Here is a 57,671-nt window from a genome sequence, read left to right as displayed (position 1 = left end):
TATCCGCCGGGGAGTCCTTGAGCAGATAGCCTGCCGCACCGGCATCGACGGCCCGGTAGACCAGCGCCTGCGTGTCGAAAGTCGTCAGAATGAGCACCGGCGGGCCCTGCGGCAGCGCTTTGATCAGTTCAATGCCGTCACCGCCGGGCATCTGCAGGTCAGACACCACGAGGTCCACGTCGAAAGCGCGCAGACGGTTCAGCGCGTCTGAACCCGATTCAGCGACGTTGACAACATCAATGTCGTCCGCGCTGGAGATGACGGAGGCCAGGCCCGCGCGGACGACCGGGTGATCATCGACAAGAAGAACGCGTATCACCATGATTCCTCCTGCTGGGCCGGTGTGCTCCTCCACGTGGGCTGCTGTTCGCTCGGGGGCGCCGATGTGGCTGCCGGGCGGGCCAGCGAATCGCCTGTGATCGGCACGAATACGCTCACTTCGGTGCCGGAGCCGGGGGTTGAGCGCAGAGTCATCGAACCGCCCAGTTCTTCCGTGCGCTCACTGAGCGAATTGAGCCCGTAGCCGAAGTGCTTGCCGGCAAAGCCCCTGCCGTTGTCAACAACATCGAGGCTGACAGCCGAACCCCAGTAGTGCAGGGTCACGGACACATAGTCGGCCTCGGAATGCAGAAGGGCATTCGACAGAAGAGACTGCCCTGCCCGCGAGAAGAAATACTCCAGAGACGGCGCCAGGCCGATCTTTGTGCCTTCAGTAGAGAACGCTGCCCGCAGGGGAGTCCCGATTGCCGATGCGGCGGCTTCGACAGTGGTGCAGGCTTCGGCGAGTTCCGCCTCGGCAGAGCTTCCGCCCAGTTCCTCGCCGGCGAGGAAGCCGCGGACGCTCGTGAGGCTCTGCGCGGCCGTGTTCTCAATTGTCCCCAGGTCGGCGTGCAGCGCCTGCGGTTCGCTTCGATTCTGACCGGCACGGGCAATGAGCACAATGGACAGCAGGCTCTGGGCGATTGTGTCGTGGAACTCCGCGGCGACTTTCTGCCGCTCGGCCAGTCGACCCTCCTGCTGCTGAGACAGGGCCAGCTTCGCCTGGGCGGCGCGCAGCTCTTCGAATGCGGCCCGTGTGCGCACGGCCTCGTCGACGAGCTTCGCGTACACCGCCGAGATGGTGACGGCCACGATCGCCCCGACGATTGGGCCGATGACAACGCCGGGAGTGAACACCGAGTTCAGAACGCTGCTGCAGGCGATGACGGTGATCATCCCCACAATGGCGGCGGCAGCAGCAATCGGCGGCCACGCGTAGATGACGAGGAAGAACAGGGGGAAGGACACCCACACGAAGCTTTCACTGGAGAGCGTCAGTCCAGCCCATAGAACGAGGATGGAAGCAAGCCACCATGTGATCAGAGACCGAGGGTCGAAAGATGACTCTCCCTTGGCAAAGCGGATTTCGCTGAACGTCCCCACAAAGTACAGGCAGGCGGTGAACGCTGCTGTCAGAAGAATGCAGATGAGAGGCGCAAGCTGGGTCCGCTCGAGGAACGTGCGGACAATGCCGACACTCAGCAGAGCTGCGAAGCTCAAATGCAGAATAATGCGCAGCATCGAAAGAATGTGGGGAATAGAAGACTCTCGAGCCATGGATCAAGAATACGGGAGCGGCATGTGAGCTGACCGGTGCGTGTGGGGCAGCGGGCTTTCAGTCCGGGCTTCGATATATGTGTCGCGGCAGAAATTGCAGTTGATGCAAGTTTGCAGTGACTGCATAATAGTGAGTGTGACTGAACAGGATTCGCTTCGCGTGCGCAAACAGAACGCCACTCGATCGGCGCTCCACGCTGCCGCCGTCGACCTCGTCTACGCAGAGTCCTTGGAAAAGGTGACCACCGCGCAGATTGCCCAGACCGCAGGCGTGTCACCGCGCACGTTCTTCAACTACTTCGAAACAAAAGAAGACGCAATCGTCGGCATCAGCGATCAGACCCTCAATCCGCAGCGGCTGGCTGAGTATGTGTCGGACTGCCCGCCGAAGGGCAGCCCGCTGGAGGACGTGTCGGCGGTGATGCGCTCGGTGTACAGCCGCATCGGCGGTGACGCGGTGGACAAAGACAAGCGCAAAGCGGTGCTGCGTCGCTATCCGATGCTGGTTCGGCGCAATGTGGAGATTGCCCGCGGCATTGAAATACATCTGGCCGAGCAGATAGCCGATCGTGTTGAAAGCCTCGGAGTTCAGCTGCCCGACGGGGATCGCACCGTTGTGGGGCGCATGATCATCCGCGTGTGCTCTGTGCCCCTGGCTCTTGCCTATCAGCTCAGCGGTGAGAGCCAGGAAGAATTCGACCGGGCGTTTGCCGACACGGTTGCACTGTGCGGACAGCTTTTGGAAAGGATGAAATGACCGACGACACTGCTGCAGCTGCCGCTGAACATTCCGGCAGCACAATCGGCGCCGATGCCGGTGAGGACTCTGCCGAGAGCATGTCGCGCGGTGCCGTGCTGTGGGTGTTCGTCGGCCTGCTCGTGGCGATGTTCATGTTCTCGCTGAACCAGACGGTTCTGGCAACGGCGCTGCCGACCATCGTGGGAGAACTCGACGGCTGGGACAGCATGCTGTGGGTCTCAACCGCGTTTATGCTCGCTTCAACCGCGACAATGCCGGCGTACGGCAAAATCGGCGACCTGTTCGGCCGCAAGCCGCTGTTCATCGTGGCGATTTCGATTTTCATCCTGGGGTCCGTCATCGCCCTGTTCGCCGACTCGATGGCCATGCTGATCACCGGACGGGTTTTTCAGGGACTCGGCGGGGGAGGACTCATGACGCTTTCGCAGGCGATCATCGCAACGATCGTGCCGGCGCGCAGCCGCGGAAAGTACATGGGGATCATGGGGTCGGCCTTTGCCGTGTCGTCTGTTGCCGGGCCGCTGTTGGGCGGTTGGATCACCGAGGGCCCGGGGTGGCGGTGGGCTTTTGCCATCAACCTGCCCTTGGGTGCCCTGGCTCTTCTGACAGCTGTCTTCCTGCTGAAGCTCCCGCACCAGAAGGCGGCCCAGCGGCCCCGCATTGACGGCGGCGGGATGATGCTCATCGTGGTCTTCACCACGTGCCTCGTGCTGCTGTCAGCCTGGGGCGGTCACCAGTACGCGTGGACGGATCCGGTCATCATCGGCTTGGGTGCTGCGTCATTGATCTCAGCGGCGGTCTTCGTGTTCGTCGAATGCAGAGTCACCGAGCCGATCGTGCCCATGTCCCTGTTCGCTGATCGCAATTTCACACTGTGCACGATCGCGGGTGTCTTCATCGGCGTGGCCATGTTCGGCGTCCTGTCGTATATGCCGACCTACCTGCAGATGGTGCACGGTGTCGAAGCAGCGCGTGCGGGACTGATGATGACCCCGATGATGGGCTGTGTGCTCATTGTGTCGACGTCAATCGGCTTTGTCGTTTCCCGCTGGGGCCGCTACAAGATCTATCCGATCATCGGTGCTGTCGTCATGGGAACAGCGCTGTTCTTCATGTCGCGCATGCACCCGGATGATCCCGCTGTCATTCCCATTGCCGAACTGGCAATGCTGGGTGCGGGAATCGGGCTGTCAATGCAGCTGCTGGTGTTGATTGTGCAGAACTCTTTTCCGGTGAGCATGGTCGGCACTGCAACAGCGTCGAATAACTTCTTCCGCCAGATCGGCGCAACACTGGGCATGTCGGTCATCGGATCGGTGTTCACTGCCAGGCTCATGACGAACCTCGCCGAAGCTCTACCCGCCACAGCGAATGGTGCGGCAGACGCTTCGGCTCAGCTGACTCCAGCGAAAACAGCCGAGCTTCCCGCACCCGTTCACGAAGCAGTCGTCTCCTCCTATAACGACGCTCTAGTGCCGATATTTCTGTGGGTTGTTCCGCTGCTTGCCATTGCGGCGCTGATTCTGCTGTGCGTCAAAGAGATTCCACTGGCCACACGGGTCGGCCAGCAGGGGAACACGCGCACAACCCTCGAAAACAGCTCAGAGGTGGGCTGCGCCTCGTCGGCTTCGGCAGGTGCGCACTAGCCGGAAGTCGGCGCGCACCCAGCCGAAATCGCCGACGGAACCCACGCCCTCAAACCCAGCCGAGGGAGCGCTCGACCGCCTGAGACCAGCGGGTCATCCGGGCCTGTGCCCAGTCGCGATCACGCTCGGGCTGGAACGTGCGGTCGGCTGACCACAGCTCGGTGAGTTCATCAAGATTCGAATAGAGGCCGCAGCCGAGTCCCGCTGCAAACGCAGCGCCCAAAGCAGTCGATTCCGAGGTGGAGGACCGGATGACCGGAGTGCCCAGGAGGTCTGCCTGGAACTGCATGAGCAGATCATTCAGACTCATACCGCCATCGGCGCGGATCTCGCTGATGTCGTAGCCCGAATCGGCCCGCATGGCGGCGAGCACTTCCGCAGTCTGATAGGCGGTTGACTCTAAGGCGGCTCGGGCAATGTGCCCGCGACCGGCAAAGCGGGTCAGCCCCACCAGAACACCCCGTGCATCGGGCCGCCAGTGCGGAGCCAGCAGACCGGAGAAAGCCGGAACCAGGTAGACATCGCCGTTGTCGCTGACAGAGCGAGCCAGCGGTTCGATTTCATCCGAGGACTGCACCAGGCCCAAGTTGTCGCGCAGCCACTGGATGAGCGATCCCGCCACCGCAATAGAGCCTTCCAGCGCGTAGGTCAGCTGACTGCCTTCGCGACCGTAGGCGACGGTCGATACGAGTCCGCTGTCAGAACTCGGGATGTCGGTGCCGGTATTGGTCAGCAGAAAACCGCCCGTGCCGTAGGTGTTCTTGGTATCACCGGGACGGTAACAGCACTGGCCGAACGCGGCCGCCTGCTGGTCGCCCAGAACACCGGTGATCGGCGTGCCGCGCAGCAGCTGGCCCTCAGAGACCTCACCAAAGAAGCCCACCGACGGCTTGATCTCCGGCAGCATCACCCGCGGAATTCCTGTGAGCTCGAGCATCCTGTCGGACCACTGGCCTGTGCGCAGATCCATGAGCATGGTGCGCGAAGCGTTCGTGACGTCCGTTGCGTGCACTCCGCCGGTCAGATTCCAGATCAGCCACGAATCGATCGTGCCGAAAGCCAGTTCCCCAGCTTCGGCACGGGCTCGAAGACCGTCGTCCTCGCGCAGCATCCACATGAGCTTGACGGCTGAAAAATACGTGTTGACGGGCAGGCCCGTGATGGCGCGGATTTCATCAGTGTGCTCGGTGAGCGTTTCGGCGATGTCGGTGCCCCGTCCGTCCTGCCAGACAATCGCCGGACCCACGGGAGCACCTGTCTGTCTGTCCCACAGCACCGTGGTTTCGCGCTGATTGGTGATTCCGACGGCGCGAATATCGTCCTTTGTGAGACGAGCGCGGCCCAAAGCCGCGCCGATCACCTGGCTGGAGGTCAGCCAGATCTCCTGGGCGTCGTGTTCGACCCAGCCGGGCTGCGGAAAGCTTTGGGTGAATTCGCTGGACGCAGAAGCGACCGTGCGGCCATCTTCGGAAAAGATGACCGCACGGGTGCTCGTCGTCCCCTCATCGAGGGCGAGCAGATACATGATCAGTCGTTGCCGGGCAGCGAAGGGGCCTGAACTCCGGCCATGACGGCAAGGCAGCGGACAACCTGCCAGGAGTAGCCGTACTCGTTGTCATACCAGATGTAGACGACAGCGCGGTCGCCGTCGACAATCGTGGCCAGACCGTCGACGATGCCGGCACGGTGAGAGCCCACGAAGTCAGTCGAGACGACTTCGGGACTTGCGATGTAGTCAATCTGGTTGCGCAATGGCGAATCCAGCGAAACATCGCGCAGGTGGGTGTTGAGTTCGTCCTTGGTGGTGGCCTTGTCCAGGTTGAGGTTGAGGATGGCCATCGAAACGTTCGGGGTGGGAACGCGGATGGCGTTGCCGGACAGTTTGCCCTCCAGTTCCGGCAGGGCCTTGGCTACGGCCTTTGCGGCACCGGTTTCGGTCAGAACCATGTTGAGGCCGGCTGCGCGGCCGCGGCGTGCTCCCTTGTGGAAGCTGTCGATGAGGTTCTGGTCGTTGGTGAACGCGTGCACGGTTTCCACGTGCCCGTTGCGGATGCCGAAGCTGTCGTTGATGACCTTCAGCGTGGGCGTGATGGCGTTGGTGGTGCACGATGCCGCCGACAGGATGGTGTCGGAGTCTTCAATGTCTGCGGTGTTGACGCCGTAGACGATGTTCTTGATATCGCCCTTGCCCGGTGCGGTGAGGATGACCTTGCTGACGCCCTTGGACTTCAGGTGCTGGCTGAGCCCAGCTTCGTCACGCCACACACCGGTGTTGTCGACGATGATGGCGTCGTTGATGCCGTAGGCGGTGTAGTCGACGCTTGCGGGGTCCGACGAGTAGATGACGTTGATGAGAACGCCGTTGGCCTGAATGGTGCTGTTTTCTTCGTCGACGACGATGTTGCCGTCGAATTTGCCGTGCACAGAGTCGCGACGCAGCAGCGAGGCGCGCTTGATGATGTCGTCGTCAGAGCCCTTGCGGACCACGATGGCGCGCAGGTTCAGCCCGTTGCCGCCTGCCTGCTGAACGAGGATGCGGGCCAGCAGACGGCCGATCCGCCCGAAGCCGTACAGCACGACGTCACGCGGAGCCGGCGACTTTCCGGCCTTGCCGACAGCGTCAGCCAGTTCGCCCCGGAGGTATTCTTCGAGGCTGCTGCTCTGTGCCTGAAAGCCGGAGGTCAGGCGGCCCAGATCGATGGTGCTTTCACCCAGATCGAGGGTTTCGAGGACGCCTGCGACTTCAGCTGCGGTGCTGAGGTCAAGTTCGACGCCGTTATTGTGGTGTCGCGCGTAGCGGGCGGCCTTGATGATGCCGTTGACCGATTTGTTCTGCAGAGTCCGACCGAAGATGGTCAGCTGTACGCGGTTGTTGCGGTAGAGGCGGCCGACAGCGGGAAGAAGCTGTTCGGCGGCTTCTGCTTTCGCATTCCATTCGCTCAGGCGCTTCTCGGTAAGCTCACTCACCCTGGGGGTTCCTTCCTTTGGCTGATAATCGGGATCATTCTACTGGGGAGGCGGCCCTATCGCCCAGTCGCCCGCAGGGCGGACGTGACGTCCCGCGCGGAATTTCGAAACGGATGGTTCGCCGTCAATCCAGTAGCGCCACGGAAAGACCGCCGGGTCGCCTCCTTGGCCGCCGACTCCCACGCGCGGGCCGTTTCTCACGAGGTGCCGGTCCGGCTGTTCGCTCCCCAAACGCAGGTGCCACTCACCGGGGCTGATGAGGTCTGCTCCGTCGTCGTCGCGGTCGGCTCCAAGCGCCTGTGCCAGATTGCCCGGGCCAGAAGCCAGCAGGCGGTGGGGGACCGGCGTGGACCGGCGGGCCATGCGGCGCTGCTGGGCAAGGTCTTCGCCCTCGAGAATTTCGCCGGAGCGGATGAGTACTCCCGTGCCGCACCCTGCGCGGTCGGCAACGAGGTTGATGGAAAAGTGCATCCCGTAGATGAAATAGCAGTACAGGTGTCCGCCGGAGCGGAACATCGTCTGGTTGCGCTCAGTTCTGCCGTTGAAGGCGTGGGAGCCGGGGTCGGCGCTTCCGACGTAGGCCTCGACCTCGGTGATGCGCAGTGCGACGGTGCCGTCTGCGTCGCTGTGGATGAGCACGCGGCCAAGAAGATCCGGCGCCAGGGAAAGCGCGGGGCGGAGGAAGAAGTCTTCCTCCGCCCGCAGACCGTGCGTGTTGATCAGCTCAGCGCTTTTCTTCGTAGCGTTTGAGGCCCAGAATGGTTGCCGCGACGATGCCCGTCCCGACGACCAGGGCGCCCAGGTGGGCAACGACCGACGGCGGTTCGATGTTCTCCCGCTGGGAGACGGTCTTCGGGTCTTCGCTCACTCGTCCGAACACGGGGGCTTCTGCGCTCGTTCCCATCCAGGCGGCAACTACCAGGATGATGCGGGCGAAGAGGTTCATCGACAGCATGATCGCAATGACCGGGCCGAACAGAGCAGCCGTTGGCGACCCGGAGAACAGCGAAATGAGCACGGTTGCCAGATTGAGCAGCACCGTCAGGGCAATCGCACCGAACAGCGAACCGAGCATGAGCGTGCGCTTGGGCAGCGGATGAGCCGGAATCGCCCAGAAGATGAACATGAACAGAACCCAGCCCAGGCCCAGTGTCAGCAGGATCGTGACGATGTTGAGCACTGGGGCCGCCCAGCCGGGCAGCTGGAACAGTTCGGCGATGAAGGACTGCAGACCGGTGCCGATCACGGTGCCTGCGATTGTCAGGCCCGTGAGGATGAGGATCCCGATGAGTGTTCCGATGTTCGTGATCACCCGAACGGGGAACGCCTGCTTGGGAATCTCACCCATATCGGCAGCCAGCTGAGCGCGGATGGCGTCTTTGAGGTTGCCGATGAATCCCTGTGCGGTGTAGAGCGCCGAGAGGATACCGACGATGCCGACGGCCTTCCAGTTGGAAATGAAGTTCGTCAGCATCTCGGCCATTTCGTCGCTTGAGCCAAGCGAGCTTTCGATGTAGTCGTTGACGGTTTCGACCGCTTCTGGACGGACGACGTCAAGGAAGAATCCGAGAGCAGAGAAGGCGAACATGAGGATCGGGATCATGGCGAGCACGAGGAAGTACGTGATCGCCGCACCGAACTGGTTGCCCAAGCGGGCCCCGAAGCGGGCCATCGCTCGAATGATGTGGGCGATGGCCGGACGGGCCGTCAGCGGGACCGAATATTCGTCTTCGCTTTTCTTGTCCGTCAGAAGCTGAGTCATAGGTTCCTAATCAGATCTCGAGGGTGTCGAATCGCACGCCCGGTGTTTCGCCCGAATCGTAGATGTCGAAGCGGGATCCGAGAATGAGGGGATCGGGTGCGGTTGCGATTTCTTCGTCCTTGCCAGGGTAGTCAAACTGATTGAGCACGTGGCGGATCGCTTCGAGCCGGGCGCGCTTCTTGTCGTTCGACTTCACGACGGTCCACGGGGCTGCCGCGGTGTCAGTGTAGAAGAACATGGCGTCCTTGGCCTCGGTGTAGGAGTCCCACTTGTCGAGGCTTGCAAGGTCAGTCGGTGAGAGCTTCCACTGGCGGACCGGGTCGTTGCTGCGCGAAGCGAAGCGGTGCAGCTGCTCCTCCCGTCCCACGGAGAACCAGAACTTGACCAGTTTGATGCCGGAGTTCACGAGCATGTTCTCAAACTGCGGGGCCGAGCGGGTGAAGTCGAGATACTCTTCCGGCGAGCAGTAGCCCATGACGCGCTCAACGCCGGCGCGGTTGTACCAGGACCTGTCGAACAGCACCATTTCACCGGCGGCCGGCAGGTGGTAGACGTAGCGCTGGAAGTACCACTGGGTCTGTTCGCGCTCCGTGGGCTTTTCGAGTGCGACGACCCGGGCGCCGCGGGGGTTGAGGTGCTCCATGAACCGCTTGATGGTTCCGCCCTTGCCTGCGGCGTCGCGGCCTTCGAAGATGATGACGAGCTTCTGCCCGCTTTCCTTGATCCAGGTCTGCAGCTTCAGCAGCTCAATCTGCAGGGCGCGCTTGGTGCGTTCGTATTCCTTGCGGCTGAGCTTTTCGTCGTACGGATAGTTGATCTTCCACGCGTCCGACTTGGGACCCTTGCGCTTTTCCAGGCTGTTGCGCAGCGAGCGGATCGAGTCGATTTCGTTGGCGAAGTCCGGTACGCCGTCTGGTGTGAGGGTGAAGTCGGCGTCAGTGTCAGGCTTTGTGGTCTGTGTCTTGTCGGAGGCCGCAGCCTTGTCAGCTGCCCGTGCCGAGGATGCGGGCTTCTGCGCGGCTGCTGCGGATTCAGATTTCGCCGAAGTCTTGTCGGCGGCGTCTGCCGGTTTTTTGGCCGAGGTGGCGGAGGGTTTGCGGGAGGCGTCGTTTTGAGCGTTCATAGTTCTATCTTAGAGAATTCACAGGGTTCATGGAGCATCTGCTCGTGGAGCAGAAGCGTGTGTCTTGCCGCGTGATCTCAGCTGATCACCCGGCTGGTTTCTGCTGCGCGTAGATCTCGTCAATGGTTTCGGCGAAGTCACGGGTGACCAGGTGGCGCTTGACTGACTGTTTGGCCGACAGGTAGTCGTTCTCCACGGTCAGTTCGACCGGCAGAATGCGGAAGGCGCGGATCGACTCGGCACGCGAAACGGTTTTGTTTGCCCGGTCGATGGCCTTCTGGACTGCGTGCTGCACGCGTTCGTGCTTTGCGGCCTCTTCCAAGGACATGTTCGGCAGGCCTTTGCTTTCAAGCCAGCCGGGCAGCATTTCCGAATCGAGGAAGATGAGCGCGGAAACGAACTTCTGTCCTTCGCCGATCACAACCGGCTGGCCCACAGCTGGGTGGCGCCGGATGATGTCCTCCATGGGAGCCGGAGCGACGTTCTTGCCTCCGGCGGTGACGATGAGCTCCTTTTTGCGGCCGGTGATGGTGATGAAGCCGTCTTCGTCGATTGAGCCCATGTCGCCGGTGCGGAACCATCCGTCGACGAAGCTGTTCTTGGTGGCTTCGTCGTTGTGCAGGTAGTCCTTGAACACGCACAGTCCCTTGGCGAGGATTTCGCCGTCGGGAGCAAGTGCTACGGAGCAGCCCGGAAATGGGGTGCCGACCGTGCCGATGCGGCTGAGCCCCGGGGTGTTGACGCTGATGGGTGCGGTGGTCTCCGTTAAGCCGTAGCCTTCGAGAACGTCGATGCCGACTCCGGCGAAGAAGTGGCCCAGGCGGGTGCCCAGGGGGCCGCCGCCGGAAACTGCGTGGGCGGCCTGGCCGCCGAGGATCTTGCGCAGTTTGCTGTAGACGAGCTTGTCGAAAAGGGCGTGCTGCATTTTCAGGCCCAGCGGAACCTTGCCCTTGGACTTGGCTTCCGAATAGGCGACGGCGACGTTCTCCGCGGCGCTGAACACCTTGCCCTTGCCGGAGGTTTCGGCGTTCTGCAGCGCGGCGTTGAACACCTTTTCGAAGACTCGCGGCACACCCAGGATGAACGTGGGGCGGAACAGGCCGAGTGATTCGGTGAGTTTGGTCAGATCGGCTTCGTGCGCCAGCACTGCGCCCTGGATGATGCACGCCGTTTGGATGAAGCGGGCGAAGACGTGTGCCGTGGGCAGGAACAGCAGGCAGCGCGCTCCGGGGTAGAAGACTTCCGGGACGTGTGCGCGGGCTGCCTGTGTCGTCTGCACGAAATTGGCGTGGGTGAGTTCGCAGCCGCGGGGTTTGCCCGTGGTGCCCGACGTGTAGATGATCGTGGCGACATCAGCCTGCTGGATGGCCGAGCGGTGTGCGCTGAGCTCGTCGTCGCTGACCGACCGGCCTTCGGCGATGAGCTCTGTACAGCCGTCGTCCCAGACGAAGACTTCGATGTTGTCTGCGGCCGCTGCGTGCAGGCGCTGCGCGTATTCGTCGTCTTGGGCAACGGCGATTGTGACCCCGGCGTCTTCGAGGATCCAGGCGACCTGATCGCGGCTTGATGTGTCGTAGAACGGTACGGAAATGCCGCCGGCGAAGCTGATCGCGAAGTCCATGACGGTCCAGTCGTAGCTGGTGGGACCGAAGATGCCCACGCGTACGCCCGGGCCGACCCCGCGCTTCATGAGGCCCTTTGCGCGCGCCACGACGTCGGTGAAGAATTCACGTGCGCTGACTTCTTCTTCGCGTCCGCTCTCCAGGCGGCTGAGCAGATGCGCTTCGGGGTCGATTTCGACTCGGGCGGTCAGGGAATCGGGGATGGTCGACGTGGTGTCAAGCTCGAATTCCAGCGGCGTCGACGACATCGGCATCATCAGCGTCATGCAATCTCCTTCGAATGGTTATTGCCATCGTATTGGTCTCACGGCGCATGCGCACCTTGGCGGACATGTCGGACACGCTGAGCGTTTGTCTGTGCCTGTGCATAGAATTGGCCGCGACCCACAGTGTTCACCTGGAAGGACTCCGATGACGTCTACGTCGCCCAAGCCCGCTTCTTTTCGGTATGACGCGGCTCTTGCCGAAAAGATCGAAAAGAAGTGGCAGCGTCGGTGGCAGGAGCAGCAGACCTTCGCAGCTCCCAATCCCAAGGGTGATCTCGCAGAGTCGATCAACGGCTTCTCCGCAGAAGACCGTGAGCCGGTCTACATCATGGACATGTTTCCGTATCCCTCCGGTGCCGGGCTGCACGTGGGCCACCCGCTGGGCTACGTGTCGACTGACACCTACGGCCGGTTCCTGCGCATGCGCGGCAAGAACGTCATGCACGCGCTGGGCTACGACGCCTTTGGGCTTCCAGCAGAACAGTATGCACTGCAGACGGGCCAACATCCGCGTGTGACGACCGATGCTGCGATTGCCAACATGCAGAAGCAGCTGTTCCGCATGGGCCTGGCACACGACCCTCGCCGTTCTTTCGCCACGACGGATCCCGCGTTCGTCAAGTGGACGCAGTGGATCTTCCTGCAGGTCTTCAATTCTTGGTACGACCCCGAAGCTGATGGGGGACGAGGCGCCGCTCGCCCGATTTCGGAGCTTGTGACCCAGTTCGAGCAGGGTCGTGACACCGGCCGGGGCCCGTGGTCAGAGCTGAGCTCGGCAGAACGTGAAGAGGTGCTGCAGGGATACCGCTTGGCCTATATTTCAGAGTCTCCTGTCAACTGGTGTCCGGGCCTGGGCACTGTGCTCGCAAACGAAGAGGTCACGGCCGAAGGCCTGTCGGAGCGCGGGAACTTCCCTGTGTACACGCGCAGTCTGCGGCAGTGGAACATGCGCATCACCGCCTATGCCGACCGTCTGGCCGACGACCTTGACAAGGTCGACTGGCCCGATGCGATCAAGGCCATGCAGCGCAACTGGATTGGCCGTTCGACCGGTGCCTTCCTGCGCTATGAGCCGCAGACCGAGGGCTTGGAGTGCATCGAGGTCTACACGACGCGCGCCGACACGGTGTTTGGCGGAACGTTCCTCGTTCTTTCGCCGGAGCACCCGCTCGTTGAGTCATACACGGCCGACCAGTGGCCGGCGCAGACCCCCGACGCTTGGAAGGGCGGTAAGAGCACCCCGGCTGAGGCAGTAGAGGAATATCAGCGCTGGGCAGCTGGGCGCACCCCCGTGGAGCGCCAACAGGATAAGAACAAGACCGGTGTCTTCACCGGCACGTACTCGGCGAACCCGGCAACGGGGCAGCTGATCCCGGTGTTCATCGCCGACTATGTGCTCATGGGCTACGGCACGGGCGCCGTCATGGGTGTTCCTGCTGAAGACTCCCGCGACTGGGACTTCGCGAAGGTGTTCGACCTGCCGTATATCCGTACGGTCCAGCCTGACGCTGACCACGACGAAGATTCCGCATATCAGGGCGAAGGCGAGAAGATCAATTCGGCCAATGCTGAGATCGACGTCAACGGCCTGGAAGTGGAAGCCGCGAAAGCCGCTGTCGTCGAATGGCTGGCCGGTCAGGGGCTGGCTGAGGAAACCACGCAGTACCGTCTGCGCGACTGGCTTTTCTCCCGCCAGCGCTACTGGGGTGAGCCGTTCCCCATCGTCTATGACGAAGACGGTGTTCCGCACGCCCTGCCAGAAGAGCAGCTGCCCGTCGACCTGCCGGAAATGGACGACTTCTCTCCGCGCACCTTTGATGCTGACGACGCGGCTTCGGAACCCGAACCTCCGCTGGGTCGCAAAGAAGAGTGGGTCAATGTCACCCTCGACTTGGGCGATGGTCCCAAGCAGTACCGCCGTGAAACCAACACCATGCCCAACTGGGCGGGATCGTCGTGGTACCAGCTGCGCTACGCCGACCCGACAAATGCTGACGCCGCTGTCGATCCGGTCAACGAGGCCTACTGGCTGGGGCCGACTGCCGAGCGCCCCGCCGGGGGTGCCGGTCTGTACGTCGGCGGTGTCGAACACGCTGTCCTGCACCTGCTCTACGCTCGCTTCTGGCACAAGGTTCTGTTCGACCTGGGACACATTTCGTCGTCCGAGCCGTTCCACCGCCTGGTCAACCAGGGGTATATCCAGGCCTATGCCTACACGGATGCGCGCGGGGTCTACGTGCCCGCGGCAGATGTCGAAGAGCGCACGGACGATGCTGGCGAAACCACCTACTGGTACGAAGGTGAGGAAGTCAGCCGCGAATACGGCAAGATGGGCAAATCGCTCAAGAACGTCGTCACACCGGACGAAATGTATGCGGCTTTCGGCGCGGACACCTTCCGTGTCTACGAAATGTCGATGGGTCCGCTGACCATGTCGCGCCCCTGGGAAACACGCGCTGTCGTCGGCTCGCAGCGTTTCCTGCAGCGGCTGTGGCGCCTGGTTGTGGATGAAGACTCCGGCGAACTGCTGGTCACTGATGACGCTGCGGACGAAGAGACCCTGCGCGCCATGCACACTGCGATTTCCGGTGTCACTGAAGACATGGAGAACATGCACTTCAACACCGCCGTGGCGAAGCTCATTGTTCTCACCAACCACCTCACCAAGACGGGGAAGGCGCCACGGGAAGCCGTCGAAGCTCTCGTGCAGATGACAGGTCCCTTGGCGCCGCACATTGCCGAAGAGCTGTGGGAGCGTTTGGGACACGAAGAATCCCTGGCCTACCGCGCCTTCCCGGAGGCCGATGAGCGCTACCTCAAAGCTGAGACCGTGACCGCAGTGGTGCAGGTCAAAGGAAAGGTGCGCGACCGGCTTGAAGTTCCGGCTGACATCACGGAGGAAGAGCTTGAGAAGCTCGCCGTCGAATCGCCCGGAGCCCAGCGAGCACTGGCAGGTGCTGGGCTTCGCCGCGTGATCGTCAAGGCTCCCAAGCTCGTCAATCTGGTGCCGGACGCCTAAGAGTCCACCGGCTGCCTGTGACGCAGGCCGTCTGCTGTTGTGAAACTCACACGCGCAGACGGCCTGTTTGCGTGCTGACAAATTGGTGTGAATTCTTCTTCGGGCTACCGTTGTGCCCATGACTAGGCTTGCTGACAAAATCCGGGCTTCCCTGGCAGTGAAGTCGTCCATCGAACCCCGCGAAGAAATCGCTGTGCGCGTGCAGTTCCTTGTCGACTACTGCCTGACAACGGGAGCACGCGGCTTCGTGCTGGGGATTTCCGGCGGCCAAGACTCCACACTCGCCGGGCGCATGTGCCAGATGGCAGCCGAGAAGCTCCGTTCGCTCGGCGAAGATGTTGCCTTCACCGCCGTGCGGCTGCCCTACCGCGTCCAGTCTGATCACGAAGACGTACAGCTGGCCATGGACTTCATCCAGCCGGACAAAGACGTCGACTTCAACATCGGCAGCTCCGTGGACGCTCTGGCAGACGAATTCACCTCGGCCCTCGGTGAGCCGATGAGCGACTTCAATCGCGGCAACGCCAAAGCGCGCATCCGCATGGCCGCGCAGTACGCCATTGCCGGAGCATCCGGTCAGCTCGTTGTCGGCTCAGACCACGCTGCCGAAGCTGTCACCGGCTTCTATACGAAGTTCGGCGACGGGGGAGCGGACGTCATGCCCCTGTACGGGCTGACCAAACGTCAGGGACGGGCCCTTTTGGAAGAAATGCGAGCCCCCGCTCGCCTGTACGAAAAGACGCCGACGGCTGACCTTCTGGACGACGCCCCCGGACAGTCGGACGAAGAGGCACTCGGTGTGAGCTACCGGGAGATCGACACGTACCTCGAAGGCGGCGAGGTGCCCGAAGACGTTGCCATGAAGATCGAACAGCTCTTCATGCGCAGTCGCCACAAGCGCACCGTGCCGGTTGCTCCGCACACCGACTGGTGGATCCGATGCTGAATCCGGGCGCAGGTGGGCTCAGCTGAACAGCCGGAAGAACACCCATGCCCCGCCGCCGCAGAAGACAGCGGTGGCAGCGCAGTAGCTCACCGCAAGCACAGTTCGGCGGGTGATGAGCATCTGCACCGTCGACACCATCAGTGTTGAGAAGGTTGTGAAGCCGCCAAGGAAACCTGTTGAGACCACGGTGAGCGGCACCTCGTGCCCGGTCAGACAGGCCGCGGCGGCCCCGGCGGCACAGCTGCCGATGACATTGACCACGAAGATGCCCACCGGCCAGGCCGGTGAGCGAAACAGGCGTGTGAGAGCGCTGTCGAGAAGAAAGCGCGCGGCGGCTCCGAGACCCCCGGCGGCGCATACGAGGGCGAAGATCGTTCCGCTCACGATGACCTTTCGAACCGTTTGCCGATCACGATTCCAACTGCGACTGCCACAAGCCCAGCCGTGGCTGACAGCAGCGGGTACACCGCGGACCCGGTCAGAAAGCTGTGCACAGCTATTGCGGACGTGCTTGAGAGAGCACCGGCCAAACCGGTGCCCAGCCCCAGGCGCAGGGGCGAGTGCGGTGCTAGCAGCGAAGGGCGAGCACAGATGAACGCGAGCAGACCACACGCCAGTGTGTTGGCAATCAGCACAGCCCAGTCAGCGTCAAGCAGGATCCCCAAACCTGCGCGCGCAGCAGTGCCGACTGCACCGCCGAGGAACACTGCTGCGGTTCTGCTGAACAGTCCCGCAGCAGGTGGGATCCCGGCCGCCGACGCTGGGCGAGCAGAGCCGGGAGGATAGGCGGCCTGTCCAGCCGGACTCACAGGAGGTCAGCTTCGAGCACTGCCCGCTCGAAGGCCGCCCGCGCGCCCAACAGATTCTGGGAGAGAGTGTCGCCGGCGTTGGCCGCGGCAGCGAACTCACGCCATCCGCCTTCGCGGGTGTCGCCGGGAATGATCGACCGGACGCCGTCGGCTTCGGCAGTTTCAGATTTCAGCCAGGCGTGCAGATCGCGTGCGGCGCGGAAAACGTCCATAAAAGCGGTGTGCACGGCCGCATCGGCGAATGACTGCTTGGCTGACGAGCTGAGGAAGTCATCAAGCTGCGCGGCACCTTCGGCCGGAAGGTCCTGACCACGATTGATGCGGAGGTTTTCCATGAGCGGACTGTCCGCGGAGAAGACCTCGAGCAGCTTCTGTGCTGCGGGAGCGTCCGGTTGATCGTCTTCGGGCAGTGCCGCAGCGTAGTAGATGGTGTTTTCGACTTTGCGGGCTTCCGCGACTTCGGCATTGAGAGCATCAATGCGGTCCTGGGTGCGGGCCCATTCCAAGCTCATTCCGACAGTGCCGGCCAGAATCGCCAAACCGGTGAGCACAATGATGAGGCCGATGACAACACCGGCGGCACCTGGGAAGATGACAGCCGCGACGATTCCCACAACGACAAGGACAATACCGGCGACCGCAATGAGCAGCGCCGACAGGGAATTCACGAGAAAGTCGGTAAAACGCATCACACCGTCCACTTTAGTACGGCTGCCCGTGGGACTATGGGAAGCAGAACTGAACACCTGCGAGGAGAGGGTCAATTGACTCACATTTCGGTCATCGGCTGTGGTTATCTCGGCGCGGTGCACGCTGCCGCTATGGCTTCTGTCGGACACACCGTCATCGGCGTCGACACGGACACACAGAAGCTGCAGAAGCTGGAAAACTACCAGCCGCCGTTCTTCGAACCCGGCCTTGCTGAGCTTCTCGAGGCCGGACAAGCCGAACAGTCAGCTGGAAACGAAGGCGCGGACGGAACTTCGCAGCGCCTGTTGTTCACATCGGACATTTCACGTGCGGCCGAAGCCAGCGTCCACTTCATCTGCGTGGGCACGCCTCAGTCACAAGAGAGCAACGCCGCTGATATGACCTATGTGAACTCCGCGATCAACGACCTCATGCCCCACCTCAAACCGGGTGACCTGGTGGTGGGCAAGTCGACCGTGCCGGTCGGTTCGGCAGCTGAACTGGCCAAGAAGGTCGCACCGACCGGGGCGAAGCTGGCCTGGAACCCCGAATTTCTGCGCGAAGGCCACGCGGTGGAAGACACTCTGCGGCCCGACAGGATCATCTACGGAGTAGAAAGCGGCAGCGAAGACGACCCCGCCGTGGCAATTCTCGATCAGGTGTACGCGCACAACCTGCGCGGTGGTGAGGCCGGTGCCGCTGGCGAGGTGGGTGCAGTGACCCCGCGGATCGTCATGGACTACCAGACAGCCGAGCTGGTCAAAACAGCTGCGAACTCCTTCCTGGCGACCAAGATTTCGTTCATCAACGCGATGGCGGAGCTGTGCGAAACCGCCGGCGGTGACGTTGCTGTGCTGGCGGACGCCATTGGCATGGACAAGCGCATTGGACGGCGCTTCCTCAACGCGGGATTGGGCTTCGGCGGAGGCTGCCTGCCGAAGGACATCCGCGCCTTTATCGCCCGTGCCGACGAACTCGGGGTCGAACAGGCCGTGAGCTTCCTGCGGGAAGTCGACAGCATCAACCTGCGCAGGCGAGCCCGCATGGTCGACCTGACACGCGAAGCACTCGGCGGAGACCTCTCCGGCAAGCGGATAACGGTGCTGGGCATCGCGTTCAAACCCAACACTGACGATGTTCGGGACTCTCCCGCACTCGACGTCGCTGAGCGCCTGGAACAGGCCGGTGCTCAGGTCGTCATCACCGATCCGGAAGCCATTGAGAACGCCCGCCGCCGCGATCCTGAACTGACTTACGCCCCAGACCTGACAGAAGCCCTCACCGGGGCTGACGGTGTTGTCCTGCTGACGGAATGGCCGCAGTACAAGAACCTCGACCCTGTGGCGGCGGGCGAACTCGTTGCGCAGAAGATCATCGTCGACGGCCGCAATGTCGTCGACCGCAGGGCATACCGCGAAGCCGGCTGGACGGTCCGCGGCCTGGGCAGGCAGGAATGAACTCTGCGGCAATGAGCTCTGCAGCAAGCCGCGAGTGCGGGACTGTGCTGTGATCGGACTGATTCTCGATTCGACCGTGCGGTTGAGCGATGCTGACCGTGAAGAGCTCGACCGCGCTTTCGCCGGTCGGGTGCACTCGGTCGATCTTACGGTCACGGTCGATGAAGCCGAGTTCCAGGATTCACAGCTGGATCCGTCTGAGCTGTGCTCGCGTATGCGCGGCGGAAGCACCGTCCGGACCTCAATGCCCGCGGTCGAGGACTTCGCCGCAGCAATTCGCGAACAGCTGGACGGCGGAGCCGACGAGGTCATCATCATCACGCTGTCAGCGGAGATGTCCGGCACGTACAGGGCCGCCACAGCCGCTGCGGCGCAGGTTGCGCAGGAACGCGGGCTTGAGGCTGACGGTCCCGTGGCCATTCGAGTGATCGATTCGCGCACCGCCAGCGCTGGCTCCGTCGGCATCGCCCACTGGGCGGCCGCGAATGCACACTTGGGATTGACTGCTTGCGCCGATGCCTGCGAGAAAGCCGCCGCACAGTTCAGCGCAACCTACTTTGTCCCCGAAACACTGGTGTACCTGCACAGGGGAGGAAGAATCGGCGGCGCGGCGGCTCTGTTCGGACGCGCACTGAAGATCGTGCCAGTCTTGCAGGTGCACGAAGGTCGCGTAGAACCGGCCGCGCGAGTCCGCACCACCGCAAAGGCCGCCCGCCGCGCAGTCGACGAAGCAGCCGCCGCCGTGGCCGAAATGCGGACGCGTGAAGGGGCGGAGAACCTGCGGGTGCAGGCGACCGTTCTGCACCCCGAAGGCACGGCCGATGAGGGCAGTGCGCTCTTTCGCGCCATTCTTCAGGCCGCACGCGCGCAGTGGGAGCACGTGGACACCGCGGTTCTGTCGACTGTTGTGACAGCCCATGTGGGCCCCGGGTCCGCCGGCATTGAAGTCCGGCTGGTGCCCTAGGGCGTGCCTGAAACCTCGGGGGAGCACTTAGGCGCTGCCCTCTGTGGATGATTCCACGCTGTCCACAGGCACCCAGCGGGGTGCGGTTCGGTGGGGTTGAATACGGTGCATGAAACGCTCACCAGAAGACAGGCTGGGCTCTTTGCGTGAGAGCTCCGCGCAGGGATGGCAACCCGAGGACGACGTCGACGACATTGCCGACCTGCTGCCGAAAAGCCGCCCGCTGCCGCGGCGTACGGTTATTGTGGCGCTTATGATCATCGTTCTCATCGCTCTGTGCGTTTTCGGCTATCTCAGGACACGGGGCAGCAGCCAACCGCAGGCGGCGGAAATCACGGCGGAGCCGACAGAACAGGCAACCGTGCAGGTGCACGTTGCCGGGGCCGTCAAGAAACCAGGTGTGGTTACGCTCAGCGGACAAGCCCGGGTTGTTGATGCGCTCGATGCCGTCGGCGGGACGAAGAAGAATGCAGACCTCACCCAGGTAAACCTCGCTAGGGTCGTCAAAGACGGCGAACAGATAGTTGTACCGGAGATCGCAGACGACTCCGGCCCCAACGGTCCGCAAGCACCGAGCGGGGCGACTGGTGGTGGCGCCGGGGCGGCTTCTGGCAGCACAGCGACAGGTGCAGGGCAGAAGATCAACATCAATTCCGCCTCGGCAGCAGAACTTGAGAACCTTCCGGGCATCGGTCCTGTCACGGCGGCTGCGATTGTTGCGCACCGGGAGGAGAAAGGGCCCTTCACCTCGGTGGATGCGCTGACAGAAGTGTCAGGCATAGGGGAGGCGACCCTTGCGAAGATCAAACCGAACGCCACCGTCTGAGCACTTCTTTCGATATGGCCTGAAGTATCCCGTCACCCTTCGGCTGGTGGCAGCGGCCGCCGCAGTGTGGCTCTGTGCCGCGCTTCCCGCACCCGACTGGGTGGTGATGGCGGCCGCCGGTGTTTTCACAGTCCTGTCCATCGGTCTGTGGGCATGGACGGAATCGACCCCAGACGGTTCGAGTAGGGCACAGCGGCGGATCAGCCGTCAAAAGCGCGAATCCGGCCGTGCGCAGGCAACGGCGCTCCTTGCCGTGACCTGCGTTGTCGTGGGACTGGCCGCTGTAGGGGTCAGCGCGGCGCGCATGCTCGGCACCCCGGACGAAGGCACTGTGTCCGGGCGGGTGAAGATCGTCAGCGATCCGGTGCAGAGTGCCTCGGGTTGGTGGCGGGCGGCGGCGTCGACGGACGACGGCCCCGTCACCCTGCTTTCCCGCGAGGAGCTTCCCGAAGCCGGCAGTACTGCGCACGCGGACTTGTCATTGACGCGCGAAGCTTCGCAGGCGACAGGTTTTGTCAACTCGATGCGCGATGTGCGCGGACCCGTCGGAATGTGGCACGTGCGAAGGGACGTACGACAGGAGTTTCATGCGGCAATAGTAGGTGGGAGTGCGGGTGCGGGCCTCGTGCCGGGTCTGGTTCTCGGCGATCGCACCACAGCGGACGACGCGCTGCTGGAGGACATGAAGATCGCATCCCTGACCCATGTCTCAGCCGTGTCGGGCACGCATTTGGCGATTGTCGCGATGACCGCACTGTGGTTGGCGCGCTGGATCAGCCATCGCCCGCTGAGCGCAACTGCGGTGGCTGTGGTGCTCGTAGCCGGGTTTGTGTTCATTGTGGGTCCGGCCCCTTCTGTCATCCGTGCCGCCGGTATGGGCCTGGTAGGGGCCTATGCCGTGGTGCGCGGAACTGGCAAACGCAGTTTGGCCCTCATAGCGGCAGCGGTCATCGGTGTGCTCATCACCCGGCCGGAGCTGTCCAGCTCCATCGGCTTCACTCTGTCGGTGTGTGCTGCCGGGGCGCTGATTGTGCTCAGCCAGCCGATGACAACCGCACTGTGCAGGTGGATGCCTCCGTTTGCGGCGAACCTCCTGGCTGTTCCAGTCTGCGCGCAGCTGGGCGTGTTCCCGGTGCTGCTGACTATCGACAGCCAGCCGAGCCTGTGGTCAATACCGGCCAATGTCGTGGCTGTTCCCGCATTGGGGCCCATTGTCATCGGCGGTCTCGCAGTGCTGGTGTCAGGTGGACTGCACCTCCTGACCGGCTGGGCCGTATTCGGCTATTTCGCCGATGGTGTGGGTTGGCTGCTGCAGTGGCCGGCCCAGTGGATTGCACTGGTCTCGCACACGGCGGCTGGCCTGCCCGGAGCTGTGCTGCCGTGGGCTGCGGGAACACTGGGCATTGTTGTGGCTGTGGTGCTGGGTGTGTCAGTCGGTGTTGCTGTCATCGGCTTTCGCAAAGTCAGGATCCGCAGGCTCGCTGCGGCTGTCGCAGTCGGTGCGCTTGTGCTGGGAATGGGGCTGCCGCTGATCCACCGGCCCGCAGGCGATTGGACCGTCGCCTTCTGCGATGTGGGGCAGGGCAGTGCGACCGCGGTTCGGCTCAGTGCTGAGCACGCTCTGCTCGTTGATGCTGGGCCTGACGAGGCGAAGCTCGCCGACTGTCTGTCAGCTCTGGGGGTGCGGCAGACGAGCGTCATCATCAGCCACTTCGATGCCGACCACTATGCGGGGCTGCGGGCGGCCACAACCGGTGGGAGGACGGTGGCAGCCGTATGGGCATCGGCACCGAGCCTCGCCGATCCCAGAGCACGCGAAGTGCAGGCTCTGACGGGGCACGAGGTGCGCGGACTCACCGAAGGCATGGCGTTCTCATCGGGCGATGTCCGGTGGGAAGTGCTGTGGCCGCCGCCGGACATGGCAGAGCAGACTGACGGGCGAAATCAGATCTCAGCGGTCATCCAGATCGAAACGGCTGGAGTCTCTGTACTTCTGACGGGGGATGTCGAAGAGGACGGACAGAGAGCCATGGCCGCAGAAAGCGTCCAGGCAGACATTCTCACCGCACCCCACCACGGCTCTCGCTTCATTGATCCGAGCTTCTTCGCCCAGGTTGGCGCTTCGGCGGGAATCGTGTCGGTTGGTGCGAACAACCGCTACGGCCACCCAACACGGCAGGCGCTCGATGCCTTTGGCTCCGTGCCGGTTCTGCGCACAGACGAATGCGGCACCGTTGTACTGGACCGCGACGCTCAGCTCAGAGGGCTCGGCGGGTGCACTGGGTCTGTAAGCGGCTAGGCTGATCACGTGGCAGCGAAGAAAACACTCATCCCGTGGCACCGCGCCAAACCGGCCCCCATTGTGCTGATTTCCGGGCCGGAAGCGGTGCTTGCCAGAAAAGCCCAAGACACCGTGCTGGGCAAGGCGAAGAAGACCCACGGCGATGACATCACACACCTAGATGCTAGTTCGTATCAGCCGGGTGAACTCGCACAGGCAGCCGCACCGTCACTGTTCACCACGCGCGGCATAGTGGTCGTCGAGAACTGCGCCACGATGAACGACGCTTTTCTGACCGACGCGCTCGCATACGCGGACGAGCCTTCCGACGACATGGTCGTCATCCTCAAACACTCCGGCGGCAACAGGGGAGCGCGGCTCATAAAAGCTCTCGAAAAGGCCGAGTTTCCACGCATTGACGCCTCGGCGTTGAAATCAGAAGCCGACAAGAACGCCTTTGCCGAAGGCGAATTCAAACGCGCCGGACGCTCTATCCGACCGGATGCGCTCGCTGCTCTCATGGATGCGCTCGGATCGGACGTTTCGGAACTCGACCAGGGTATCCGCCAGCTGCTGGCTGATACGGAAGGCGAAATTACCCATCAGATTGTCGACCGCTATTACGGCGGGCGGGTCGAGGCGACAGGGTTCAAAGTCGCTGACGCAGCCTGCTCCGGCAACACCGGACAGGCGCTCGCGCTGACCCGCCACGCATTGTCAACGGGCACGGACCCCGTGCCGATTGTCGCGGCAGTTGCGATGAAGCTTCGCCAGCTGGCGAAGGTACAGGGGCTCAGCGGCTCTTCTGGCCAGTTGGCAGCCGAACTCAAAATGGCTCCGTGGCAAGTGGACCGAGCACGCAGGCAGGTTCGCCAGTGGAACGAAGCCGAACTGGGGCGTGCGCTGCTCAATGTCGCAGCGGCCGATGCGGCTGTGAAAGGCGGCGGACGGGACCCCGAATTTGCGGTTGAAACCCTCGTGCGGGAAGTCGCCCAGTCAGCCCGCCGGCGTTGATCGGCAGCAAGTCACGTAGAACCGCATGAAGAAAGGGGGACGAAACACGTGGTTCGTCCCCCTTCCCTTCGGCTCTATCAGGCCTTGAGCGCGTTCACTGCCTTAGCCAGGCGCGACTTGCGGTTGGCTGCGTTCTTCTTGTGCAGCACACCCTTGCTCACTGCCTTGTCGATCTTGCGCGAGGCAACCTGCAGGGCTGCCTGTGCTTCGTCAGCGTTGCCAGCTTCGATGGCTGCGCGGACCTGGCGGATGTGACCGCGAACTTCGCTGCGCACAGCGCGGTTGCGCAGGCGAGCCTTTTCGTTGGTCTTGTTCCGCTTGATCTGAGACTTGATATTTGCCACTTCAACACTCTTCTGTCGAATTCAATAGGTCGTGAGGGCTTCCTCATACTCGATGCGCTCTCAGCGGGGAAAGCGTCAGGCGCCTGAATATCAGGAGTACATCCACCCGACCATGGTGAGACACACACCTTGGCGGACATACGGCCAAAAGCATAGCGGCTCACCGGGGCGAACGCTAATTTTCAGCGGATGTCAGCGCGGTTGAATTCGCCACACGCTGCGAACCTGTCCGCCGTACAGAGCCTGCTGTCAGCTTTTCCCTCCGGTTTCGATGTTCTCCACGATCTTCGAGTACAGACTCATGGGCATGATGGCTCCCTCGCGGCGCACTGCGTTGGGTGCGATTCGGATGACGCGGTCTAAGCGGACTTCCGAGGGGCGGTTCTTTGCGTCCCAGTCGCCGGATCCGATGTTGATCCACGGTGTTCCCTCGTTGTGCCGGATTTCGCCGACATTGCCGGGCACCTTGTCCTTGGAGGTGAGCATGAGCCCCAACAGCCACGAACGGTCGTGTCCCACGAGCAGGACCGGACGGTCTTTGCCCTGTGTGAAGTCCTCTTCGTAGGGCACCCAGGCCCACACGACTTCGCCCGGGTCGGGACTGCCGTCGAGGTCGGGGGAGTAGACAGGCCGAACGGTGCCGGTGAAATCACCCGGGTAGCCGCCTGATGGCCTTTTGGGGAATCCCTGTTTGATCGGCTGGTTCTCGGCCCGCCGGGCGATTGAGAATTCGTCCCGCTTCTTCGGGCCTCCGCTGCCCTTCTTAGGGTGCGCCTTGTTCTTCTGGGTTCGCCCTGGTGAGTTGGCAGGGCTGCCTGGAGCTCCACCTCGTGAGTCTGACGATGCGGAGGGCCGGCCTCCCAGCAGGAGGTCGGCTGCCAGCCGACCCGCCTGTTCCTGGTCGATGCTGCGGCTGAGCGCCGTGATTCCGGCTCGAAGTCCTTTGCGAATGAGGCGCTGTGAGAAGTTGGAATTCGCCATGTGTCAACGATAAGCGCTGACTGGGTGTATGAGACAATGAGTAGCTGTTTGAGACCCACAAAGGAGCGTTCATGCCTCAGGTGAGCGATACTGCTGCCCAGCGGATTCAGGTGGCGTCCACCGACCCTGCGAATATCCGCAACTTCTGCATCATCGCCCACATTGACCACGGTAAGTCGACTCTTGCCGACCGTATGCTGCAGATGACCGGGGTGGTGCAGCCGCGTGAAATGCGCGCCCAGTACCTCGACCGGATGGACATCGAGCGCGAGCGCGGCATCACGATTAAGTCGCAGGCGGTGCGCATGCCGTGGATGACGGATGACGGCGAACCGTTTGCGCTCAACATGATCGACACTCCCGGGCACGTGGACTTCTCCTACGAGGTTTCGCGTTCGCTGGCGGCGTGTGAAGGTGCGCTGCTGCTGGTGGATTCCGCGCAGGGCATTGAAGCCCAGACGCTGGCGAACCTGTACATGGCCATGGAGCACGATCTGACGATTGTTCCCGTGCTCAACAAGATCGATCTGCCGGCAGCGAATCCGGACAAATACGCTGAGGAGCTTGCCAATCTCATCGGTGTCGAGCCCGAAGACTGCCTGCGGGTGTCCGGCAAGACCGGTGAAGGTGTTGAGGATGTTCTCGACCGGATTGTCAGTGACATTCCCGCTCCGGAAGGCAATAAGGACGCGCCGGCGCGTGCCATGATCTTCGACTCCGTGTACGACACCTACCGCGGTGTTGTCACATACGTTCGTGTGGTTGACGGCCAGTTGGGTCCGCGCGAAAAGATCCAGATGTTTTCCACCAGTTCGACGCACGAAACCCTGGAGATCGGCGTGTCCTCGCCTGAACCCAAACCGTCGAAAGGTCTGGGTGTTGGCGAGGTCGGCTACCTCATTACGGGTGTGAAAGACGTGCGCCAGTCGAAGGTCGGTGACACGATCACGACTGCCGCCAACCCTGCCGAAGAAGCACTTGAGGGCTATCAGGAGCCCAAGCCGATGGTGTTCTCCGGGCTGTTCCCGATTGACGGTTCGGACTATCCGGTGTTGCGTGATGCGCTGGAGAAGCTGCAGCTTAACGACGCTGCGCTGACTTTTGAACCTGAGACCTCGGCGGCCCTGGGCTTCGGCTTCCGCTGCGGGTACCTGGGTCTGCTGCACTTGGAGATTGTGCGCGACCGTCTGGAGCGCGAATACGATCTTTCGCTCATTTCGACCGCCCCGTCTGTTGTCTACCAGGTGACGATGGAAGACGGCACCGAGTACACAGTGACCAACCCCAGCGAATACCCGGAAGGGAAAATCAAGGAAGTCCGCGAGCCGATGGTTGCGGCGACGATCCTCACCCCGTCGGATTTTGTTGGGCCCGTCATGGAGTTGTGCCAGAGCAAACGCGGCCAGATGAACGGCATGGACTACCTGTCGGAAGACCGTGTGGAGCTGCGCTACCGCATGCCGCTGGCTGAAATCGTGTTCGACTTCTTCGACCAGCTGAAGTCCCGCACCCGCGGCTACGCGTCTCTTGACTACCAGGATGACGGCGATCAGGCAGCCAACCTCGTCAAGGTCGACATTCTGCTGCACGGCGATCACGTGGATGCGTTCTCGGCAATTGTCCACCGTGATGACGCCTACCACTATGGCGTGAAGATGGCTGGGAAGCTCAAGGAACTCATTCCCAGGCAGCAGTTCGAAGTTCCCGTGCAGGCGGCTATCGGTTCGCGCATCATTGCGCGTGAGACCATTCGCGCTATCCGCAAGGACGTTCTTTCCAAGTGCTACGGCGGTGACATCAGCCGTAAGCGCAAGCTGCTGGAAAAGCAGAAGGAAGGCAAGAAGCGCATGAAGATGGTCGGAACTGTCGAGGTTCCGCAGGAAGCCTTCATTGCCGCGCTGTCGTCGGATGCTGCCGGCGGCGGAAAGAACTGACGGAAGAGCTGATCGGTGCCGGCACAGCCTGACGGCGACGTTCCTCCGCTTGACGGTTCACTGCCTGCTTCCGCGCAGGCCGGGGCCGAATCACGCTCACTGAGTGCCTATATTCACGTGCCCTACTGCCGGGTGCGCTGCGGCTACTGCGATTTCAACACCTATACGGCCGAGGAACTCGGTCCGGGTGCCAATCGTTCCGATTGGGCTGGGAATCTGGCTCACGAGGTGGAGCTCGCCTCCCGTGTTCTGGCTGACTTTCCTGCCAGGCCGGTGAGCACCGTGTTCTTCGGCGGGGGAACGCCGACTCTTCTGCCGGCGGCTGATTTGGCTTTCGCGCTCGAACGCGTGCGGGATGCTTTTGGCTTGGCGGATGGTGCCGAGGTGACGACTGAGGCAAACCCAGACACTCTGAGCCCTGCGTATGTGGCCAAGCTGGCTGAGGCTGGTTTTACGCGCGTGTCGATGGGCATGCAGTCGGCGGTTCCGCACGTGTTGGCAACACTGGATCGCACGCACAATCCAGAGCAGGTCCCCAAGGCTGTTCAGTGGGTTAAGGAAGCCGGTATGCAGGTGTCAGTTGACCTCATCTACGGCACACCGGGGGAGTCAGCCGAGGACTGGCAGCGTTCTGTTGACGCAGCCGTTGCGATGGAGCCGGACCACATTTCGGCGTATTCGCTCATCGTTGAACCGGGCACCAAGATGGGTGCGCAGGTTCGCCGCGGTGAGCTGCCCATGCCGGACGAGGACGATCTGGCGGATAAGTACGTGGCTGCTGATGCTGCTTTTTCTGCCGCCGGTCTGCACTGGTACGAGGTGAGCAACTGGGCGCGCAGTGCTGACCACGAGTGTCGTCACAACAATGCCTACTGGACGGGCCAGGACTGGTGGGGCTTTGGTGCTGGGGCACACTCGCACGTTGGGGGAGTGCGCTTCTGGAATGCTAAGCATCCGCGTGCCTGGGCTGATCGGCTGGGCCAGGGGCAGTCACCGGCGATTGGCCGGGAAGTCCTCGATGCGGATACTCGCAGGCTGGAAGACCTCATGCTGCGAGCCAGGATCCGGCGGGGCATGCGGCTGTCCGAACTGCCTGCGGGTACTGAGCTTCTGTTAGAACAGTTTGCCAAGCAGGGGCTTGTAGAACCTGATGAGGAATGGCTTGCGCTTTCGCTGCGCGGTCGCCTCATGGCGGATTTCATTGTCCGCGAGCTGTCGGAGTACCTGTAGTCACAGCGGCAGGCCAGCGGCGCCTCGAAACCAGAAGGTAATGGAATCGGGCCCGGGTATCAGGGCTTCGCGTTGAGTGCTGTAATTGCCTTTAGCAGAGAGAGTATGAAAGCCAAATTCTCGATCATCGGCGAATGTTCTCGGAGGTAAGTCGCGCGAAGATGAGGGTATCGGTCCATTCGCCCTTGCTGAACCAGTCCTGGACGTGATGTGCTTCCAGCCGGAGCCCGACACGACGAGCCAGTGCTGCCGAGGCGCTGTTGCGGGCATCCATCTGCGCGGTGATGCGGTGGAGCTGGTAGTGGTCAAACCCGAGGGCGAGTACTGCTCGGACGGCTTCGCTGGCGAAACCTTGCCCACCTTGCGCCGGGTCGAGAACCCACCCGATCTCGCCTTGACGGTGCTCGTGATCGGTGAGCCACAACGCGACGTCTCCGATCGGGACGCCGTCATGCTCGATGACCAGCGCAAGCGCACCAGTCTCGCCATCGATGTCAGTCTTCGCTAGCCGCTCGGCGAGCTTTTCGCGGGTGACTTCCTCGGTCCATGGCTCGTCCAACAGGTAGCGGGCAACGTCGGGTCGCGAGTACAGCTCGTGAAGCCATTCGGCATCGTCGGCGTTATGCGGACGGAGCCGAAGCCGCTCCGTCGCCAACGGCCACTGGGCGGTGGGCTTGAGATCGCGCCGGTAATGGAATAGTTCCTCGCACTGTCCTGCGGGCGTGGTCCCGACGGCTCGCTCGACCTCACGGAACCCTGCGTTCGTCAAGCACCGCTGGGAGGCCTTGTTCTCCAGGAGCGTGCGTGCTGTCAAGGTTCGAAGTCCACTGTTGCGTGCGAAGCGCGATGCCAACTCCAGGCCCCGACGAGCGTGCCCTGCTCCCCGCGCATCCGGATGAATCCAGAACCCGACCTCGGCAGCCTCGGAGCTGATGTCGAAGAGCACCAAAGAGCCCACAAACCGGTCCGTCTCGGCGTCGGCAAGTGCGAGGACTGCCAGCGTGCCGGACGACAGACCCTCAGCAACCTCGTCACGGATCATCCGTCGCACGGACTCGGGGGTGTAATCCGGCTCGGGCAGGTGGCCGAAGCGCCGCACAGCTTCATCCTTGGTGCCGGCTGCATACGCGTCTGCGTCCAGCTCAGAGAGGGGGCGTAGGCGAGTGTCCTCAAAGGTGATCGGAAGGGTGGTGGCATCCAGCATGCGCTAAACCTAACATAGAATGGATAGCTAACTGAAGCGTGTTTGATTAGGCTGGTCGGGTGAGTTACTGGGAACATCGCAAACCTGTTCAGCGCCTCCGTGCCGTGGACATCATGGAGGTCGCGAGGGTGTCGGTCAGACTGCTGGACGAGGGCGGGTTGAGAGCCCTCACGCTGCGGTCTGTGGCGCAGAAGATAGGTGTCGCGCCAGCGAGCCTGTACTCACGTGTCGAATCGGCCAACGATCTGTTTGATCTCGCCCTCGATGCAGCGCTGGCAGATGATCCCTTGATGTCTGAGGCGATCCGCAATGCCGACCTGCCTGCCCTGATGCACGCCTTCTTCGCGCACCTCACGACCCACCGGTGGGCCGGTCAGGTCATCGGTATGCGCGCTCCCAGGGGCCCGGCGTACCTGGCTCTCTCTGAGCGGATGTGCGTTCTCCTCGAACAGGCGGGCACCCCCGACCCGCTCGGGACTGCCTACCGATTGTCCAACCTGGTGATCGGCTCCGCCCTGACAGCACCGATGGCGCCTGATGAAAAGCGCGTCGCCATTGACCCTGACCAAGCTCCTACCTATGCGCGGCTCCACGCGACGCACCACATCAGCCCACGCGAGATTCTCTCCGACGGCCTCACAGCACTCCTGTCGTGAGGGGGCCTTTTGATTGGGGGCTGCCCTGCGTTGCTGATAGCCGCGGGCTGGTCTCCGTGAGAGTGCGCCCAATCGCAGTGCGCCGATATTCGGACGGGCTGATCCCGACGACGTCGGTGAACTGCCGTGCGGCATGCCCACGGCTGCGCCACCCGACTTTTGTCATGGCGACGCCGATTGGAAGATCAGTCTCGACCAAAAGGTGAGCCAGCCGATGGGCCTGAATGTGAGCCAGGTACCGCATGGGCGGCATACCGAATCGTTGTGTGAACGCTCTGCCCAGCTGTGACACCGAGAGGTGAACCAGCGCGGCAAGGTCACGGAGTCGCCAATCCCGTTGAGGTGCTTCTGCGAGCAGCCGCGCTGCCAGTTCTGTGGAAGTTTCACCGGAACGGTGCTCCGTGGCACTCCTAGCTGTTGACGTGTAGCGGCAGGCCTGGCGCCGCGCTGCGATGGTCATCGACGGCGTCTCCTTGACTTCACCTGCTGCGTCTGCGCACGGTGTGCAGGCGGTGAAGCACCGGTGGTCTTGAACAAGTCCACCCATGCCTCGACGGGCAGATCCTTCGGGAGTCCTGCAGCGGTCATGCCGTGGCGTGTCAGCCACGCCTGTGCGGTCTGTGGTGACCCGAGTGAGGTGGTGCGCGCGAGGATCTGTGCAAGCCCGCGGCCGGGGCCGGTGTAGACGCGGTGGACCAGGGCATGGAAGTGGCGTCGCCGTGTCGGGGACAGCAGCGGATGTTCGCGACGGTGGATGGTGAGGATTCCGCCGTCGACTCCCGGACGCGGGGTGAACGCGCGAGCGGGAACACGACTGTGCAGCGTGAACTCGAACCAAGGCGCCCATTGCGCGGTCATCATCGTGGCACCGCCGACGCCCGCTCTGCGCCGCGCGACTTCCCATTGCACGAGCACGATTGCATCGGTCCATGCCGGGGAGTGCAGGATGCGGCGCAGTATGGCCGTGGTCTGGTGAAACGGCAGGTTGCCGACGAGCACATGCGCAGATGTTGGAAGCCGGTAGGTCAGGAAGTCGTCGGCGACGACCTCCACGTGCGACGGGAGCCGTTGGGTCAAGCGTTGGGCGAGCCTGGTGTCGATCTCGACGGCTGTCACCGGTCGCCCGAGCTGGGCCAGCGGGGTGGTGAGTGCTCCGTCACCGGGGCCGATCTCGATGATCGGGCCCTCGGTGGCAGCCACGAGCCGTGTGATCGTGGCAATGGTGGATGGGCCAGTCAGGAAGTTCTGGCCGTGCTCATGACGGCCATCTCGATAGGTAGGCACTGTTTGCTCCGTGGTTGTTGCGGAGCCGGGCACGCTGAAAGAGCCGCCCGGCCGTGATCACCGGGTGCGGGAGCAACAACCTGTGGAGGGTGCCCGCCGCTGTTAGCGGCTGCGCAGACGCAGCGAAGCAGTTCCGTAGAACAACATGCCCACCAGCGTAGGTGACCCCGCTGCCGGTCAGCAACTCAATATCCCGTCTCTGCTCAAAGACGCGGAGATCCGTATCAATGCTGGCCAGTACGAATCCCGAGCTAACCCACGGCCGCAGAGCCTCGGCATCATCGAGATTCGTTCCGTGAGAGACCTCGGCAGATCTGCCACGCGTCTTGCAGATCGAGGTCGGGAAGGCGCCGGCTCACCTGTGTGAGGAGCAGGTAAGGGGTGGTTTGGGTGACGGTGTCGATGCGGGTGATGTCGGCCGGGGACGGCTACAAGTACCTGCTGCGCACCGTGGCGGCGGGTGACGGTGACCGGTCGCTGTCCACTCCGCTGACCCGCTACTACGCCGAGGCTGGCACCCCACCCGGACGCTGGCTCGGCTCCGGCGTCACCGCTCTGGGTAATGGCGAACTCACACCTGGCGCCCAGGTCTCAGAGGCACAGCTCCAGTTGCTGGTGGGGATGGGGCGGGATCCGATTACTGGTGTGCCATTGGGGCGGGCGTATCCGGTGTACAGCTCGGCTGCGGAGCGGGTCGCGGACCGTGTCGCGCAACTTGACCCGGCGTTGGGGGCGGTGGAGCGGGGTCGCAGGGTTGCGCAGATCGAGGCGGAGGAGGCTGGGCGGGGGTCGCGGCGTGCGGTGGCGGGCTCTGTTGCAAAAATCGTGAAGCTTGAGCATGCTTGGCGGAGATTGGACGGACGGAACGATGACGGATTTCAAGTGGCGCCATTTCCAGGGTGATGTGATCCTGTGGGCGGTGCGCTGGTATTGTNTCGGGCATCGAGGTCCATGTCGGGGTGGGACGGGCCCGTGGCTTCAAGATCACTTGCAGTCCGACCGCGATGTCTTGGTTGCGCGAGAGGTTGTCGATCGGGCTCTGTTGCAAAAATCGTGAAGCTTGAGCATGCTTGGCGGAGATTGGACGGACGGAACGATGACGGATTTCAAGTGGCGCCATTTCCAGGGTGATGTGATCCTGTGGGCGGTGCGCTGGTATTGTCGCTATCCGATCAGCTATCGCGACCTTGAGGAAATGCTGGCGGAACGCGGCATTTCGGTCGACCATACGACGATCTATCGCTGGGTCCAGTGCTACGCCCCGGAGATGGAGAAGCGGCTGCGCTGGTTCTGGCGGCGTGGCTTTGATCCGAGCTGGCGCCTGGATGAAACCTACGTCAAGGTGCGGGGCAAGTGGACCTACCTGTACCGGGCAGTCGACAAGCGGGGCGACACGATCGATTTCTACCTGTCGCCGACCCGCAGCGCCAAGGCAGCGAAGCGGTTCCTGGGCAAGGCCCTGCGAGGCCTGAAGCACTGGGAAAAGCCTGCCACGCTCAATACCGACAAAGCGCCGAGCTATGGTGCAGCGATCACCGAATTGAAGCGCGAAGGAAAGCTGGACCGGGAGACGGCCCACCGGCAGGTGAAGTATCTCAATAACGTGATCGAGGCCGATCACGGAAAGCTCAAGATACTGATCAAGCCGGTGCGCGGTTTCAAATCGATCCCCACGGCCTATGCCACGATCAAGGGATTCGAAGTCATGCGAGCCCTGCGCAAAGGACAGGCTCGCCCCTGGTGCCTGCAGCCCGGCATCAGGGGCGAGGTGCGCCTTGTGGAGAGAGCTTTTGGCATTGGGCCCTCGGCGCTGACGGAGGCCATGGGCATGCTCAACCACCATTTCGCAGCAGCCGCCTGATCGGCGCAGAGCGACAGCCTACCTCTGACTGCCGCCAATCTTTGCAACAGAGCCCGCTCGGCAATGTCCAGCAGGTCGCGGGTGCTGCGGGCCAGGCGGTCAAGCCTGGTCACAGTCACAACATCGCCAGGGCGCAAGTGATCGAGCACGCGGGCCAGCTCGGGCCTGTCGCGCCTGGTGCCGGTGATCTTCTCGGCAAAGATGCGCGTGCAGCCTGCGGCGTGCAGCTCGGCGCGTTGGTTGGTCAAGTCCTGGTCGTCGGTGCTGACGCGGGCATATCCCAGCAGCAGGCCAGCGGCGGCGCTCTTGTCTTTCATGGCGTAATGTCTCCGGTTCTAGTCGCAAGTATTCTATTTCATGCAACTAAAACACGCGACAAAAAACGCCAGGGAAAGGGCAGGGTGGTGTCGTTTTCAGAAGACGGCTGCACTGAACGTCAGAAGCCGACTGCACTATAGCAGCGGAGGGGTTGGATCCATCAGGCAACGACGGGCTGCTGCCGGCCATCAGCGGACGCAGGGAGGACTTTCCGCAACCGGCCGTTCGATGCGGCACCGATGGCCTTCGCGCAGGGGTAGTGAATCCGCCAGGATTGACTTGCGCTGCCCTACCTCTCACTAGTGAGGGGCGGCAGCGCATCAAGCGGTGAGCGCACTCCGGCACCGCCAACTTTCAGCACATGCGTGTAAATCATCGTCGTAGAGACGTCGGAATGGCCGAGCAGATCCTGCACGGTTCGAATGTCGTAACCGCTGCGGAGCAAGGCCGTCGCGAACGAGTGGCGGAGGGTGTGCGGTGTGGCGGGCTTCGTGATGCCTGCTTGTTCTACGGCACGTTTGAAGGCGCGCTGAAAGGTCTGGTCATACATGTGATGGCGACGCACGACACCGCTCCGTGGATCGGTCGAATGCGTGTGCTGCGCAAAAACCCAGAACCACGGCCAGGAATGCCCGGCGCGCGGATACTTCCGCTCAAGGGCGTCGGGAAGCGCAACGCCGCTGCGGCCCTCGGCCTGGTCCTTCAGCCACCATGCCCGTGCACGCGACAGCTGCTCGCGCAGGCTGGGTGCCAAGCTCTCGGGTAACATCAAGGCCCGATCCTTGGAGCCCTTGCCCTCCCGCACGATGATCGTGCCGTGATCGAAATCCAGATCCTTGACCCGCAGTTGCAAACCTTCACTGATCCGCATGCCCGTTCCATACAGAAGCTGGGCGAACAAACGATGCTCGCCTTCCAGAAAACCGAGGATGCGAACCACTTCATCCGGGGTCAGCACCACCGGCAAGCGCCGCGACGGCCGAGGTCTTCCGATCTCCTGAAGCCAGGGCAGATCCGTGCACAGCACCTTGCCGTAGAAGAACAGCAAGGCCGCCAATGCCTGACGATGCGTGGAGACCGAAACCTTGCGCTCGTTCGCCAGCCAGGACAGAAATGCCTCGACTTCGCTGCTGCCCAAGGTTGCCGGGTGACGCACACCGTGGAAACGGATGAAGGCACGAACCCAGCGAGGGGACTCATTTAAATATGCCCGCGAAACAGCCCCGGTGACTCACGAAGGAATGCCCGCGTAATCCCTGAGTTTAGCTGGCTTGTTTCTTCCTTGTTCGGGCGGGTTTGACCCCGGCGGTCGGGTCGGGCTGCTTCGCAAGTTCGGCGGCTTCGAGTTTGCGGGTCTTGTCGGCGGCGAGCCAGGTGAGGCGCTGCTGGATCCGGTCGATCTCACGGGCGATATGCGCGGGATTCAAACTGTCCCGGTACGCGGTGAGCTCTGCAGTTCTCTCGCTGGTGAGGACACCGGAACGTAAGAGCCGGTCGAACGGGGTCGCAAGCGTGTCATAGACACGTCTGCGTCGGCCTTTGCCGTCGGTGTCCCAGCCGATGGGTTTCTTCGTCGGGGTGAGGAAGTTATGCCGGTCGTTTACCAGCGGCCAGAGCTCGCCCAGAAGCCGCAACTGTGCGGGAGTGTCGTACCGCCAGTAGAAGCCATACCTGCGTACGATCTGGTTGTTCTTGGACTCGACCGTGGCCTGATCATTCTTCTTGTAGGGGCGTGATCTGGTGAAGTAGATGTCGAGTTCGGCGGCCCACCCGATGACGTCGTAGTTGATGAATTCGCTCCCGTTATCAAAGTCCACCCCGGTGACCTCGAACGGGGTGTCGGCGATAAACCGGTCGAGCGCGTCACGCAGGTGTAGGTGCGCGTTGTTTCTGATCGACCGGGTGTAGGTCCACCCGGTGTGCATGTCTGTCATGTCCAGGGTCCTCGCGAACTCGCCCTTGAGCACAGGCCCGCAGTGAGCGACGGTGTCGCCCTCGAAAAACCCGGGCACGGCTTCGATCTCGTCCCCAGCTTTCCGGACGGTGATCGAGTTGCGTAGCAAAGGTCCTGGTGTGGTCGTGGTGATGCCGCGCAGCGGGTCCTTCGCGCGGGCGGGTGCGAGATAGCGGTCGATCGTGGCGGGGCTCATCGCCAGCAACTCGTCACGCACTCCGTCGGAGTAGCCGCCCTTGCCGGGGACTAACTCCCCGTGTGTTTCGAGGAGCATCAGCTGCAGTTCCATCGTGGCGGCGAGGTACTTCCCGCTGATTCCACCCGCGAACGCCCACACCCGATGCAACACCGCGATCGCCGTATCGGTGTACTTCAGCGCGCGTGGCTTGCGTTTCTTCGCGTTGACCCGGCGCGGCTGCAATGCGAGCTTCAACTGTCTGCGTGCGTTATCTCTGGACCAGCCCGTGATCGCGCACACCTCGTCGAGTAGTTTGCTCTTGGTGCCTTTTTCTGCGGCCGAGTATTGCCGCGCGAACTTCCTGGTTATCTCGTGTTTGGCTCGCATTGATAGCCCACTTCCCATGAAATAGATGATTCCGTTTCGCGGGCATATTTATGTGAGTCACCGGAACTGTTTCGCGGGCATATTAGGTGAGGCACGTCGCCCAGTGGACATAAGCCTGTTCGGTTCGTAAGCTGTAATGCAAGTAGCGTATGCGCTCACGCAACTGGTCCAGAACCTTGACCGAACGCAGCGGTGGTAACGGCGCAGTGGCGGTTTTCATGGCTTGTTATGACTGTTTTTTTGTACAGTCTATGCCTCGGGCATCCAAGCAGCAAGCGCGTTACGCCGTGGGTCGATGTTTGATGTTATGGAGCAGCAACGATGTTACGCAGCAGGGTGACGGTGTTCGGCATTCTGAATCTCACCGAGGACTCCTTCTTCGATGAGAGCCGGCGGCTAGACCCCGCCGGCGCTGTCACCGCGGCGATCGAAATGCTGCGAGTCGGATCAGACGTCGTGGATGTCGGACCGGCCGCCAGCCATCCGGACGCGAGGCCTGTATCGCCGGCCGATGAGATCAGACGTATTGCGCCGCTCTTAGACGCCCTGTCCGATCAGATGCACCGTGTTTCAATCGACAGCTTCCAACCGGAAACCCAGCGCTATGCGCTCAAGCGCGGCGTGGGCTACCTGAACGATATCCAAGGATTTCCTGACCCTGCGCTCTATCCCGATATTGCTGAGGCGGACTGCAGGCTGGTGGTTATGCACTCAGCGCAGCGGGATGGCATCGCCACCCGCACCGGTCACCTTCGACCCGAAGACGCGCTCGACGAGATTGTGCGGTTCTTCGAGGCGCGGGTTTCCGCCTTGCGACGGAGCGGGGTCGCTGCCGACCGGCTCATCCTCGATCCGGGGATGGGATTTTTCTTGAGCCCCGCACCGGAAACATCGCTGCACGTGCTGTCGAACCTTCAAAAGCTGAAGTCGGCGTTGGGGCTTCCGCTATTGGTCTCGGTGTCGCGGAAATCCTTCTTGGGCGCCACCGTTGGCCTTCCTGTAAAGGATCTGGGTCCAGCGAGCCTTGCGGCGGAACTTCACGCGATCGGCAATGGCGCTGACTACGTCCGCACCCACGCGCCTGGAGATCTGCGAAGCGCAATCACCTTCTCGGAAACCCTCGCGAAATTTCGCAGTCGCGACGCCAGAGACCGAGGGTTAGATCATGCCTAGCATTCACCTTCCGGCCGCCCGCTAGCGGACCCTGGTCAGGTTCCGCGAAGGTGGGCGCAGACATGCTGGGCTCGTCAGGATCAAACTGCACTATGAGGCGGCGGTTCATACCGCGCCAGGGGAGCGAATGGACAGCGAGGAGCCTCCGAACGTTCGGGTCGCCTGCTCGGGTGATATCGACGAGGTTGTGCGGCTGATGCACGACGCTGCGGCGTGGATGTCCGCCAAGGGAACGCCCGCCTGGGACGTCGCGCGGATCGACCGGACATTCGCGGAGACCTTCGTCCTGAGATCCGAGCTCCTAGTCGCGAGTTGCAGCGACGGCATCGTCGGCTGTTGCACCTTGTCGGCCGAGGATCCCGAGTTCTGGCCCGACGCCCTCAAGGGGGAGGCCGCATATCTGCACAGGCTCGCGGTGCGACGGACACATGCGGGCCGGGGTGTCAGCTCCGCGCTGATCGAGGCTTGCCGCCATGCCGCGCGAACGCAGGGGTGCGCCAAGCTGCGGCTCGACTGCCACCCGAACCTGCGTGGCCTATACGAGCGGCTCGGATTCACCCACGTCGACACTTTCAATCCCGGCTGGGATCCAACCTTCATCGCAGAACGCCTAGAACTCGAAATCTAACGTCCGTTCGGGCATCGAGGTCCATGTCGGGGTGGGACGGGCCCGTGGCTTCAAGATCACTTGCAGTCCGACCGCGATGTCTTGGTTGCGCGAGAGGTTGTCGATATGGCTCTGTTGCAAAAATCGTGAAGCTTGAGCATGCTTGGCGGAGATTGGACGGACGGAACGATGACGGATTTCAAGTGGCGCCATTTCCAGGGTGATGTGATCCTGTGGGCGGTGCGCTGGTATTGTCGCTATCCGATCAGCTATCGCGACCTTGAGGAAATGCTGGCGGAACGCGGCATTTCGGTCGACCATACGACGATCTATCGCTGGGTCCAGTGCTACGCCCCGGAGATGGAGAAGCGGCTGCGCTGGTTCTGGCGGCGTGGCTTTGATCCGAGCTGGCGCCTGGATGAAACCTACGTCAAGGTGCGGGGCAAGTGGACCTACCTGTACCGGGCAGTCGACAAGCGGGGCGACACGATCGATTTCTACCTGTCGCCGACCCGCAGCGCCAAGGCAGCGAAGCGGTTCCTGGGCAAGGCCCTGCGAGGCCTGAAGCACTGGGAAAAGCCTGCCACGCTCAATACCGACAAAGCGCCGAGCTATGGTGCAGCGATCACCGAATTGAAGCGCGAAGGAAAGCTGGACCGGGAGACGGCCCACCGGCAGGTGAAGTATCTCAATAACGTGATCGAGGCCGATCACGGAAAGCTCAAGATACTGATCAAGCCGGTGCGCGGTTTCAAATCGATCCCCACGGCCTATGCCACGATCAAGGGATTCGAAGTCATGCGAGCCCTGCGCAAAGGACAGGCTCGCCCCTGGTGCCTGCAGCCCGGCATCAGGGGCGAGGTGCGCCTTGTGGAGAGAGCTTTTGGCATTGGGCCCTCGGCGCTGACGGAGGCCATGGGCATGCTCAACCACCATTTCGCAGCAGCCGCCTGATCGGCGCAGAGCGACAGCCTACCTCTGACTGCCGCCAATCTTTGCAACAGAGCCGCCACCCGCACGGGGGCTACTGCTGGGGATGGCGCGGTTGCACAAGTTGACGTGACGGGTTTGATCGCGACGGCCTTTGATCACTTTGATTCCCGCGCCGGGGATCCGCACTTGCATACGCATGTGGTGATCAGCAACAAGGCCCAAACGGTCTTGGATGGGAAGTGGCGGAGTTTGGATGGGCGTCCGATGCATGCCGCGGTTGTCGCGTTGTCCGAGCTGCACGAGGCCGTGTTCGCCGACCACATGACCCGCACCTTCGGCGTGAGCTGGGAGCCGCGGGAGATGGGTCGGGACCGGAACCCGTCATGGGCGATCACTGACGTCCCCGAGGAACTGGTGGCGGAGTTCTCCACCCGGGCGCGACAGATCGAGGTGGAGAAGGACCAGCTGGTAGCTGAGTACGTGGCTACCCACGGACAGCAGCCATCGGATGCCACCGTGATCCGGTTGCGCGCCCAAGCCACGCTCGCGACCCGTCCAGAGAAGCGGGTCCGCTCGTTGACGGTGCTAACAGCCGAGTGGCGCACCCGCGCCAGCCAGCAGCTCGGCACGGATGCCACCGCGTGGGCGCGGACCGTCACTGCCGGGGAACGGCAGATGCTGTTGCGGGCTGATGATGTGCCGTTAGACCTGATCGAGCAGGTCGGGCGCTCGGTGGTCGAGGTGGTCGGTGAGAAGCGCTCGACGTGGCGGCGCTGGAACCTGATGGCCGAAGCCGCCCGCCAAACGATGGGGTGGCGGTTCGCCACCGTTGAGGACCGTGAAGCCATCACCGCCATGGTCGCCGACGCTGCCGAACACGCGTCCCTGCGCCTGACCCCACCCGAGCTAGCGGTGAGTCCGGTGGAGTTTCGCCGCCCGGACGGAACCAGCGTGTTCCGCCCGAAGCACTCGACCGTGTTCTCGTCCGACACCCTCCTCGCCGCAGAGGACCGCCTCCTGCAACGGGCCCGTGCCACGACTGGCCCGAGTATCGACCTGGCCACCGTCGAAACGATCACGAGCAAGCCTGACGCCGAGGGGCGGGTGCTCGGTCCCGACCAGGCTGAAGCCTTGGCGTCGGTCGCGGTGTCGGGCCGGGTGGTGGATGTGCTCGTCGGGCCGGCGGGTGCCGGCAAGAGAACGCCAATGAATGCGCTGCGCCGGGCGTGGGAGACCTCGCATGGTGCTGGGTCGGTGGTGGGGTTGGCCCCGTCGGCGGTGGCGGCGCAAGTGCTGGCCGACGATCTGGGCATTCAGACGGAGAACACGGCGAAGTGGTGGACCACCCACCAACACACCGGCGCCACCTTCCAGCCCGGGCAGCTGGTCATCATCGACGAAGCCTCCCTCGCAGGCACCCTCTCCTTGGACCGGATCACGCAGGCAGCCGAGGAAGCGGGGGTGAAGGTGCTGCTGGTCGGTGACTACGCACAGCTCCAGTCTGTCGATGCCGGTGGTGCGTTCAGCCTGTTGATTCACGACCGCGACGATGCTCCCGAGCTGGTCGACGTCCACCGTTTCACCCACGACTGGGAGAAGACCGCATCCCTGGAACTGCGGCACGGTCGCACCCCAGTCATCGACACGTACCTGGCACATGACCGCATCCATGACGGTGACGCCGAGGCCATGACCGATGCCGCCTACACCGCCTGGCGCCACGACCGACAGTCGGGGTTGGTGTCGGTGCTGATCGCTGAAACCCGCGAGAACGTCACCGCCCTCAACGTCCGAGCCCGCGCCGACCTCATCCTCGACGGCACGCTGAAGCCCGGCCCCGAAATCACCCTGTCCGACGGATCGGCAGCGGGCGTGGGTGACACGATCATCACCCGCCGCAATGACCGTCGGCTGCGGAACCGGCACGGCTGGGTCCGCAACGGCCAAACCTGGACCATCACCGCCGTGCACGGCGATGGGTCGGTCACGATCCGCCCTCCCGGTGCCCGGTTCGGCAACAGCATCGTCCTGCCCGCTGACTACGTGGCTGAGCACGTCGACCTCGGCTACGCCGTCACCGCCCACCGCGCCCAAGGCCTCACCACCGACTCCGCCCATGTGCTGGTGGAGCCCACCACCACTCGGGAGAACCTGTATGTCGCGATGACCCGCGGACGCGCATCGAATCAGGCCTACGTGATCCTTGACCGTTCCGACGACCACGCTGAGCCGCATCCGGGCGACAATCCCGATGCCACCGCCCGTACGGTCCTCTATGGCGTGCTCCAACACAGCGGTGCTGAGCTGTCGGCGCACGAGACCATCACCGCCGAACAGGAGCAGTGGGGCTCGATCGCCCAACTCGCCGCCGAATACGAAACCATCGCCGCCGCAGCCCAACACGACCGCTGGACCACCCTCGTCACCACCAGCGGCCTCACTACCGACCAAGCGCAAGCCGTCATCGACTCCGACGCCTTCGGTGCGTTGACCGCGGAACTGCGCCGGGCGGAAGCCAACCACCACAACGTCGACACCCTCCTGCCACGCCTCATCAAGGCTCGCGGGTTCGCCGACGCCGACGACATCTACCACCGCCTCGCCAACGCCACCCTCCGACCCGCCGGCTCCGGCCGCACACGACAGGCACCGCGCCTTATCGCTGGGCTCATTCCGGAAGCCACCGGCCCCATGACCCCCGACATGCAGCAAGCCCTGACCGAACGCCGCCACCTCATCGAAACTCGAGCAGAAGCAGTCTTGGACGCCGCCGTCCACACCCACGAACCATGGGTTACGGCACTCGCTCCACTCCCAGCCGGCGAGCGGGAGCGGCAGCAATGGCGACGCCGCGCTGTAGTGGTGGCCGCCTACCGAGACCGCTACCAGATCACCGACCCGGCACCGCTCGGCGCCCCACCGGAGAGCACAGCGCAGAAAATCGACCGCGCCCGCGCCGAAACAGCATTACGAACGCTGACCCGCCCGACCATCGAGGACGAGCCTCGGCGGTCCGCCAACCAGGCGACGCGGCACCTCGACCTGTAATGGCGGGGCACAAGGAAGGGGGTCTCGCACCGTCCAAAGGGATGGTGCGAGACCCCACACTCTGTCGACCGGGCTACAGAGATCGCTCCGGCGGACCAGCCGCCGGCGCCATGTGTTGCGCGATCTCGGCTGACAGTCCCGGACGATGGGTGGCGCGGTCGGGGGTGAGTTCGTCGACGTCGGCAGCGGAGGTGACCAGGCCTGCTCGGCCGGTGCGGAGCAGCTCGTGCGGACCATGACTGGTGGCGCTCGTGACCGGCCCGGGCACTGCACCCACCTGGCGTCCGAGATGGTGGGCTTCGGTCGCCACGCGCAGTGCCCCCGATCGTGCGCCTGCCTCTACGACCACCGTTGCGGCTGACATGGCCCCCAGCAGTCGGGAGCGGGCCAGGAACCGATGCCGCGTGGGAGCAGATCCAGGAGGAAGCTCGCTGACCAGCGCACCCACATCACCCACTCGGTCCAGCAAGTCACGGTTCCCGCTCGGGTAAGGCCGGTCCACGCCACCCGCGAGCACCGCGATTGTGTCCCCACCCGCCGCCAGCACCGCACGGTGCGCCGCGGCCTCGACACCATAAGCACCACCAGCGACCAGCACGCGCTCCGTGTTCGCGAGGTCGCCAGCCAGCTCGGCGGCGACATGCTCCCCATACGCGGAGGCCGCCCGAGAACCCGTGGCCGTCACCAGATCGTTCAATGGGCGCGCCAAGAACGACGACGCGCCCCGCACGAACAGAACATACGGAGCGCGGTCGCCGAGATCATCCAGCGCCCGAGGCCAGTGGGCATCCCCCGGAATCAGAGTGGCGATCCCGCTCTCCTCAACCATGCGCAGCCGCTGGTCAAGCCCATCCAGCCTGCCCGGTGACGTGAGGCGGTCACGCCACACCTGACCATCAACCCGGGCCAAACCCGGCACGGTCGTGTCGGTGTCGAGCAGCCCGAGTGTCTCAACCGCACCCACGCGACGCAGCAGCCCTCCTGTGACGGGATCATCCGGCTCCGCCAACAGCGACAGCGCTACCCGGGCACGACGCTCATCAACACCAAGACCAGCAACAGCGGACATGATGGCCCCTCCTCGAACAGACTTCATTGATGAGGTGTGCGCATCTGGTTCGTAGCACTCATGACCGGGGGATCCCCGGGACTGCCCCCAGTTAGCGGAGTGTGGGTCGCATCCCTTGAACTGGATGTTTCATCCATCAAGGGGACCCAGCGGCCGCCATCCCAGTTTGGCTACAACTCAACACCCACATGGATCAGGTCTTGTTCGCTAGAAGGCGGATGCCGCTCAAATGGAGCTGGTTGCTCTAAGCGGTGGCATCGTCAATGAGACCAAACGGAGGTTGTGACGCGCTACCGGAGAAGCGTACGACTACGTGATCTTCAACGCTGAGAGGAGGGCTGTTGTCTACGAAGATGATCTGTGCGCCCGCACCTGCTGCCGCGAGCCATCGTTCGACGTGCTCGTAGACGTTGTTTACAAGCTTGGCATCAGCGAATTCGTCATCGCCGGGACGCGCGGCGTGGCCGAGGTTCTTCTGAGGACTGTCGATGATGAGGATCCCCGGCGCTAGTGCGTCGCGTTCGTAGGCGGTCTCCCACAAGGCAAGCGCCCATGCGAGACTGATCAGGGTCAAGCCTCCGCTGCTTGCTTTCGTGTAGTTCACGCCCCGCACTGTTGGCGTGAGTTTGGTATCCAGCCAGGCGTTGCTCAGCTTCGGATAGCCAAACTCGCCCAGAATCTTGACGAACCGATCCGATATTGCGCGAACAATGCTGTCTCGGTCTGGACGCTTCGCCTGCTCTTGACGCTCCTTGCGCAGTTGAGCAAGTTGGCCTGCACGGAGGGCAGCTTCATTCTCTGCTTGCCTCACTCGCTCCCAGAGTCGGATGCCTTGCGCTTGATGCGCGGCGTCCTTTTCAGCCTCCGCAAGCTGTTTGGTCAACTGATCGCGCAACGCCAGGAAAGGTGCGGGAACATGTGCGACGCGGTCGAGTTCGGCCGCAACTGACTCTGCGAGAGCAGAGGCGTGTTCGCGCGAGTCTTGAAGCTTGGCGAGCTCGCGAGTCAGACTATCTAGGTATGCGTTCAGCTGGTCGAGTCGCCTCGAAGTCGCGGCCAGCTCGCGCTCGACGAGTTGCCTTCCATCTCCTCGGTCCTGTCGGTCGTTGCCTCCAGTCTCAGTCTCGTGGCCGCAGAGGCTGCATCTGCCTGCAGTGGTGATGTGCGGATGCACCGCAATCTCAGCGAAGCACGCCGGACAGTGAGTAACGTGAAGTGGGTCGAAGAGTTGTTCAGCCTCTTTCAAGAACGTGAGCTTCTTCTTGTCATCGGCGTACTGCAGAGCGAGAGATCGGAGCCGGGCGATCAAACTCTCTCGACCGCGAACACGCACCTCCCACACCTTGGCCTCAGCTTCCGCCTTGGTCAATGAACGGCGGAGTTTCTCAGTCGCTCGTTGATGGCTGAGTTCGTTGGAATCGAGGTTTGCGATCTGCGTTCGGATCTTTCCTGCAAGCCCCAGCGCGTCGCTCTCCAGAATCTCGACACCGGCCGGGCCGAGTGGATACTCGCTATCCACGATCGTCTTCAGCGTTTCGGCAGACCGTTCCGCTTGACGTTTTGCGTCTTCTGCCGCCCGAATACGTTCTGCTAGCTGCGCGAGCGAGGCGTCTGCGACACCGAAGGTCAAGTCGATTGTCTGCTGCAGCTTCTGCGCGACCACTGGGTTGCCGCGTTCCTCAAGAAGATTCTGGCTATCCAGCCGGGAGTTCTGGTAATAAAAGATTCGAGCTACGTCTCGGATGCTCAATGCCTGGGTCTCGGAGTCGGCCCGCGAAGGGCTGAGCGGCAGTTTGATGCCACTCATTCCAAAGGCGCGAGTAGAAACTGAGAGAGTGAATCTGGATTCGATGGAGGGTCGATCGTCAAACGGGTTTCCGTAGCCGAGGATCGCCTGTCAATGGGGGCTGTCCAAACGGATGCGAACTTCGAGGCGGTGCCGGTTGTTGTGCGTTCGATTGTGTGGATGGCGCCATCGATCTCGACCTCAAGGGCGACAGCGGCCACGCGCTGCACCATCTCTTCGTGCTCCGGGAAGGTAGAGCCGCCCAAGCAATAGAGGATGTACTCGATTGTGCTCGTCTTCCCAGTCTGGCTTGCACCGGCAATAATCGATAAAGGCCGCCACTTATCATCTACAGTGAAATCGACTTCGTAGGTGCGGTCGACTCCCGGTGGAGTGAAGAGTCGGAGGCGGCGAATCCGAATTCCAGATGTTGTATCTGCACTCATGTGGTCGCAACTCCTCCGGGGGTTGTGTCTGCACTTGTGACGTCAGCAAGAAAGTCGATTAGGAGCCAATGTTTTCCAAGCAGCTTCTCTGCTTTCGTTCGCAACCGTGCTTCTGAGAGACCATTGAACCGTTTGAAGACGATCCGGGCTGCAGAGCGATATGCATCCGCATGGACTGTTCTTAGTTCGTTTGCGAACTCTGCTCCCGCTGGCGTGACTGCATAGCGATCCGCCAGGACTTGCGCGAGGCCTCGGCCAACGAGTAGAGCAAGGTCATGTCGAATTCGCTCGCGCCTTGTTGTGAAGCGATGGCCGATTGAGCCATAAGTGACTTGGCCATCCGTAAATCCGGCGAGGCGCAGAGTGAGACGGTCGTTTGTATCCTTCTTGGCAGACTCACCGTCGAGCATTATGAATGGGTTGGCGGCAAAGAAGTCGAAGTACGCCAGCCTGTCAAGGTTCGTTATCGCGATGTCTGATTCTTCGGCTGTCGCCAGTAACAAGGCAAGTTGGGCAACTCGGAAGACGGGACTCTCTTCTGGCCCCTCCCATGCTGTCCGGTCTGTACCCAGCTCCATCTCTGGGTCAAACACCTTCGGCCTCCTCTCCGGTGCCATCCTCAAGTCCCCCCGGACTTGACAATTCCCCGCTCTGCTCCAGGGCCATGCCCGCTGGCGTGCCCTTGTATCCTGCGGCGATATCGCGCCAGTGCGTTACCCACCCCGCGCGAGCGCCTTCAACGAGACGGTGGACTAGCCCTCGACGGTGGGCTGGGCGCAGCCTGAGATCTTGCGTGTTGGCGAGTTGTGCAACGCCCTTGCTGACTTCACTGATCAGACCTTCCATCCGGCCGTCATCCGACGCGACAGCTGACTTGGCGTTGTAGGTCTGCTCCCAAACCCCGTGAGCTTCCAGTTCAGCCTCGGTGAGTGCACAAATCTCGGCGGGGATGCCCCGCCCTGCCACATCCCGAGCCATGGCCTCGGCCGCAAAGAAGAAGCCTTTCGCCGCGTCAGTTTCGGTATAACCCGCAGATTCCAACTGGAGGACAAATAGTGTGTCCGATAGGGCCGTCGGGTTCGCGAGAGCCGCTACGGGTAAGTCTCTTTCAATTGACAGTTGGTCTGGGAAGTAGTGGGATCTTACATGGCTCGCATCAGCTTGCTGCAATGCAGATCGTATTTGCGATCCGTTCCAAAGATTGATTCGGACGCCCGTTTCTCGCTCTTGGCGTCCGCTCCAACCGTCAAACCACTTCTGCTGGTCTGGCGGCAAAACACTCGGAACGCACAGAGTCCAAGCCGTTACCTTGAATTTCTGCTGGGTGGCCTTATTTATAACTTGTTTGAAGGAGCGACGAATCTCATTTTGCTGCGTTCTTCCCCAGACCGTGAAGAACTTTGACTGCCAGACAATGATCTCGTCGTCGAGGCTGCCGACATAGGTATCGATACCCCAGTCCCCGCCGCCTGGGTATGTGACCTCAGAAGCGGCAGGCAGCCGAACCATCACTAGGTCCGTGATCAGGCGTTGGAACCGAGTGCGTGCAGCCGCCTCGTCGCCGCTGTCCAGCAGAAAACGGACGAACATCGCCTTGTGGTCGGGTAGATCCGATGGCATGGGCTACCTCGACCGTACCGCTTCGTCGTGCACGTGCTCTCCTCATCTGGCGTGTCCGCGATCGGACATCTCCTGCGCGGCCACTGAGCAAAATGATATCGAAGCATGACGTTGTCCTGTCGGAGCGTATCGACGTGTCCCCTTGCGCGTCCGGTTCTGGTGACAAGAGCGTCTGCTCATGGTGACTTTGATCCTGCCGCGGCTCCGTGCCCACCGCAGTCCGACGCATCCCAGGAAGCCGTGGCTCGCCCTTCATATGCAGTTCTGTCGACGGCGCTTTCGATCTACAGTAGGTAGCGAGGCAGGTTCTCCTCTCTTGCGGGTCCTTCGGGACGGCCTTCGGGCGCTCACCTACGTACTGCCTCCTCGACGGAGTACCACGTGTGACGAGAGAGCTCGATCATGTTCCGATCCATCTGGATGCTCAGCATCCAGGCCCATGACTTCTTCCAGCACTACATGCCGAGCAACCGCCTGCTCGCAGCTACAAGAACCCGGCGAGGGCTGAAGTGGGGCGTCCCGGCGATGCTCGTCAGCGTCCCGTACCTTGCCATCGCCAACGTGTGCACGATCGTGATCGACCGTCGGGCACCCGAGTGGCTCCACCTGGTCGTGCTGTGGGGCATCTGGAACGCTTTCAAGTTCGTTCTCAACGGTCCCGTCAGCCTGTTCCACCTCGTGCGAGCGATCATGCGCGACCAGATGATGGCCCAGACCGTGCGCCCGACGAACCGGGGACGGGTCCCCACCAACTCACGCTGCTGAGCTGCACTTCTTGTCACGCCGGCGTGGTCGTCCACCCGGCCGGATCGCCACTCCCTGACGTGCGATGGTTCGACGCACGGTCTGCGCGTCCACCTCGAACCGACGGCCTAGCTGCACGAGCGTCCAACCATTTTGGTACAGTCGGGCGGCTTCCTTGGCCTGCACAGAGTCCAGACCCGCGCGGCGAACGGGGACGCCGCGGCGTGCGAGATGCGCTGCCGCCGTAAGGCGGTGGATGTGAAACTGCTTGGCCAGTCCGCGCAGGGTCGCGCCGGCCTCGTAGGCAGCAACCAGTTCGTCGACTTCGGCGTCGGTCAGAAAAGTTTGAGTCATCTCAAGTGAGTGGACGGACTGGCCCCGGGAGTCCACAACGCAGGGTCCCGATGGCCGCTTCGATGCCCGGTAAACCCCTCGCGACCAGCGAGAACACACGGTTCGTGCGGCCGAGCCAAAGTTGTCAAACTCTCTACGTAGGCCCACGTAAGTAGAGAAACTCGAAACTTGCTCCGCCTGATGGCGGGGCAAGTTTTGTTTCTGCGGTGACGTGGGCCGGGGCATCGATGCTGGTGTGGGCGAGGACGCTGGCTGAAGTGAAGTGCCCCAGGTTTGATGCCGCATCCTTTTGAGTTCGAGAGGATGCAGTCATGCCGAAAGTGATCGATAAGAAGGTCAGTGCCCGGGCGGTGCGGTTGGTGCAGGAGCACAGGTGTGAGTACTCGACCCTGTCGAAGGCGTTGGAAACCGTCGCCCGTCAGGAGGGCGTGGGCAAGGAGTCGTTGCGTCGCTGGGTCAACCAGGCTGAGGTCGACGCCGGCCGCCGCGACGGGGTCACCAGCGTGGAGCTCGAGGAGATCAAGAAGCTGAAGGCAGAGAACAAGCGCCTTCGAGAAGACGTGGCCATACTCAAGGCGGCCACGAGTTTCTTCGTGGGGGAACTCGATCCCGCAACCGTTGATCATGGCCTTCATCGACCAGCAACGAGTCGAGGGGTATGCGGTCGAGTCGATCTGCCGGGTCCTGCGCGAGCAGGGCTGCCAGGTCGCCGCACGAACCTACCGGGCCTGGACCAGGCCTCGGATCAGCCAGCGGCTGCTCAGTGACGCCGACCATTACGAAGCGCTCACCCGAGAGCCCCAACCCGTATAGGAGCGGCAGAGAACCTGGGGCGCTTCACAGCAGCTCGACACGATCACCGGCCCCATCCACGACTGGCGCGACTTCCGTGACCAGCAAAAGCGACGCCGCTAACCGCACCGCTCCCGCGCTTCTCTGCACCTCCCCGGTCTCCGCTGCGGTCAAGATGAATCAACGCATGCCGTCTGAGGCGCGTGCCTGTCGCTTTCGTGAGTTGGGCAAGGAAGCCGAAGCTCAACCGCCGAGGGAGCTCTCCATCTGGCGACGAAGTTCACGGGATGACAGGCACATCCCTGTTGTTTCTCTCCAAGGGTGGGTGTGCGGGCGAGAATCCGAGTGTCATAGCCCTGCTTTGTGCCAGTGCACGGCGATCTGGACGCGGTCGCGCAGATTGAGCTTGGTGAGGATGCGGCTGACGTTGCGGCGTACGGATGCGGGTTCGATGGCGAGGCGTTCCGAGATTTCGGCATTGGATTCGCCGTCGGCGATGAGGCCAGCTATGTCGCGTTCGCGGGGCGTGAGCAGGTCGAGCAGTGCTCGCATCTCGGTCTGCTGGTGGTGGGGGAGTGTGCGTGGGATGCCGCGGTCGATGACTTGACGGGTGATGCGTGGGGTGAGGATTGCGTCGCCGCGGGCGACGGCTTCGACGGCTGCGATGAGATCGGGGGTGCGGACGTCTTTGAGGAGGTACCCAGAGGCGCCGGCGGTAAGTGCTCCGAAGGCGTAGTCATCTTCGTCGTAGGTGGTCAGCACGAGAACCTTCACCGACGGGAATGCGCGGGTGATCTGACGAGTGGTTTCGATGCCGTCGAGCACCGGCATGCGCACATCCATCAGGATCACATCGGGAAGCGGAGCCGCTTCGCTCCGGCTGGCGGTCAGCAGATTGATGGCTTCCTGCCCGTTGCTGGCTTCAACGGTCACGGTGAGGTTCGAGCTTCGTCGAAGCATGAGCGCGAATCCTCGACGTGCCATGGGCTGGTCGTCGACCAGCATGATGCGCAGCCGGTCAGGCATCGTGGTTTTCCTCGTTCGGCGCGATCGGCAGTTGGGCTTTGACGATCCATTCATCGGGCTCTCCGGGGCCAGCGGCGAATGTGCCGCCTTGGCTGGTGACTCGATGGGACAGGCGCTGCAGCCCACTGCCCGGTCCGTGGTCGTAGGTGTGGCGCGGATGTCCCTGGCTGCGAATGGTGATCCGCGCGCCTCCGGTCAGGTGGTGGTCGATGGAGATGGATACTCGTTTGAGGGGCTCAGTGTGGCGCACCGCGTTGGTGAGGGCTTCGCGGACGATGCTGAAACCGAGGCCGGCGATGCCGGTGTCGTCGGTGCGTCGTCCGGTCTCGGTCACCGTCACGGGGATGTTGAGGGTGCGGACGCGGTTGACCAGATCATGGACGTCGTCCCAGCTATGGGGGCGGTGGTGGTCTGGAGCGGGTGCTGCCGGGTTCTCAAGGTGTCCGAGCAGAGAGACGGCGTGCCTGGTCTCGGATAGTCCTTCTCGTGCCATGGCCTCGATGTCTTCCAGTGATTCGTCGAGTTCTGGATTCTCTGTGGTGCCGGCGAGGCCTTGGGAGAGGGCGATGATGGCGGTGAGGTTGTGCCCGACGCTGTCGTGCAGCTCGGCCACGATGCGCGTGCGCGCTATGGCCTGATCCCGTTCGGCGGCGATGGCACGGGCGCGCTCGGCATCATGGTGGGATTGCTGGGTGGCTGTTTGCCAGCCGCGCACGCTGCGGACCCCGACCCCGGCCAGGATGCTGAGTGCCGCCACGCTGAGCTGGCCGACGTACTCGTCAGCGACCGTCGTCGAGGTCGCCATCCATGAACTGGCGAGCATGCCGGCGCAGGTTGATGTGACCGAGCCCGCCACGGATGTCAGCCCGGTGTCGGCGACGACGCGTAACAGCGCGAACAGCAGCGGGAAGGCGACGTAGTCGTGCATGCCGATCGTGGACGCCGCCAGGTACGCGGCTCCGATGACCGCGAGCGCCAACACCGGCCACCGGGGGCTCCACAGCAAGATCATCCCTGTGAGGACCACGGCGATCGTGATGCCCACGGCTCCCGGCGTCGACTGGACGAGGGCCAAGGCGATGCCATCACGCGCGCTCCCGGCGAACAGGAGGCGCGCGACCATCAACGCTTGGAACGCGACGCAGGCGAGCACGATCACCAGCCACGCCGTGCTGGCTTCCCGACGCTCGCGGCGGGGCTGATCGAACCAGCCCCGAACAGCCTGCACCGCCGCTCCTCCCAGACCTCGACTGCTGATGGTTGCTCTTGCCAGTGTTTCAGACGTGACGCAGACCCGCCGCTGCTTCCCGGCGCAGCCACGGCATCGCCTGGCTGAACTGGACGGCCCACAGCACGAACCAGCACCCCAGGAAGCCCGCGGTCAATCCCAGCCACGGGACGCTCAGCACCACGGATCCCACCAGCGCCAGTGAGCAGGTGACCACCAGCCACGCGACCAGAGCCACCGGAAGCAGCCCCATCCCGGCTGCGCACAGAGCTAGACAGAACGACTGCCACGCGACCAAGCGTGAGACCTGTACGGGGCTCATCCCCGACGCTCGCAGCGTAGTGTGCTCGCGCACCTGGTCGCGGCCGCTGAGCGCGATGACCGCAACGCTCGTCGCGATCGCCATCACGCAGAACAGCCCCAAGAGAAGAGAGACGTCGGTCAGATTCGGATCCTCCAGCGGGAATCCCGCCCGCGTCATCACGGCTAGGTAGGAGCCGGTTGCGGTGAAGATGACGCCGCCCAGTCCGATCGCTGCCGTCAACGGTGCGATCGTGTTTGCGTTCATCGCCGCCTGCGTCTGGGCCGAGCGCGCCGCCACCTGTCCCACGGGGACACGAAAGAGACGCAGCACCCGGTGCGCGACGCTGAGCGCGACATGCACCAGAGCGGGTCCCGTCACGTACACTGCAGCGGCGCTCAACCCGCCGACCCACGTCGCCGCATTCACCATTGCCGTGGTCGACCGCCCGACCTGCGCAGGATCCAACGTCCGGGGGGTCGCGGCCGCCATCGCCACAGCACAGGCCAGCAGCAGGCCTCCAACGAGCCATCGCCCCCACGCACGCCGGCTCCGAACAGCCGCGGGCCCACGCAGCGCTTCAACGGGCTCCACCAGCGCCGCACGATGCGAAGGCCAGGCAGCCCCCAGCAGACAAGTCACCACCGAGACGACAAGCGCTGAGCCGCCCGCCACAGTGCTCGGCCTGAAGGGCGGTGGAACGAAATCACCGGTGCCGCCCGGAAAACTCGCACCGGCAATCTCATTGAACCACGGCACCACGAGAGAGCTCAGCACCGATCCGAGCACCACCCCCGGAACAGCCCCGAGAACACTCGCCAGACCTACCAGCGCCCACAGGCAGGCGCAGACCTGTCGGGGCGAGGCGCCCATCAGCCGCCACTGGGCGAACGTGCTGCGGGTGCGCTCCACCGTCGCGGAGCCCACCACGGTCAGCGAGCACACCGCGAGCAACGCGATCACCGTGTAGATCGTCATCGAGACCATCGCGAACTCTTCGCCGTCGAGACCTGACCGCCGAGCCGCGTCCAAGAACTCGGTGGAACTGGTCCAGAGGAACTGATTCGTGCACGCCGTCACCAAGACCGTCACCGCGGCGACCACACCCATACTTGGCGCCCACCCGAACCAGTCGCTGCGGAGGATCAGCACCACATGACGCAGCATCACCGCACCTCCGATCGGCGCACCGGTTGACGCATCCCGGCCAGCACCTGACCGGCGTCAAGCCCGGAGCCCACCCTCGTGATCGACCCGTCGCGCATGAACACCACACGATCAGCACGGACAGCGGCATCCACGTCATGCGTCACCATCACCACCGTGATCCCAGCATCCGCGAGCTCCCGCAGAACCTCCAGAACCAAGCGTGAATTGGCGCTGTCCAACGCGCCCGTCGGCTCGTCAGCGAATACGACAGCGGGTCGGAGCAGCAGCACACGGCACAGCGCCACCCGTTGTTGTTCCCCGCCCGACAGCGCCCCAGCGGCCGTCCCTGCCTTAGCCGCCAAGCCGAAGCGTTCCAGCAGCCGAGTGAGGACCTGACGGTCAACCCGCCGGCCGGCCAGAGACAGCGGTAGGGCCACGTTCTCCTCGACGCTGAGATAGCTCACCAGGTTGTACTGCTGGAACACGAACCCGACCCGCGACCGCAGGAACGTCGCCCGCGCCTGCCGAGACATCGCATAGATGTCATGCCCCTCAACCAGCACCTGACCCGCGGTAGGAGCATCCAACCCGCTCAAGCAATACATCAGTGACGTCTTGCCTGCGCCGCTGGCACCCACGATCGCCGTCAACGACCCTGGAGAGAACGTCACCGAACACTCCCGCAAAACCCAGTCGCCGCTCGCGATCTGTCGCCCCACAGCAACGGCACTCACCGCGCTAACGTTGTTCGCCTGCACTATCTATTCCTTCCAGTACCGGCCCCCATTCGAAGGCTCACGATGAGCAAAGCCCAGCGCTGGCGTTCGCGTCACGGCGATGGCAAGAACTGTCATCACCAGTGGACAAGACCAGGGCCCAGAGACGCGGAGGCAGTCTGAAGGCGGCGGCCGATGCCGGCCGCCCAAGGTAGGCCCCTACAACCACCACGACATTTGTTACCGGGCGGCGAGAGAGCTGCACCCTTCGCCTGGGCCATAAGGCTGCGTCACGGGTCGGACGGGTGTCTCGGCGCTGCACTTCAGCGATGGTCCTGCTGTGGCTTTAGGACTGTTCCACGACCGTGCGTGTCGCGCATCACGATACCGGCGATGATCAAGTGTGTGCGGATTGTCCCCGCCGTGTAACCGAACCTGTCGTCCACGCGCTCCAGTGAAGCTCCTTGCTCATACATGGCACGCATCAGCCGAATCTCGCTGGTCGATGGTGAGTGGTTGCGGAGGATGACACCGCGTTCTCGCAGGAGGCGAGCGAGTCGCTCGTGTCCAAGGCCCAACCTGTCGGGCCATGGCTTTTAGGGACCCGTCGGCAGCGTAGGCTGCTTCCGCTCGTTGAAGAAGGCCTTCGGATGCCCGCGGTGACCACCGCGGTTGGCGACTCCGGCGCTGTGGTCCCTGCCATCGAGCCCGGATCGACTGGTGCACTCGCATCATCTGAACTAACGGCGGGGCAAGTTTCGACAAGCCTCCCGCTAGGTCCACCAGAAACAAACAGCCTCGCCACTTGGCGGGGCTGTTCTGCTGTTGCGGTGGCTTCCGGTCGTGGCGTCGATGGTGGTGTGGGCGAGGGCGCTGGCGGTGGTCTCGTCGGGTGAGGTGGCCAAGCGATGCGCGGCGCGCGATGGCGAGACAACGCCGCGTTGCCACTCCTCGAACACCTCCCGGGCCTGAACATAGGATCAACGAGTGACGAGCAACTACGGCTCATCGCTGGCGCCGCCTCATATGTGCAGACCGTGACCAAAGGTGGGTTTGAGGTCTGCGGATCGGACTGATTGGCAATAGCCGTACGGATCTTCGGCGAAACAAGCATCGACGCCCACGTCGTCTCTACGGGCTATTGAACGAGTGCGTTGGACAGGTCTCGGAAGTAGTTGTGGCGCGCCCAAAAGGAGCGATCGCCAATGACGTAAAGGCGGCGTTTGGCGCGGCTGGCGGCAACGTTGACAAGGTTCGGGGTGCGTGCCCAGTTGACGGGTGCTCCCGGTTTGTTGGGGTCACCGCCGAGAACGAGGATCACGACGTCGGCCTCGCGTCCTTGCGCTGTGTGAATGGTTCCGGCTTGGAGGCCCTGATACTTCGGGATGAGGCTGCGGAGGCGATCTGCGACGGCTCGAAACGGAGAGATGGCGATGACCTCCGACGGCGGGACGCCGTGGTCGTTCAAGTAGTCGAGGGCCTTCTCGAATCGCTCGATCTGGCTTGGTTGGAGATGGCTGCCTGGGCTGTTGGCCGGCTCGTCGGCCCAGAAGCTGGGGGCGATGAGTGGTCCGGTTGGGCTGTCGAAGCGCTCGTTGGGGTTGTCGAGATTACGGTGGACGCCGTTGACCATAAGGTTGTTGTAGGCGATCTGGTTGCACAGAGTGAACATCGGGTTGTCGCAGCGTCGGTGCACCAAGAGTGGCGCGCTGACCCAGACTTTTTCCTCGCCCTGATCGAGCTGGGTCCCGAACGGCGTGACGCGGTCGGCCAGGGTCTGGACGGAGGCGCGTGGCGGGATCCAGGTTGTGCTGAGGTCGTAGTTGCTGGCGATGTTGCGTTGTGCCTTTTCGGGGAGTGTGACGACGGGTTCGAGCTGGAGCGGGTCGCCCACTGCGACGATGCGTTGCGCGCGCCAGATTGCGCCGGCGGCGTACTGGGGTGAGGCTTGCCCGGCTTCGTCGATGAGGAGCCAGCCGATCGCCTCAGAGCCAATGCCGCTGAACATCCGGCTGGCGGAGGCGAAGGTCGTGGAGATTAACGGAACGACGAGGAAGAACAGTTGCCAGGCGGCACGGATCTTCTCGGGTTCGAGGTCGCGTGGGTAGTTCCCGGCGACGACCTCACCGGCAGCGCGTAGCCCGTTGAGCATGTCGCGTGCGGTGTTAGCGAGGAAGTCTTGGTGTAGTTGTAGTGCCGCGATGAACAGGTCCGAGCGCGCGGTGTCGAGTTCCTTGTCGAGCCAGGGTGCGTGTAGCTCTCGCTGGTCGCCCTGCCATGCCAGGCCGGGATATGCCGCACCGAACCGTTCTTCGTCCTGCGCACACTGATCCTGAAGTCTGGCCCGTTGATCTCGGAGGCCGTTCAGGTCGTGTTGAGCTGACGACAGCCGTGCTTGGGCATGCCGCACGGCGTCGTGGAGCCGTTGCCCACGGTTGGATACGTTTTGGTAGTGCTGCTCGGCGTTGTCCAGTGTTCGCGCGAGGTCGGCAAGGCGGGTGCGCCATGCTCGGACGGCTCGTCCAAAGGAGAAGATCGCCTCCAAAACGCCGGGTTGAGTAGCGAGGTGCCGGTCGTGGCTGGCGGCCGCTTGCGTGCGGTCTGCGTCTGCCTGCTGCTGAATCGGCTGATGCTGGGACAGGTCGTGTTGGGCCCGGTTCAGACCTCGGAGTTCCTGTTCGATCGCTGCTTCCAGGTCGCGTTCACGTTCGGCCAGTTCCGGGACTCGCCGGAGCCGGTCTTGGGCCTGAGCGCGTTGCCGGATGAGTGCGTCGACGCGCTGTTCGGCAGCGTGGAACGCCTCGCGTGCTTGTTCCCAAGGCGTGTGGGGGACCTCGCCGTCTCGCCACTGCCTCAACCGTGTCTGTATCCTCGGGACGCCGTTCTCGACAGGCTTCTTGGTCTTGGGGTCTTTTTCATCGAACCAGAATGCTGAGTGGAAGGCCGAACGGTTTCTCTTTCTGCCGAGTCGGGCGGCGACGAGACCCCAGGCTGTTGGCGGTGCCGCGTTGCTGGCGGCAACGTCTTGGAGGATCTTGGTCGCGATATCACCGAAGTAGTCGATGTGGCCACGCCACGGCGCCTCGATTGCGTTCTCGTCGGGGATCTCGGTGGTGACGTTCTCGACAGCCGCGTTGTTCGCCGAGGCGACGACCATCTCGAAGCCTGTCAGCTCGGGTTTGAGCTGGCGAACGATCCGGTCGTGACCTTCGCCATCGGACCATCGATGGGTGATTTCAGTGAAGGCATGCGGTGGCCGAGACAGACCCGCGAGTTGTCGGGCTCGCTCGACGACGTTTCCTGCGAGGATGTCGCGTAGCATGGTCGTCTTGCCGGTGCCTGGCGGACCGTTGACGCCCATGAGACCAGTGCTGTGCCCGAGGTCGTTCAGCGCTCGGTTGACGGCGAATTGCTGGCTCAGGGCCAGTGAGTGCTCCGGGTTAGCCGGCCATCGGCCCTTGGGGAGGTGCTCGATCCTGGTTCCTGCGTCGACCGCGTCCGGGTGTGTGACGACATCGATCCGGTCGGACACAGGCAGTGTCTGGTCGCCGGTGAGATATGTGGCGAGGCCGGCGCCGAGAACTCCGCGTGCGACATGATCGCGTATGACCGCAAGGTCATCGAGGTAGAAGCTGTTCAAGAAGTCGGTGTCCGTATTGTCTTCGGCTCGTCGTGCCGACACCGCCACACTCTCGATGACCACTCGATCGTCCGCGAGGTCATCGAAGCTGTCGACTCCGGCAGCGATATGGGAGAGCTTCAGCAACTTGTTCAGCGAGTCCGAGTCGTAAGGCGGGGGCTGCTCTCCACCATCGGCATCACGGCGGGCGCCTTCAAATGCGTCAATCGAGTCGACGAATTTTCCCGCGGTCTCGGTGAACCCGTCCATCCAGCGCGGGTTGCTCGGTCCGGGGTCTCGTGTACGACCGGCAGCCCAGAGCGCCGAGGACAGCACCGCCGAATCGGTGACGAGACGACCGTCGTGATCGATCAGGAGACCGGCACAGGCGCTCTCACCCTCAGGCCGTTTATCGTAGGCACCAGGATCCTCGCCGAACACACGACCCAACGCCTCGTACGTCGCCTCAAGCTTGTAGACGCCCAGATACACGGTGTGACGCCAGACCCTTCGCGTCCCGTTGAACGGCTTGGGCGGAGCCAGCACCTCCCAGGGAAGAGGATCCCCAGCTTGCCACGCGATCACCTGACGATCTGACGGTCGGGTTGCTCGACGCGTCAAGGCCGGCACCTGCTGTGGGCTGAACAACTCCAACATCCACCAGAACGTCAGTATCCGCAGTCGCTCATCTCTGACCCTATCCAGTCCCATGGGTCCATCTTGCCATGTCGGACAGCAACAGTTGCCTGGCGGCCAATCTCGGCGATCGACGTGCTTCGCTATCTTCCACATCCGTGCGCATCACGCAGCACTATGTCGGCAAATCGTAGATGGTTGTGGACTGTGCTGGGTGAGAATCCGAGGTGCTTGCCAACGCGTTCGAGCGACTCACCACTGGCATAGCGATGAGCCATCTCCCGCACCTCTTCCGGCGGCGCTGTAGCACGCCGCATCCGTACACCCCGGTCCCGCAGCAGCAAG

Annotated in this window: 47 protein-coding genes and 6 pseudogenes (1 of these 53 only partly in view); 21 read left to right on the top strand and 32 right to left on the bottom strand. The window is 62.9% G+C overall.

Translation table 11 applies throughout. From position 1 onward, the window contains the following. Together GC119_RS02770 and GC119_RS02765 are read right to left on the bottom strand one after the other, a co-directional pair. Positions 1-322, bottom strand: the 5' portion of a protein-coding gene (locus GC119_RS02770; RefSeq protein WP_151952371.1) for a response regulator. The gene continues 290 nt to the left of window position 1, outside the view; the window shows 322 of its 612 coding nt (coding positions 1-322); its start codon is at positions 320-322; its stop codon lies beyond the left edge, outside the window. Then, positions 316-1,596 (bottom strand): sensor histidine kinase, encoded by a 1,281-nt coding sequence (locus tag GC119_RS02765; RefSeq protein ID WP_083304024.1) that lies wholly within the window; start codon positions 1,594-1,596, stop codon positions 316-318. The genes GC119_RS02770 and GC119_RS02765 overlap by 7 nt, the downstream gene beginning before the upstream one ends. 136 nt (positions 1,597-1,732) lie before the next feature. Between GC119_RS02765 and GC119_RS02760 the strand changes: the two genes are divergently transcribed. After that, positions 1,733-2,353, top strand: coding sequence for a TetR/AcrR family transcriptional regulator (locus GC119_RS02760; RefSeq protein ID WP_226829199.1), 621 nt, complete (start codon positions 1,733-1,735; stop codon positions 2,351-2,353). Further along, positions 2,350-4,002 (top strand): MDR family MFS transporter, encoded by a 1,653-nt coding sequence (locus GC119_RS02755; protein ID WP_151952369.1) that lies wholly within the window; start codon positions 2,350-2,352, stop codon positions 4,000-4,002. Before GC119_RS02760 ends, GC119_RS02755 begins: the two co-directional genes overlap by 4 nt. 49 nt (positions 4,003-4,051) lie before the next feature. On the opposite strand, the gene glpK is transcribed toward GC119_RS02755, so the two are convergent. The 6 genes from glpK to GC119_RS02725 all read right to left on the bottom strand — a co-directional run bounded on the left by glpK (position 4,052) and on the right by GC119_RS02725 (position 11,742). Further along, the gene (glpK, locus tag GC119_RS02750; RefSeq protein ID WP_193215597.1) at positions 4,052-5,527 is read right to left on the bottom strand and encodes a glycerol kinase GlpK; all 1,476 of its coding nucleotides are present in this window, start codon (positions 5,525-5,527) and stop codon (positions 4,052-4,054) included. A 2-nt stretch (positions 5,528-5,529) separates the two neighbouring features. Continuing rightward, a complete protein-coding gene (locus GC119_RS02745) occupies positions 5,530-6,969 on the bottom strand; it encodes a glyceraldehyde-3-phosphate dehydrogenase (protein WP_151952367.1) in 1,440 nt (479 codons plus the stop codon). A 39-nt stretch (positions 6,970-7,008) separates the two neighbouring features. Next, positions 7,009-7,674 (bottom strand): DNA-3-methyladenine glycosylase, encoded by a 666-nt coding sequence (locus GC119_RS02740; protein ID WP_226829211.1) that lies wholly within the window; start codon positions 7,672-7,674, stop codon positions 7,009-7,011. Positions 7,675-7,693: 19 nt separating this feature from the next. Further along, complete coding sequence (locus GC119_RS02735; protein ID WP_070572422.1) at positions 7,694-8,731, bottom strand: YhjD/YihY/BrkB family envelope integrity protein; 1,038 nt, start codon at positions 8,729-8,731, stop codon at positions 7,694-7,696. A gap of 10 nt (positions 8,732-8,741) precedes the next feature. Continuing rightward, a complete protein-coding gene (gene ppk2, locus GC119_RS02730) occupies positions 8,742-9,854 on the bottom strand; it encodes a polyphosphate kinase 2 (RefSeq protein ID WP_226829197.1) in 1,113 nt (370 codons plus the stop codon). Between the two features lie 85 nt (positions 9,855-9,939). Further along, positions 9,940-11,742 carry an AMP-dependent synthetase/ligase gene (locus GC119_RS02725; protein ID WP_151952366.1) on the bottom strand — a complete coding sequence of 601 codons (1,803 nt, stop codon included), beginning with the start codon at positions 11,740-11,742 and terminating at the stop codon, positions 9,940-9,942. Between the two features lie 145 nt (positions 11,743-11,887). Here GC119_RS02725 and leuS point away from each other — a divergent pair, with 145 nt between their 5' ends. Continuing rightward, complete coding sequence (gene leuS / locus GC119_RS02720; protein ID WP_151952365.1) at positions 11,888-14,761, top strand: leucine--tRNA ligase; 2,874 nt, start codon at positions 11,888-11,890, stop codon at positions 14,759-14,761. Positions 14,762-14,879: 118 nt separating this feature from the next. Then, positions 14,880-15,707, top strand: coding sequence for an ammonia-dependent NAD(+) synthetase (gene nadE, locus GC119_RS02715; protein WP_151952364.1), 828 nt, complete (start codon positions 14,880-14,882; stop codon positions 15,705-15,707). Positions 15,708-15,725: 18 nt separating this feature from the next. Here nadE and GC119_RS02710 read toward each other — a convergent pair whose 3' ends face one another. From GC119_RS02710 to GC119_RS02700, 3 genes are read right to left on the bottom strand one after another with little or no spacing between them, the layout of a single operon-like run. Then, complete coding sequence (locus tag GC119_RS02710) at positions 15,726-16,091, bottom strand: fluoride efflux transporter FluC (RefSeq protein ID WP_226829195.1); 366 nt, start codon at positions 16,089-16,091, stop codon at positions 15,726-15,728. Further along, complete coding sequence (locus GC119_RS02705) at positions 16,088-16,516, bottom strand: CrcB family protein (RefSeq protein WP_151952363.1); 429 nt, start codon at positions 16,514-16,516, stop codon at positions 16,088-16,090. Before GC119_RS02705 ends, GC119_RS02710 begins: the two co-directional genes overlap by 4 nt. Further along, a complete protein-coding gene (locus GC119_RS02700; protein ID WP_151952362.1) occupies positions 16,513-17,208 on the bottom strand; it encodes a hypothetical protein in 696 nt (231 codons plus the stop codon). Before GC119_RS02700 ends, GC119_RS02705 begins: the two co-directional genes overlap by 4 nt. A 72-nt stretch (positions 17,209-17,280) precedes the next feature. Between GC119_RS02700 and GC119_RS02695 the strand changes: the two genes are divergently transcribed. The 5 genes from GC119_RS02695 (at position 17,281) to holA (ending at position 23,748) form a co-directional block, all read left to right on the top strand. Next, complete coding sequence (locus GC119_RS02695; protein WP_151952361.1) at positions 17,281-18,663, top strand: UDP-glucose dehydrogenase family protein; 1,383 nt, start codon at positions 17,281-17,283, stop codon at positions 18,661-18,663. Between the two features lie 49 nt (positions 18,664-18,712). After that, the gene (locus GC119_RS02690; protein ID WP_193215596.1) at positions 18,713-19,627 is read left to right on the top strand and encodes a DegV family protein; all 915 of its coding nucleotides are present in this window, start codon (positions 18,713-18,715) and stop codon (positions 19,625-19,627) included. Between the two features lie 109 nt (positions 19,628-19,736). Beyond that, positions 19,737-20,453 carry a helix-hairpin-helix domain-containing protein gene (locus GC119_RS02685; RefSeq protein WP_151952359.1) on the top strand — a complete coding sequence of 239 codons (717 nt, stop codon included), beginning with the start codon at positions 19,737-19,739 and terminating at the stop codon, positions 20,451-20,453. A gap of 46 nt (positions 20,454-20,499) precedes the next feature. Then, a complete protein-coding gene (locus tag GC119_RS02680) occupies positions 20,500-22,752 on the top strand; it encodes a ComEC/Rec2 family competence protein (RefSeq protein ID WP_151952358.1) in 2,253 nt (750 codons plus the stop codon). 9 nt (positions 22,753-22,761) lie between these two features. Continuing rightward, positions 22,762-23,748, top strand: a complete 987-nt coding sequence (holA, locus tag GC119_RS02675) for a DNA polymerase III subunit delta (protein WP_151952357.1) — start codon at positions 22,762-22,764, stop codon at positions 23,746-23,748. A gap of 77 nt (positions 23,749-23,825) precedes the next feature. Here holA and rpsT read toward each other — a convergent pair whose 3' ends face one another. Continuing rightward, entirely contained in the window at positions 23,826-24,092 is a 267-nt protein-coding gene (gene rpsT, locus GC119_RS02670) for a 30S ribosomal protein S20 (protein WP_151952356.1), read from the bottom strand. Between the two features lie 249 nt (positions 24,093-24,341). After that, positions 24,342-25,073 carry a type II toxin-antitoxin system PemK/MazF family toxin gene (locus GC119_RS02665; protein WP_151952355.1) on the bottom strand — a complete coding sequence of 244 codons (732 nt, stop codon included), beginning with the start codon at positions 25,071-25,073 and terminating at the stop codon, positions 24,342-24,344. A 71-nt stretch (positions 25,074-25,144) separates the two neighbouring features. Here GC119_RS02665 and lepA point away from each other — a divergent pair, with 71 nt between their 5' ends. Together lepA and hemW are read left to right on the top strand one after the other, a co-directional pair. Further along, entirely contained in the window at positions 25,145-27,007 is a 1,863-nt protein-coding gene (gene lepA, locus GC119_RS02660) for a translation elongation factor 4 (protein WP_151952354.1), read from the top strand. 15 nt (positions 27,008-27,022) lie between these two features. Continuing rightward, positions 27,023-28,237: a radical SAM family heme chaperone HemW gene (gene hemW, locus GC119_RS02655; protein ID WP_151952353.1), complete on the top strand. Its 1,215-nt coding sequence runs from the start codon at positions 27,023-27,025 to the stop codon at positions 28,235-28,237. Between the two features lie 124 nt (positions 28,238-28,361). Here hemW and GC119_RS02650 read toward each other — a convergent pair whose 3' ends face one another. Next, positions 28,362-29,441: a GNAT family N-acetyltransferase gene (locus GC119_RS02650; RefSeq protein WP_151952352.1), complete on the bottom strand. Its 1,080-nt coding sequence runs from the start codon at positions 29,439-29,441 to the stop codon at positions 28,362-28,364. A gap of 59 nt (positions 29,442-29,500) precedes the next feature. Between GC119_RS02650 and GC119_RS02645 the strand changes: the two genes are divergently transcribed. Continuing rightward, positions 29,501-30,097, top strand: coding sequence for a TetR/AcrR family transcriptional regulator C-terminal domain-containing protein (locus GC119_RS02645; protein ID WP_226829193.1), 597 nt, complete (start codon positions 29,501-29,503; stop codon positions 30,095-30,097). On the opposite strand, the gene GC119_RS11245 is transcribed toward GC119_RS02645, so the two are convergent. Then, positions 30,078-30,557 carry a helix-turn-helix domain-containing protein gene (locus GC119_RS11245; RefSeq protein ID WP_193215595.1) on the bottom strand — a complete coding sequence of 160 codons (480 nt, stop codon included), beginning with the start codon at positions 30,555-30,557 and terminating at the stop codon, positions 30,078-30,080. The genes GC119_RS02645 and GC119_RS11245 overlap by 20 nt on opposite strands. Further along, complete coding sequence (gene erm, locus GC119_RS02635) at positions 30,554-31,381, bottom strand: 23S ribosomal RNA methyltransferase Erm (RefSeq protein ID WP_151952350.1); 828 nt, start codon at positions 31,379-31,381, stop codon at positions 30,554-30,556. Before erm ends, GC119_RS11245 begins: the two co-directional genes overlap by 4 nt. A 390-nt stretch (positions 31,382-31,771) precedes the next feature. Between erm and GC119_RS02630 the strand changes: the two are divergent. The 3 genes and pseudogenes from GC119_RS02630 to GC119_RS02625 all read left to right on the top strand — a co-directional run. Beyond that, a pseudogene (locus GC119_RS02630) lies at positions 31,772-32,191 on the top strand (relaxase domain-containing protein); the annotation flags it as partial. 114 nt (positions 32,192-32,305) lie between these two features. Continuing rightward, positions 32,306-32,512, top strand: a pseudogene (locus GC119_RS11240) (hypothetical protein); the annotation flags it as partial. Beyond that, positions 32,478-33,242, top strand: a complete 765-nt coding sequence (locus GC119_RS02625) for an IS6-like element IS6100 family transposase (protein WP_001389365.1) — start codon at positions 32,478-32,480, stop codon at positions 33,240-33,242. The pseudogene GC119_RS11240 and the gene GC119_RS02625, both read left to right, overlap by 35 nt. 113 nt (positions 33,243-33,355) lie before the next feature. On the opposite strand, the pseudogene GC119_RS02620 reads toward GC119_RS02625, so the two are convergent. From GC119_RS02620 to GC119_RS02600, 4 genes and pseudogenes are all read right to left on the bottom strand, one after another. Further along, positions 33,356-33,559: pseudogene (locus GC119_RS02620) on the bottom strand (recombinase family protein); the annotation flags it as partial. A 290-nt stretch (positions 33,560-33,849) separates the two neighbouring features. Continuing rightward, positions 33,850-34,731: an integron integrase gene (locus tag GC119_RS02610; protein ID WP_072178600.1), complete on the bottom strand. Its 882-nt coding sequence runs from the start codon at positions 34,729-34,731 to the stop codon at positions 33,850-33,852. A gap of 91 nt (positions 34,732-34,822) precedes the next feature. Continuing rightward, positions 34,823-36,079 (bottom strand): integrase catalytic domain-containing protein, encoded by a 1,257-nt coding sequence (locus tag GC119_RS02605; protein ID WP_014317774.1) that lies wholly within the window; start codon positions 36,077-36,079, stop codon positions 34,823-34,825. A 100-nt stretch (positions 36,080-36,179) separates the two neighbouring features. Further along, positions 36,180-36,299: pseudogene (locus GC119_RS02600) on the bottom strand (integrase); the annotation flags it as partial. Between the two features lie 101 nt (positions 36,300-36,400). Here GC119_RS02600 and sul1 point away from each other — a divergent pair. From sul1 to mobF, 4 genes and pseudogenes are all read left to right on the top strand, one after another. Beyond that, complete coding sequence (gene sul1 / locus GC119_RS02595; RefSeq protein WP_000946487.1) at positions 36,401-37,252, top strand: sulfonamide-resistant dihydropteroate synthase Sul1; 852 nt, start codon at positions 36,401-36,403, stop codon at positions 37,250-37,252. A gap of 127 nt (positions 37,253-37,379) precedes the next feature. Then, on the top strand, positions 37,380-37,880 hold the full coding sequence (locus tag GC119_RS02585) for a GNAT family N-acetyltransferase (protein ID WP_151952349.1): 501 nt from the start codon (positions 37,380-37,382) through the stop codon (positions 37,878-37,880). 168 nt (positions 37,881-38,048) lie between these two features. Continuing rightward, positions 38,049-38,813, top strand: coding sequence for an IS6-like element IS6100 family transposase (locus tag GC119_RS02580; RefSeq protein ID WP_001389365.1), 765 nt, complete (start codon positions 38,049-38,051; stop codon positions 38,811-38,813). A 51-nt stretch (positions 38,814-38,864) separates the two neighbouring features. Further along, a pseudogene (gene mobF, locus GC119_RS02575) lies at positions 38,865-41,840 on the top strand (MobF family relaxase); the annotation flags it as partial. A gap of 73 nt (positions 41,841-41,913) precedes the next feature. Here the strand turns inward: mobF and GC119_RS11010 are convergent. The 5 genes from GC119_RS11010 to GC119_RS02550 all read right to left on the bottom strand — a co-directional run bounded on the left by GC119_RS11010 (position 41,914) and on the right by GC119_RS02550 (position 46,761). Next, positions 41,914-42,936, bottom strand: coding sequence for a DNA-processing protein DprA (locus GC119_RS11010; protein WP_226829191.1), 1,023 nt, complete (start codon positions 42,934-42,936; stop codon positions 41,914-41,916). A gap of 217 nt (positions 42,937-43,153) precedes the next feature. After that, positions 43,154-44,716 carry a hypothetical protein gene (locus GC119_RS02565; protein WP_151952347.1) on the bottom strand — a complete coding sequence of 521 codons (1,563 nt, stop codon included), beginning with the start codon at positions 44,714-44,716 and terminating at the stop codon, positions 43,154-43,156. Next, entirely contained in the window at positions 44,713-45,141 is a 429-nt protein-coding gene (locus tag GC119_RS02560; protein WP_151952346.1) for a hypothetical protein, read from the bottom strand. Before GC119_RS02560 ends, GC119_RS02565 begins: the two co-directional genes overlap by 4 nt. Continuing rightward, the gene (locus GC119_RS02555) at positions 45,138-45,734 is read right to left on the bottom strand and encodes an ABC-three component system middle component 2 (protein WP_151952345.1); all 597 of its coding nucleotides are present in this window, start codon (positions 45,732-45,734) and stop codon (positions 45,138-45,140) included. The genes GC119_RS02560 and GC119_RS02555 overlap by 4 nt, the downstream gene beginning before the upstream one ends. Beyond that, positions 45,727-46,761: a hypothetical protein gene (locus GC119_RS02550; protein WP_151952344.1), complete on the bottom strand. Its 1,035-nt coding sequence runs from the start codon at positions 46,759-46,761 to the stop codon at positions 45,727-45,729. Before GC119_RS02550 ends, GC119_RS02555 begins: the two co-directional genes overlap by 8 nt. A gap of 402 nt (positions 46,762-47,163) precedes the next feature. On the opposite strand from GC119_RS02550, the gene GC119_RS10905 reads away from it, so the two are divergent. After that, positions 47,164-47,526: a sulfate permease gene (locus tag GC119_RS10905; RefSeq protein WP_193215593.1), complete on the top strand. Its 363-nt coding sequence runs from the start codon at positions 47,164-47,166 to the stop codon at positions 47,524-47,526. Here the strand turns inward: GC119_RS10905 and GC119_RS02540 are convergent. Further along, a complete protein-coding gene (locus GC119_RS02540) occupies positions 47,515-47,859 on the bottom strand; it encodes a hypothetical protein (RefSeq protein ID WP_151952384.1) in 345 nt (114 codons plus the stop codon). The genes GC119_RS10905 and GC119_RS02540 overlap by 12 nt on opposite strands. A gap of 311 nt (positions 47,860-48,170) precedes the next feature. On the opposite strand from GC119_RS02540, the pseudogene GC119_RS02535 reads away from it, so the two are divergent. Then, positions 48,171-48,630 (top strand): annotated as a pseudogene (locus GC119_RS02535) (transposase); the annotation flags it as partial. Positions 48,631-48,999: 369 nt separating this feature from the next. On the opposite strand, the gene GC119_RS02530 reads toward GC119_RS02535, so the two are convergent. The 6 genes from GC119_RS02530 to GC119_RS10895 all read right to left on the bottom strand — a co-directional run bounded on the left by GC119_RS02530 (position 49,000) and on the right by GC119_RS10895 (position 57,643). Beyond that, positions 49,000-49,677: a response regulator gene (locus GC119_RS02530; RefSeq protein ID WP_151952341.1), complete on the bottom strand. Its 678-nt coding sequence runs from the start codon at positions 49,675-49,677 to the stop codon at positions 49,000-49,002. Next, entirely contained in the window at positions 49,670-50,905 is a 1,236-nt protein-coding gene (locus tag GC119_RS02525) for a sensor histidine kinase (RefSeq protein WP_151952340.1), read from the bottom strand. Before GC119_RS02525 ends, GC119_RS02530 begins: the two co-directional genes overlap by 8 nt. Before the next feature lie 49 nt (positions 50,906-50,954). Continuing rightward, entirely contained in the window at positions 50,955-52,373 is a 1,419-nt protein-coding gene (locus GC119_RS02520) for an ABC transporter permease (RefSeq protein WP_151952339.1), read from the bottom strand. After that, on the bottom strand, positions 52,373-53,113 hold the full coding sequence (locus GC119_RS02515) for an ABC transporter ATP-binding protein (protein ID WP_226829189.1): 741 nt from the start codon (positions 53,111-53,113) through the stop codon (positions 52,373-52,375). Before GC119_RS02515 ends, GC119_RS02520 begins: the two co-directional genes overlap by 1 nt. 1,096 nt (positions 53,114-54,209) lie before the next feature. Beyond that, a complete protein-coding gene (locus GC119_RS02510; RefSeq protein WP_319643748.1) occupies positions 54,210-57,182 on the bottom strand; it encodes a DEAD/DEAH box helicase in 2,973 nt (990 codons plus the stop codon). A 287-nt stretch (positions 57,183-57,469) separates the two neighbouring features. After that, positions 57,470-57,643: a helix-turn-helix domain-containing protein gene (locus tag GC119_RS10895; protein WP_226829187.1), complete on the bottom strand. Its 174-nt coding sequence runs from the start codon at positions 57,641-57,643 to the stop codon at positions 57,470-57,472. Between the last annotated feature and the right edge of the window lie 28 nt (positions 57,644-57,671).

Source organism: Brevibacterium sp. Marseille-P9724 (assembly GCF_902500275.1).
In the GTDB taxonomy this organism is placed as follows: domain Bacteria; phylum Actinomycetota; class Actinomycetes; order Actinomycetales; family Brevibacteriaceae; genus Brevibacterium.
Note: the sequence above shows the minus strand (reverse complement) of the source record. Positions and strands in the feature narration are given on the sequence as shown.

Bases quoted from the DNA above. Each gene is read 5' to 3' on its own strand.
- GC119_RS02665 (WP_151952355.1), bottom strand. From the start codon at position 25,073: ATGGCGAATTCCAACTTCTCACAGCGCCTCATTCGCAAAGGACTTCGA.
- GC119_RS02735 (WP_070572422.1), bottom strand. From the start codon at position 8,731: ATGACTCAGCTTCTGACGGACAAGAAAAGCGAAGACGAATATTCGGTC.
- GC119_RS02725 (WP_151952366.1), bottom strand. From the start codon at position 11,742: ATGACGCTGATGATGCCGATGTCGTCGACGCCGCTGGAATTCGAGCTT.
- GC119_RS02540 (WP_151952384.1), bottom strand. From the start codon at position 47,859: ATGACTCAAACTTTTCTGACCGACGCCGAAGTCGACGAACTGGTTGCT.
- GC119_RS02565 (WP_151952347.1), bottom strand. From the start codon at position 44,716: ATGAGTGGCATCAAACTGCCGCTCAGCCCTTCGCGGGCCGACTCCGAG.
- GC119_RS11010 (WP_226829191.1), bottom strand. From the start codon at position 42,936: ATGAAGTCTGTTCGAGGAGGGGCCATCATGTCCGCTGTTGCTGGTCTT.
- sul1 (WP_000946487.1), top strand. From the start codon at position 36,401: ATGTTACGCAGCAGGGTGACGGTGTTCGGCATTCTGAATCTCACCGAG.
- GC119_RS02605 (WP_014317774.1), bottom strand. From the start codon at position 36,079: ATGCGAGCCAAACACGAGATAACCAGGAAGTTCGCGCGGCAATACTCG.
- GC119_RS10895 (WP_226829187.1), bottom strand. From the start codon at position 57,643: ATGCGGCGTGCTACAGCGCCGCCGGAAGAGGTGCGGGAGATGGCTCAT.
- GC119_RS10905 (WP_193215593.1), top strand. From the start codon at position 47,164: ATGTTCCGATCCATCTGGATGCTCAGCATCCAGGCCCATGACTTCTTC.
- leuS (WP_151952365.1), top strand. From the start codon at position 11,888: ATGACGTCTACGTCGCCCAAGCCCGCTTCTTTTCGGTATGACGCGGCT.
- GC119_RS02530 (WP_151952341.1), bottom strand. From the start codon at position 49,677: ATGCCTGACCGGCTGCGCATCATGCTGGTCGACGACCAGCCCATGGCA.
- nadE (WP_151952364.1), top strand. From the start codon at position 14,880: ATGACTAGGCTTGCTGACAAAATCCGGGCTTCCCTGGCAGTGAAGTCG.
- GC119_RS02580 (WP_001389365.1), top strand. From the start codon at position 38,049: ATGACGGATTTCAAGTGGCGCCATTTCCAGGGTGATGTGATCCTGTGG.
- lepA (WP_151952354.1), top strand. From the start codon at position 25,145: ATGCCTCAGGTGAGCGATACTGCTGCCCAGCGGATTCAGGTGGCGTCC.
- GC119_RS02685 (WP_151952359.1), top strand. From the start codon at position 19,737: ATGAAACGCTCACCAGAAGACAGGCTGGGCTCTTTGCGTGAGAGCTCC.
- GC119_RS11245 (WP_193215595.1), bottom strand. From the start codon at position 30,557: ATGACCATCGCAGCGCGGCGCCAGGCCTGCCGCTACACGTCAACAGCT.
- GC119_RS02625 (WP_001389365.1), top strand. From the start codon at position 32,478: ATGACGGATTTCAAGTGGCGCCATTTCCAGGGTGATGTGATCCTGTGG.
- GC119_RS02755 (WP_151952369.1), top strand. From the start codon at position 2,350: ATGACCGACGACACTGCTGCAGCTGCCGCTGAACATTCCGGCAGCACA.
- GC119_RS02765 (WP_083304024.1), bottom strand. From the start codon at position 1,596: ATGGCTCGAGAGTCTTCTATTCCCCACATTCTTTCGATGCTGCGCATT.
- GC119_RS02550 (WP_151952344.1), bottom strand. From the start codon at position 46,761: ATGCCATCGGATCTACCCGACCACAAGGCGATGTTCGTCCGTTTTCTG.
- GC119_RS02520 (WP_151952339.1), bottom strand. From the start codon at position 52,373: ATGCTGCGTCATGTGGTGCTGATCCTCCGCAGCGACTGGTTCGGGTGG.
- ppk2 (WP_226829197.1), bottom strand. From the start codon at position 9,854: ATGAACGCTCAAAACGACGCCTCCCGCAAACCCTCCGCCACCTCGGCC.
- GC119_RS02585 (WP_151952349.1), top strand. From the start codon at position 37,380: ATGGACAGCGAGGAGCCTCCGAACGTTCGGGTCGCCTGCTCGGGTGAT.
- GC119_RS02560 (WP_151952346.1), bottom strand. From the start codon at position 45,141: ATGAGTGCAGATACAACATCTGGAATTCGGATTCGCCGCCTCCGACTC.
- glpK (WP_193215597.1), bottom strand. From the start codon at position 5,527: ATGTATCTGCTCGCCCTCGATGAGGGGACGACGAGCACCCGTGCGGTC.
- GC119_RS02650 (WP_151952352.1), bottom strand. From the start codon at position 29,441: ATGCTGGATGCCACCACCCTTCCGATCACCTTTGAGGACACTCGCCTA.